Genomic DNA, 55,928 nt, shown 5'->3' with positions numbered 1-55,928 from the left:
CGACGGCCAGCGCGAGCACCACCAGTCCGGCCGCTCCGGTGAGGTAGGCGAGGGACAGCAGCCGCCCCAGCGGCAGTCGGCCCGCCAGCCGGCCGGCGACCGTGTTGCCCACCACGATGGTCCCGGCCAGCGGCAGGAAGGCCATGCCCGCGGCGAGCGCGCTGTAGTCCCGGACGTCCTGGAGGTAGAGGGTGACGAGGTAGAACTCGGCGCCGAAGCTCGCCATGTACAACGCCGCGACCAGGCAGGCCACTTGGAGGGCCCGTACGCCGAGCAGGGCGCGGGGCACCAGCGGCCGGCGCCGGCTGCGGATGAGGACGCCGCCGGCGAGCGATGCCACCACCAGCGCGGTGGCGACGACGGGCAGGGAGGGGTGGGCGCGGGAGAGTTCGGTGCAGGCCAGGACGACGGCGACGACCGCGGCGCAGGCGGAGAGGGTGGCCGCGGTGGCGAGCGGGGCCCGTTCCGTATGTGTGGTGGAGCGGACCGCTCGTCCGGCGGCGAGCAGACAGACCGTCACGATGGGGAGGTTGATCCAGAAGATCCACTGCCAGGAGGCCACTTCGAGGATGCCGCCCCCGGCCGTGACACCGAGGGCGAGTCCGACCGCGCCCGTGGTCCCCCACACGCTCACCGCCCGGTCCCGTTCCGGCCCCGACGGGTAGGCGGAACTGAGCAGCCCCAGCGTCGCCGGCACCAGCAGGGCGGCCGCCACCCCCTGCCCGACGCGCGCCGCGATGAGGGGGGCGGCGGACGACGAGAGCGCGGCGCCGACCGAGGACGCGGCGAACAGCAGCTGGGCGGTGAGGAAGACCCGGCCGGGCCCGAAGACATCGGCCAACTGTCCGCCCAGCAGCAGGAATCCGGCGAAGAAGATGGCGTAGGCGCTGACGATCCACTGAAGCGCGACCGCGGAGAAGTGCAGGCTTCCGCCGATGTCGGGGAGCGCGACGTAGATGATGGAGAAGTCGAGCGCCACCAGCAGCTGTGCCCCGGCCAGTGCCGTGAGTAAGCGGGCACCCGGAGTCGGTACGGGAGAAGCGGGCACGGTCGGTCAGCCTCCGTAGGTCAACAGGTCAGCCCAGCGCGGCGAGCGCCTTCAGGAACACATCCCAGAACCGTTCGGTGTCCAGATGCGTCGCCACCAGGGCATTGGGGGCTCTCCCCGTCACACCGTAGAGGTCGATGACGGTCGCGCCACGGGTGAACTCGCCACGCAATTCGATCGAGACGGGGGCCTCGACGCAGTCCACCAGGCTCGGGTCGAGCACCCGGGCGATGGCCACGGGGTCGTGCAGGGGCGCGTCGGGCAGATCCCAGATCTGGTCGTAGGTACGGGAACGGAAGGCGAGGAGGGCCGCGGACACCTCGCTGATGTGGGTGCCGACATCGAGGATGCGGTCCAGCACCTCGCGGGTGACCGGGGCCTGGTGGGTGACGTTGAGGCCGCAGTAGGTGAGGGGGACTCCGGTGGCGAGTACTTCGTGGGCGGCCTCGGGGTCGACCAGGATGTTGTACTCGGAGTAGGGCAGGGTGTTGCCGCGGTGGGTGGCCCCTCCCATGCAGACGATCTCCTTGATCTTCGCCTTGTCCTCCGGGTGCAGGGCGAGGAGTCCGGCGATATTCGTCTGCGGTCCGGTGACCACCAGGGTGACGGGTTCGGGACTGTCGGCCAGGATGCCGTGGATCAGGTCCACGGCGTGCGCGGAGTGCAGCGGCACCTCCGGTTCGGGGAAGTCCCAGCCGTCCAGGCCGGTTTCGCCGTGCACATCGTCGCCGATCAGCAGCATGCCGGTGAGCGGCTTGGGATATCCGGCGGCGACGGGGACGTCGAATGCCTTGGCGAGGGCGCACATCCGCCGCGCGTTGAGCGCGGTCTTCGCCACGGTCTGGTTGCCCGCGCTGGTGGTGACGGCCTTCAGCTCCACGCGGGGGTCGCCGACGGCGAGCAGGATGGCCATCGCGTCGTCGTGGCCGGGGTCGCAGTCCAGGATGATGGGGGTGGGCATGCGGGGCTCCCTGGTGGGTGGGTCGGGAAACGTGCGGCGGGTCGACGGGTCGACGGGGCATGGTGCCGGGCGGGGTGCGGGCGCCCGGTCCGTCACGCGGGACCGGCGAGGGCCCGGTAGTAGGCCAGGTGGTGCCGGCCGGCGGTGGCGAAGCCGTCCCGGAGGTGCTGGGCCAGGGCGCGGTCCGCGGTGGTCGGTGCGACGGCCGGCCGGTCCACCGCTTCCCGGAGCGCCTCGGTCAGCGCCCGGACATCGCCCGCCGGGACGAGGGTGGCGGCCGAGTAATCGCCCAGCAGCAGCGGCAGGTTGCCCGAGTCACTGGCGATGATGCGGCGGCCGCAGATGACGGCCTGGGCGACGGACAGCGAGAACGGCTCGCCGTGGGCGCCGCGGTCGATGGTCGGGTGGATGACGAGGTCGCTGGCGCGGATCGCGGCCCAGCTCTGCTCGGGCCGGTAGTGGGTGAAGTGCACCCGCCCCTTCTCCTGCCAGACCGCGGCCCGTTCCAGGAGGGCGTCGGGGATGCCGGGCGGCCAGATGAGGTGCTGGGTTCCCGCGTGCACGAAGTGCAGATCGGCGCCTTCGTCCAGCAGCGTCAGGGACGCCTCCAGGCTCAGGTGGGAGCCCTTCCACCGGGTCATCCGGCTGGGTTGCAGCACGGTGGTGCCGCCCGCTCCGCCGGGGAGCCGGAAGGGGGCTTCGATCAGCGACAGCGCCAGGGGCAGGGTGGTGACCTCGGCCGCGGGCAGTCTGCGCCGGACCTCGCCGGCCACGAACGCGGAGTGCACGACGAGCGGGCCGGGGAGCCCGGCGAGGAACGCCCACCGCTCCGGCTGTTCGTCGATGTTGTGCAGATCGAAGACGAAGCGGCCGGGCCAGCGGCATTCCCGCAGCCGCGCCACGAGGGCGGTCACGACGTCGGGCTTGTGCCACTGCGGGTTGTGCCAGTGCACGACGTCGGCGCTCAGGCACCGCTCGGCGAGCGCGGCGATACCGGCCGGGTCGAACGGGACCTCGATGTCGAGGGCCGGGTCATAGTCGCAGTCCGGTGACCGCGGGGTGCCGACGACGGCCCGGACGTCGCACGGCAGGGCGCCGAGCTGGCCGACGACCGCCCGCAGATGGGTCTCTACGCCGCCGGTGACCGGTAGTCCGGTCCAGTGGACATGGACGATGCGCACCGCGCGTCAGCCCTCCTCGGTCATCGGGACGTCCTCGGCCAGCCGGAACCCCATCGCGTACAGCGAGCGCGGGTAGGGGCCGTGCCGGCGCTGGCACCGGGCAAGATCCCGGAACCGGTTGAAGGCCCCGCCCCGGGCGATGCGGTAGGCACCGAGCCGCAGATACAGGTCGTCCCGCACCACCTCCCCTCCCGGGTAGGGCTCGTAGGTGCTGCTGGTGTACTCCTCGACATTGCCGGCCAGGTCCAGGGCACCGCACCACGACCGGCCGCCGGGGAAGGCCCCGACCGGGCTGCTCATCAGCAGGCCCGTCTCCAGTGTGTTGGCCGCGGCGGCGTCCCAGGTGTCCCCCCAGGGGTGCCGCAGCCCGTCCGGCCCGCCCGCGGCGTACTCCCATTCCTGCTCGGTGGGCAGCCGGAAGCGGCGGCCGGTCCGCCGGCTCAGCCAGTCCGCGTACCAGTCGGCGGCCTCCGCGGTGACCGTGTAGACGGGGTGGTTGGCGGCGGCGGGGTCGTAGCGTCCGTAGTTCCAGTTGCTCGGCAGCCCGGCGTGGCCGGTGTCCTTGAGGAAGACCGCGAACTCCTCGTTGGTGACGGGGTACTTGGCGAGGTGGAAGGCCGCGATCTCCACCGTGTGCCGTGGGCATTCCTTCGCCACCCAGGACCGCTGCACACCGAACCGGGCGGAGTCGGCATGCAGGGCGTCGACCGCGCTCTCGGGTGTGCCGATGAGCGCCCGGCCCGCGGGGACGGGCAGCATGTCCGGGGCGTCCCAGCGGGTCCGCGGGTCGCCCGTGAGAGCCAGTGCGGTGCCCGCGGCCAGGCGCGCTTCGAGGGTGAGGGACGGATCCTCGACCAGGGCGGCGAGTTGCTCGGCCGGGCGGCCGGCCAGCCGCGGGAAGTCCGCCAGGCGCTCGGCCCTCGGTTCCACATAGCCTTCCGGCAGCCCCATGGCCGCTCGGTCGGTCAGGGCGTTGATATCGGCGTCGACCAGGTTCCTGTGCACGATGTGGGACATGTCGCTCCTACCTCCTGCGGACGGAATCCGGCTCCAGTACGGTGCGTACGTCCTCGCCGACCCGGCGCACGCCGAGGACGCGGAAGCCCGGGGCCCCGGCGCAGGAAGGGACGTCGAGGCCGCGGACCGCGGGGGCGCCGTCCTGGCCGAGCAGCCGGGGGGCGCTGTACCAGATCACCCGGTCCACCAGCCCCTCGCCGAGCAGGGCACCGGCCAGCGTGGCCCCGCCCTCGACGAGCAGCGACCGGATGCCCCGGTCGTACAGCGCGTGCAGGGCCTCGGTGAGATAGCGCGGTCCGGGGCCGATGGTGACCGGCTCGGCCGACCCGAGTGCGTGGTCCGCCGCGGGGCGGGTGGTGAGGATCCAGGTGGGGGCCGCTCCGTCGGAGGCGAGCCGGGAACGGGCGGGGGTGCGCAGCCGGCGGTCGAAGACCACCCGGACCGACTGCCGGGCGCCCGGGCGGCCGGCGACGGTGCGTGCGGTGAGGGCGGGGTCGTCGGCCAGGACGGTGCTGCTGCCGACGGCGATCGCGTCGACCCGGGCCCGCAGCCGGTGGGTGTCGCGGCGGGCGTGCGGGCCGGTGATCCAGCGGCTGGATCCGTCGCGTGCGGCGATCCGCCCGTCGAGGGTGGTGGCGAGTTTGAGGGTGATATGCGGCCGCCGGGTGACCACGGCGGTCAGCCAGGCGTGATTGGCTTCCGCGGCCTGCTCCGCGAGCAGCCCGGAGCGCACCTCGACTCCGGAGCGGCGCAGTGCCGTGACGCCCTCGCCGGAGAGGGTGGGGTCGGGTACGGCGTAGATCACCCGGCGGATTCCGGCCTGGAGCAGTGCCTGGGTGCAGGGGCCGGTACGGCCCTGCCGGCTGCACGGTTCGAGGGTGACCAGGGCGGTGCCGCCCTCGGCGCGGGCGCCCGCGGCGCGCAGTGCGTGGACCTCGGCGTGCGGGCCCCCGGCCTTCCGGTGCCACCCCTCCCCCGCCGTCCGGCCGTTGGGGTCGAGGATCACCGCCCCGACGGCCGGGTTCGGTGCCACCGTGCCGAGCCCGCGCCGGGCCAGCGTCACGGCGCGGCGCATCGCGGCCCGCTCGCTGTCGGAGAAGGCCCGGCCGGCCTCGGAACCGTCCGGGGTCACTGCGGCACCTGCCCCGGCAGAGCCGCCCGGAGGTCGGTGACCTGCTGTGCCGTGCCCAGCGCGTCGAGATGGCCCATCAGCCGGTCCTTGACTTCCAGATAGGCCTCGTTGAACGGGGTGCGGAAACCGCCGAGCGGCACCCGGTCCTCGACCACCGTTCCCTGTGCGGCGAGCTGGGCGACCTTCTCCGGGTTGTTCGTCATCAGGCGTACCCGGGTGATGCCCAGGTGCCGCAGGCAGTCGGCGGCCATCCGGAAGTCCCGGCTCTCCGCGGGGAAGCCGAGGGCGAGGTTGGCGCTGATGGTGTCGTGCCCCACCGACTGGAGCGCATAGGCACGGATCTTGTTCGCCAGCCCGATGCCGCGCCCTTCCTGCCGGAGCATATAGACGAGCACCCCGTTGTACGACCGGACGATGGCGGCCAGCGCGGCGGAGAGCTGGGGCCCGCAGTCGCACTTCTCGGAGCCGAGTACATCGCCGGTGAAGCAGGCACTGTGGATGCGCACGATCGGCGGGGCTGCGGATTCGCTGCGTGGTGCGAGGGTCCGCAGGGTGACCACTTCTTCCGTCTCCCGGCCGTCCGCGCCGACCTGCCCGAAGACGGTCAGCTGCATCAGGGTGGCGCCGACCGGGACCGGGGCGCTCGCGAGGCGGACCACCACCGCCTCATCGGATGTCGTCATCGGGCGGCCCCTACCGGTTCCGGGCGGACGGCACGGCGGTGGCCGCCTCGACGCAGTAGACCCGGCCGTCGTAGGAGGAGGCCAGGAACCGGCCTGGTGAGCCGGCCGGGGCCAGTGCCGAGATCCCGGCGGTCGTGGGCCGTTCGTCGCACACCCAGGTGCCGGCCGCGGGGTCGTGGACGGCGACCCGTCCGTGGTAGCCGCCCGTCGCGATCAGTCCGGTGTGCGGGTCGACCGCGACGCACTTGATGCTGTTGCGGTGCGGGGTCGTCACCACGGCCTGTTCCTCACCGGCGGCGGTCCAGATCCGGAGCGTCAGATCGCGGCCCACGCTGACGAAGCGGCCGTCGGGCAAGGCGTCCGCGGCGTTGGCTATACGGGCGTGTGCCGCTTCGTTCGCGGCCAGGAGCTTCAGGTCCGGCAGGGCGTGCCATCTCGCGGCGCCGGTGGCACACACGCTGAAGAGCACCTCTCCCTGGACGGCGATCCCCTTGACGGCGTTGTCCTGGATGCGCTGCACATCGACCAGCTTCAGTCCGGTGCCGTCCGCATCCCGCAGGACCAGGGCCTCACCGGTGTAGGTGCCGACGATCAGCGTCTCGCCGTCCGAAGTGGTGTGGACGGCGGCGCAGTTGAGCGGGGAGCGGTGCCGGTACAGCAGGGCGCCGGTGGTCGCGTCGTAGAGGGCGCCGAGCTGGCCGCCGCTCACGACGGTGCCCGCGACGGCGGTGACGAAGTTGCAGCAGCTGCCGAGTTCGGCGACCACCTCGCCGTCCCGCCGGACCGTGCCACTGTCGCCCACCGTGAACCGTCCCGTGGGGGTGCTCGCGACCGCGTTCAGTCCCGGTGTGGGCTCGACGGCGGTCAGGTCCCAGGTCCCGCCGTCCCGGTCGAAGACCGCGTAACTCGACCCGAAGGTGCCGAAGACCCAGCGGGTGGCGCTCAGTTTGGCGCAGGAGCGCAGCCAGACGTCGGCCGGCACCTCACTCGACAGCAGATGCGCCGGGTCCCCGCCCTGGTCCAGGCGCCACAGCCGTACGGTGCGGTCGTAGCTGGAGCTGAGGAGGATGCCGGCCTCGGCGTCGTACGCGAGCCGTTTGATGCCGGCGTCGTGCACCCGGTGGCGCCGGGTCCCGGACGGGTCGATCAGGATCAGCTCGCCCTCGTCGTTACCGAGCGCGAAGCTGTCCACACCCAGCACCGCGACGGTGTCCGTTTCGACGTCCCCGAGGTCGATGGTGCGCAACAGGGTGCCGTCGGCGCTGTCCCATCGGCGGACCGTTCCGTCGTCGCTGGTGGTCACCAACTCGGTGCCGTTCCGCACCCATTCGACGGACAGCACGTCCGCCTCATGCCCTTCCAGCCGGTGGATCAGCCGCCCGTCCAGGTCGTAGATGCGGGCGACGTGATCGCGGGAGGCCGTCGCCACCCGGGTTTCGTCGGGGGAGATCACGGTCATCTCCACGTCGTCCTTCTGGTCCGTGAGCACCGTGATGAGACGCAGATCGGGCACGGACCATAAGCGGGCGGAATAGTCGCTGCTCGACGTCACCACGATCCGGCCGGACGCGGAGAACCGGCACTGGTTGGCGAGGTGGTCGTGGCGCGCCTCGGTGATGGCGGTGTGAGTCACCGCATTCCAGAGAATTACCCGGTTGTCATAGCCGGCGGTCACCACCAGATCGCCATGTGCGTCGATTCCACTGATCGGCGAAGTGTGCTTGATCATGCATTCTCCTCGTCGTTACGTATCCGACCCGCAATGGGGCATGCCGGTGCGCCCGTGCGGTGATAGGGCACCACAGCGGATGGTGGGCGATAACGCCGAATGACCAGCCGGCGAGACTCACGCCAACGAAAAAGAAATCAGAATCGACCAGCGAATAAATGAGGCCCATTCCGGGCCGAAGCAGGACACTAGTTTTTGTCACATACCCACGTCAACGGCGATTGGCCAACTGTCTTGATTTCACTGGCTTGCGCCGACGAAAAGCAGCCCCTGAATCACGCCAAGATCTAATAGCCGGGCCCGCCGCCCGCACCGCCCCCGCCTGTACGATCCCGCACCGGCTCGCCCGCACCACGTTGTGCGCCCCTGCCGAAATCCGCTCACCCGCGCCGCACAATCCCGGACGACACACCTCCCACCCACTCCGGAATCCGGCCAATACGGCGGGCCATATTGCTGAACTGCCCGCCGCGTTCTTCCATGAAGAGGAATCGATCTAGGGGGCACAGTGAACGACCTGGACGGCGCACTGAAGTACCTCAGCAACTCCGGCCCCGAGTTCGGCCCCGGAGTGAGCAATCACGGCCCCATGGCGGCGGAAGCCCTGGGACAGCTCGGGCACACCGCGGCGATCGGGGCCTGGGTGAGCTCGTACCGGAAGGTGCTCTACGAGGACACCTATGGACGATTCCAAGAGATCACCCACGACAACTGGCGCCCGGCCCTGGGCAATATGCGGCTCCTTGGGGACTGGACCGAATTCTTCCGGCGGGAACTGGACGGCGCCGCCTGGACCGATGTACTCGCCCGCTGGTGGCCCCGGCTGCTGCCGGGCTTCGCCGCGGGGGGCGGCCATGGCGTCATCCGCACCGGGCACGCGGTGCGGATGCTCAAGGAATCCACCGGCCCCTGGCGCATCGAGGAGCTCGCCCGTGGGCTCGGCTACTGGGCCGCCCGCTACCAGGAGCTCCCCGAGGAACCGTCCACCCCGCGCAAACGGGATCTGGCGCAGGCATGGGAGGCGGTCCCCAAGCTGCGCAGCGACCAGGGCATGGGCATGATCTTCCGGATCCGGCTCGAAACGGTCTGGCTCGAACCGGACTTCGCGCCGGCCGTGGATTCCCTGCGCCTCGACGACGACGCCGACCGCGCACTCAGCCGGCTCACCAGGGCCGCCGCCGCAAGCTACCTCACCGACGACCACAAAACCCCGATGGCCTTCGTACACGCCCTCACCACCCCCGCCGCCGTACGCCTCGTGCTCCCGAGCCTGCCCACCGAACTCCACTGGCCCAGCGTCACCGCCGCGGTCCGCTTCTCAGCCGCCATCCGCAGCGCCTACGGCACAGGACAACGCGAGCACCACCCCGAGGAGCCGGCCCAGGACTACGCCACGCTCGCCGAACGCGCCCTGGCAACCGAGGACCCACACGCCATCAAGTACGTGGAGGCCTGCCGCCGGGAGGACCGGCTGAGCCCCGATCCGACATACGCGATCGCCGCGACCGACTGGGTCCGGCGCTGCGAAACCGGATCCTTCTGAAGGTGAGCGGGCGGGGCGCGGCGCCCCGCGCAAGCGGTCCTGGTGGCGGGACGCGGGCCCTCATGGAGAATTTTGGATGCGCCATCCGGTATCACCCCAGGGGCCCCTCTTCGGTGACATGGTGGACGTCCTGGAAGTCCTCGGCGCGACTGGTATGTATGGCGCGCCCCCGCACCCGGTGAAGGACAGCCCAACAACTGGATCACCAAATTCTGCAAATCCTCCTGAACAAGGGACGCCGGCAGCGGTCAGCACTCTCTGCTTTCTCTTATTCCCACCCTGCGGATCACCCCCAACTCAGTGGCGACTAGAGCTACTTCGGAATGACCAGGTGCTATTCCGTCACGTAATATCCCCCATGCAACTCGGCAACACACCCGGCGGGGACAGCCGGATGGGAATTGGCTACGCTTCATTGGGCGGGTGAGAATTCACTCCAGCCCGATCTCCGCCCCGACCGACCGCTCCCGGGCGGCCGCGACGACCAGGGCCGCGGCCGCGGCGTCCTGCACCGCCACCCCGACGGATTTGTAGAGGGTGATCTGCTGGTCCGAGGAGCGGCCCGGCTTGTTTCCGGCGAGGAGTTCGCCCAGCTCGGCGTGCACATGCCCTTCGGTGATGACGCCGTCGCGGAGCGGGCCCAGCAGATCGTTGCTGCCCGCGGGGAAGGGGGCCAGCGCCGCCTGCCGCGACTCGACGCACACCAGCGCTTCGGCGACCGTGGCATCGTCGATCTCCCGGCCGTCGGGGTTGAAGCCCACCGAGGTCACATGCACTCCGGGTGTCAGCCAGGAACGGCGGATGACGGGTTCGACGGAGTGGGTGGTCGCGGCGGCGATGTCGGCACCGTCGAGCGCCTCGGCCCAGGTGGCCGCCGCCTCGACGGGGATCTGGAGTGCGGCGGACAGTTCGTCGGCCAGCGCGGCCGCCTTCGTCCGGTCGCGGCCGGCCACCCGGATCTGCCGGATCGGGCGGACCCGGCACATCGCCTCGGCGTGCGACCGGGCCTGTGCGCCGGTGCCCAGAACGGCCAGCACCGAGGCGTCCTCACGAGCCAGCAGGCGCGCCGAGAGCGCCGAACCGGCGGCGGTCCGGGCCGCGGTGATCGCCGTACCGTCCAGCAGCGCCGTGGGTTCTCCGGTGTGCGGATCGAAGGCGACGATCAGCGCCTGGTGGGTCGGCACGGGGGTCCCGCCGTTCTGCGGGAAGACGGAGACCAGCTTGCTCATCAGCACTCCGGCCGACGGAACATGGCCGGGCATGGCCGCCAGGAAGGCGTCCCGCTCGGGTACCGTCACGGCGACACGGTCCGGGGCAGAAGCACGGCCCGCACTGAGATCCGTCATCGCCGACGCCAGCGCGTCGATCAGCGCGTCCATTTCGAGCAGCGCCTCGACCTGCGAACGCCCCAGTACCAGCATCCGGCTCCACCTCCTGATCAGAGCTGCCCGACCGACTCCGCCGGGCCGAGGAACCGACCGTAGTCCCTTCGCGCGCTCCCGTCTGCGCGCAGGCGCCCCGGGTGCTGACCCGGTTCCGTGGCGTGGAACCACTCTACCTCTCCCCCAGCGACCAACTCCCTCAGGGAGTGCCCCCCAGCAGGGCCGCGAGGGCCGGGACATCGACGGGCCGGGTGGTGTCCACGCGGTGGACCGTGCCCAGGCCGAGCGGTTCGGCTCCGACGGCCCATACGTCCCAGTCGCCGTCGTGGGCGCCGGAGCTTTCGCGGTGCACCGGGTGCCGGCCGGCGGCCCTTGCGGCGAAGCGGGCACGGGCCACCTCCAGCGGTACGTCGCACCACACCTCGGTCACCGCCGTCACCCCCGCCCGCCGCAGACCGGCCCGGACGACGGGACGCAGCGGCGCCGGCCACGGAGACTCCAGGACGGCCGCGCCCCGGGCGTCGGCGAGGAGCGTCCACAGGCTCTCGCCCGCTGCGGCGCCCAGGATCCGGCTCCACTCACGAGGGGTGCACGCGTGGGGACGTACCGCTGCGAGGGTGTCCGCCAGGGTCTCCTTGACCGCGTCCTTGCTGAAGAGCGGGAGCGTCAGGGCGTCCGCCAGTGCCCGCGCAAGCGTCGTCTTTCCGGCTCCGGGCAGGCCGTTGACGAGGACGGTGACCATGACGCCAACCTAGCGGCCCACACCGCGCGACACCGGTGAGTCACCGCCCGCCACCCAAAGCAACCGGGCCGATTTGCCGTGACCTGAGGTAAATTTTATTTATGCCGCTTTTATCTGTATCCACTGCGCGCTCGTCACGGCGCCGTCGGGGAGCGCCCCTTCACGAGCCGCGGAGCTCGGAGAGGAGATGTGGACCCCATGCGGGCACAGCAGGTGAGGCGCTCCTTCGCGGCGGCCCTGGCCGGCGCGCTGCTGGCCGGTGGAGCCGCCGTCGGGACCGCGGGCATGTCGGCGGCGGCGACGCCCGCCGCACCGGACACGGCCACCGCGGCCGGACAGCAGATTCATGCCAAGTGCAGCTGGCACCCCGGCCACTGGACCAAGCACTGGCACCAGGGGCACTGGGAGTACCGGTGGCACTCGGGCTGGTACGACGGCCACCACCACTGGCACAAGGGCCACTGGAGCAAGCACTGGCACCCCGGCCACTGGGAGAAGCAGTGGCACAGGGGGCACTACAGCTGTAACCGCTGAGGCGCCCTGCGGGGGCGGCCGTTCAGGCCGGGGCCAGGGTGCAGGGGTGGCTCAGGAAGTTGCCGAGCCGGCCCTCGGTGTCGCCGTTCTTGTAGGCGTGGGCCTCACCGGTCAGCGCGCCGTCGGCGAGCCGGAGGGCCAGTCCCAGCTCCGGGCTGCTGATCCGGGCGTCGGTGGTCGGTAGCTGCAACGGGAAGGAGGCGCGCAGGTCCCAGGCCTCCGTGGCGGTCGCCGGGGCGGTGGCGCGCACGCCGTCCAGCCGGAGGGTGACCTGACGGTCCGGCAGCACGCGGAGGGTGAGCGGCACGTCCCGTTCGGGTGCGCTGATCCGGCCCGTCCAGTCGCCCTCCGGCAGCGTCATCGGGCGTGCCGGATCGGCGATCAGGGGTGTGATCGACTCGGGGGTGCAGTCCGGGGCCAGTTCATCCAGCACGTACCGGAGGATCGCGTCGCGGGCCGCCTTGTTGGTGGAGTTGGTGAGCACCACGACGGAGAGCTGCCGCTCGGGTACGGCGACGGCCATCGCGGCCACGCCGGGCCCGCCACCGCCGTGGCTCTGCACCAGCGGCCCGTCGCCCGAGGACAGGCACCAGCCGAGCCCGTACCCCAGATGCTCGTTGACCGGCAGTGCGTGCCGTACGGCCGCCGCGGTCTCCGGCTTCAGCAGCCGGTCGTACGACTGGGCGAACAGCGCCAGCTCACCGGCCGGGGCCCAGCCGAGGGTGGCGCCCGGGTGGCTGCAACCGTAGTCGGGGTAGGCACGGCCGTCGGGCGTGTACCTCTGCGCCGACGGTGCCGGGCCCGGGTACACCCGCGCGAGGTCGCAGGCGGTGAGCCCGAGCGGCGCGAAGACCCGTTCGCGGACGCAGGCGCCCAGTTCCTGGCCGGTGGCCTGTTCCAGCAGCCGGCCGAGGAGGCGGTAGCCGAGGTTGGCATAGCCGAAGCCGGTGCCCGGCGCGCGGTAGGGCACGGCGTAGCGGTCCGGGTCGGGTATCCGCTCGTTGTCGCCGTAGTCCCAGTCGTAGTACGCGCCCAATCCGCCGCGGTGCTGGAGCAGTTGGCGTGCGGTGGGAGCCGGCCCGCCGTCGGCGCCCGGGAGCGGAACGGGGGCGTCCAGGTCCAGGAGTCCTTCGTCGGCCGCGTGGCAGACGGCGGTTGCGGTGATCGGTTTGGTGATGGACGCCAGCCCATACACCGTGTCCGGCGTGGCCGGGCGGCCGGTGGCGAGATCGGCCGTCCCGTAGGCGGCGGCGTGCACCACCTCGCCGCGTTCGGCCACCGCGAGGGAGACCGACGGACACCCGTGCTCCGCCAGCGCCTCGGCACAGAACTCGCTCAGCCCGTCCAGCATGTCGCCCCTCCCCGTCGCACCCCTCCACATCAGTTCACGGTTGTTCACGGGAGTCAAGAGGCCTGGTCGCAGGGCATCTTGACCACATGCCCTCCCTGCCCCAGGCCGTTCGGGGGGCGTGCCGGGTGCGGTCCGTCGCCGTGGCCGTGCGGGCCGGAATGTGATCGATTCAGGGAGAAATGTGTTCGTTGAGGACGGAGGTGCATTGTGGGCGCGGGATCGGGCACGCGAGGACAGCAGGCGTCCGGGTAAGGAGGCTGCCGAAGCAGCCGGCCGACCCGGTGAAGCCGTGCGCACTGCCCATCAACCGCGCCCCGCCGCGGAGAACGGAGGTTACTCATGGACTGGCGTCACCACGCGGTGTGCCGCGAAGCGGACCCGGAACTGTTCTTTCCCGTCGGCAACACCGGTCCCGCGCTGCTCCAGATCGAGGAGGCCAAGGCCGTCTGCCGGCGCTGCCCGGTGATGGGGCAGTGCCTTCAGTGGGCGCTCGAGTCCCGGCAGGACACGGGTGTCTGGGGCGGTATGAGCGAGGACGAGCGGCGCGCCATGCGGCGCCGGGCCGCTCGGCACCGGGCTCGGCTTGCCTCGGCCTAGGGAGGCCGTGGGGGCACTCGTGCCAACGGGTGCCGCACCGGTACAGCGTCCCCGTACGTGTCAGGGGGCGGCAGCGGCACGAGGTCCGCTGCCGCCCCTTTGTCACGGCACCGGCAAGGAGCCGTAAGCCCGCTCAGCCCTCCGCCCGCTGGGTGACGGGGGCCCCGGTGCGGTCCCCCGGGAACTCGTACCACCGGCGCTGGAGACAGACGTAGCGCGCATCGGCCTCGACGAGCCGGAGGAAGGCGGTGACGGTCTCCTCCAGGCGCGTTTGCAGTGCGGGATCGGCCAGCTGACCGTCCTCGGTGAAGCCCTGGTGGGCCGAGGCCAGGCTGAACATGTCCGGGTAGACGCGGGTACCGAGATGTTCCAGCGGAACCCGTAGCGCCCACAGTCCCCGGTTGCCGCCGACCAGGGACGGGGAGGCGGAGACGAGCAGCGCGTGCTTGGTCTTGAAGGGCTGCGGACGGACCCGGGAGACCCAGTCGATCGCGTTCTTCACCACTCCCGGCACGGAGGCGTTGTACTCGGGCGAGGAGAGCACAAAGGCGTCGCACCGCTCCAGCCGGTCGCGGAGCGCCAGTGCGCCGTCCGGCAGCCCGTGGGTCTCCTCCACATCGCCGTCGTACAGCGGCATATCGAATTCCCGCATCCTGGCGAGATCCACGGTGGCGCCGGCCGCGGTCAGCATCCGGGCCACGAGGGCGGCCAGGCGGGCATTGCTCGATCCGGTGCGCATCGAGGCGCCGAGCACGAGTACGCGCAGCGGGCCGGGGTGTGCGTCCGTGGGCATGATGACGTCCTTCCGTCGCCGGCGGGCCGGTCTCCGCTACAGCAGGTGCTCGATCCTGATCGGCAGTTCCCGTGCCCGGTATCCGGTGGCGTGGAAGACGGCGTTGGCGATGGCCGCCGCGGCGCCGACCATGCCGACTTCGCCGAGGCCCTTGACGCCGAGCGGGTTGACGACGGTGTCCGGCACTTCCACGAACTCGACGGCGACGTCGGGGGCGTCGGCATTGACCGGCACCAGGTACTCGCCGAGGCTCGCGTTCGCCCAGCGGCCGTCGCGGGGGTCGACCATGCTGCCTTCGAGCAGCGCCTGGCCAAGGCCCCAGAGCATGCCGCCGACGACCTGACTGTGGGCCGTCTTGGCATTGAGGACCCGGCCGGGGGCGAAGGCACCGACCATACGGCGCACCCGGACCGTGCCGAGGTCCGGGTCGACGGCGACCTCGGCGAACTGTGCGCCGAAGGTGGCCAGCCCGTACGGGAGATCCTGCGGTGGCGGGCTCCAGCTGCCGAGTGCCTCCAGGTCGGTCATGAAGTGACGCTCCATCAGGGCGCGGTAGCTCTCGCCGGTGTCGGGCCGGTCCCGGAGCTGCATCCGGCCCTCGCGGACGACGACGGTGGCGGGGTCCGCTCGGTGCAGCGGGGAGTCGGGGTCGGCGATCGCCTGCTCGATCATCTGGTCGCGGAGCGTGGTGGCGGCCGTGTACACCGCGGCGCTGATCATTCCGGCGCCGGCCGAGCCGACCGCGGCCGCGACGTTGGGCAGGTCGGTGTCGCCGTACTCGAACCGGACGTTCCGCAGCGCGATGCCCAGGCCGTCAGCGGCGACCTGGGTCATGGCGGTGCCCGCTCCGGTGCCGAACTCCTGGGTGCCGGCCTGCACCACCGCGGTGCCGTCGGCGTAGAGGCGGGCCCGGGCCCGCTGCGGCTGCATGGGGAAGAGCACGGGATAGCCGGCGGTGGCCATGCCTTTGCCGATGAGCCGGTTGCCGTCCCGTTCGGAGCGGGGTTCGGGGTTGCGCGACTGCCAGTCGAAGCGGGCCGCGCCGCGCCGGTAGCACTCCTGCGCACCGTCGCTCGACCAGGGGTGGCCGGTGTGCGGGTCGGCCTCGGCGTGGTTGCGCAGCCGCAGCTGCACCGGGTCGACGCCGATGCGGTGGGCGAGCTCGTCCATCACGCATTCCATCGCGTACATGCCCGTGGTCTCGCCGGGTCCGCGGGTGAAGGTGGGGGTCATGGTGTTGCTGCGGATCAGCCGGTAGACGCCCTCGTAGTGGGGGCAGGCGTAGGCCTGTCCCGCCATGCCGAGCGAGGGTTCGGCCCATTCGTCGAAGGGCGAGGTCAGCGAGAGTTTGTGGTGGCGCAGGGCGGTGAGCCGGCCGTCGTCGGTCGCCCCGAGTTCGATGCGCTGTTCCTGCTCCTCGCGGTGGCCGCAGGAGGTGAACATCTGCTCCCGGGTGAGCGCCAGTTTGACGGGCCGGCCCACCTCCCGCGCGGCCAGCGCCGCCAGGGTGACATGCGGCCAGATCATGGCCTTGCAGCCGAATCCCCCGCCGACGAACGACGCCCGGACCCGCACCTTGGACGGCGGGATGCCCAGCAGTGCGGCCACGGTGTTCTGGGTCGCCACGATGCCCTGGGTGGCGTCGTAGAGGGTGAGCCGGTCGCCGTCCCAGACGGCTGTGGTGGCCGACGGCTCGATGGGGTTGTGGTGGTTGGCCGCGAAATGGAAAGTGGCATCGAGGCGTTGGGCCGCGGCCTTGAAACCGGCCTCGACATCGCCGCGCACAGTGCGTGCGGGAACGAACCCGGCGAAGATCGCCTCGGGTTCATAGGCCTGGTCCCGGCCCTCGTCCAGGGTGGTGACGGACGGACGCCGGTCGTAGTCGACATGGAGCTGCCGGGCCGCGAAGTGGGCACGTTCGAGCGAGTCCGCGATCACCACGGCAACGGGCTGGCCGAAGTAGTGGACGAGGTCGTCCTGAAGGGGGAAGAAGCTCTCCCCCGGGGCGGCATGGCCGGCCAGGGACGGCAGCAGATGGGGGCGGCCGGCGATCTTCGGCAGGTTCTGGTGGGTCAGCACGGCGAGCACACCGTCGGCGCGCTCCGCGGCCTCCGTGCGGATGCCGGTGATCCGTCCGCTGGCCGTACGGGCGCCGACCAGGGCGGCGTACGCGGTATTGGGCAGGGTGATCTCCGCCGAGTAGCGGCCGTGGCCGGTGACTTTGGCGGGACCGTCGACGCGATCGACGGGCCGGCCGATGGCTTCGAGGGTGGCGCCGGTGGTCATGCCGTCCCGCCTCCGGTCGTCGCAACGGTGCGCAGGGCGCGGACGAGGGTCCGCCGGGCGAGTTCCGCTTTGAACGCGTTCATCGGCCGGGTGGTGGCGGGGGCCAGTTCGGCGGTCGCGGCCCGGGTGAACGCGGCGTCGTCGGCGCGCTCGCCCATGAGGACGTCCTCGGCCCGGCGGGCGCGCCACGGCTTGGTGGCCACCCCGCCGAGGGCGAGCCGGACCTCGCGGACCACTCCGTCCTCCAGGGCCAGCGCGGCCGCTGCCGAGGCGAGGGCGAATTCGTAGGACTCGCGGTCCCGCACCTTCAGATACAGCGATCTGCGTGCCATGGAGAGCGCGGGCACCTCGATCGCGGTGATGAGTTCGCCGGGCGTGAGCGGATGTTCGCGCTCGGGCGTATCGCCGGGGAGCAGGAAGAAGTCGTCGACGGGGATGGTGCGGGCGCCGTCCATGCCTTCCACGTGCACCACGGCGTCCAGGGCGACGAGGGCGACGGCCAGGTCGGAGGGGTGGGTGGCGATGCAGTGCTCGCTGGTGCCGAGGATCGCATGACCGCGGTGGACGCCCTCCAGCGCGGAACAGCCGCTCCCCGGAACGCGTTTGTTGCAGGCCGATTCGGGGTCGCGGTAATAGGCGCACCGCACCCGCTGCATCAGGTTCCCGCCCATGGAGGCCATGTGCCGCAACTGGGCGGAGGCCCCGAGCAGCAGTGCCTGGGACAGCATCGGGTAGCGCTCCACGACCGCCGGGTCCTCGGCGACCTCGCTCATCCGGGCCAGCGCGCCGATGAGCAGTCCCCCGTCAGCACGCTCCTCGACGCCGGTCAGCGGCAGCCGGTTGATGTCCACCAGGCGGTGCGGCCGCAGCACATCCAGCCGCAGCAGATCGACTTCCGTGGTGCCGCCCGCGAGGAAGGAACTGCCGGGGTCACTCGTCACCGCCTCGACGGCGCTGTGCACGTCCGTCGCGCGGGTGTAGCTGATGGCACGCACATCACTGTCCTGTCTTCCGGTCCCGCACCTCGCGGATGGCGGAGCGGATGAGGGGATAGGCCGCGCAGCGGCAGATGTTGCCGCTCATCCACTCGGCGATCTCCCCGTCGGTCCCGGCATGTCCTTCGTTCAGCAGCGCGACGGCCGACATGATCTGTCCCGGCGTGCAGTAGCCGCACTGGAAGGCGTCGTGTTCGAGGAAGGCGCGTTGCATCGGGTGCAGCTCATCGCCCTCAGCGAGGCCCTCGATGGTGGTCACCTCCCGGCCTTCGCAGCTGATGGCCAGCGTCAGACAGGACAGCACCCGGCGCCCGTCGACCCAGACCGTGCACGCCCCGCAGGTTCCCTGGTCACAGCCCTTCTTGGTGCCGGTGAGGGCCATCTGCTCGCGCAGCGCGTCCAGCAGGCTCACCCGTGGTTCCAGATGCACGATCCGGGAGACGCCATTGACGTCGAGGGCCACCTTCACGCTGCCCGGCCCGCGCGTCTCCAGAAGGGCGGGCTGGGTGACGGGTATCGGCGCGCCTTTGTCTGCCACGACACTCACCTCGGAGTCGATGCCGTGAGTCCATGCCGTACGTCGAGCGTCCGTCCGGTCGTCCGGGCTCGCAACCGGACGGCGGAGGGGTGCCAGGAGGTGTTCCGGGCGGCGGGCGCCCATGCACGCGCCGGGCCCGCTGCGGGATGCCGCGTCCCCTGCGGGATAATGCGGAGCATGCGGATCTCAGCCAGAGCGGACTATGCCGTGCGTGCCGCGCTGCAACTCGCTGACGCCCGGGACGCGGGGCCGCTCAAGGCGGAGGCCATCGCTCAGGCCCAGGACATTCCGCACAAGTTCCTCGAAGGCATCCTGAACGATATGCGCCGGGGCGGGCTGGTGCAGAGCCGGCGCGGTGGCAACGGCGGCTACCGGCTGGCCAGGCCCGCGGAGGCGATCAGTATCGCGGATATCATCCGGGTCGTGGACGGACCGCTGGTGTCGGTCCGCGGCGTCCGCCCGCCGGAGCTGTCCTACACCGGTCCCGCCCGGTCCCTGCTGCCGCTGTGGATCGCACTGCGGGCGAACGTCCGCGAGATCCTCGACGGCGTGACCCTCGCCGATGTCGCCACCGCCGAGCTGCCGCCGCAGGTGGCGGAGCTGACCGAGAATCCCGAGTCCTGGACGAATCCTTAGGGTCGGCAGTCCGGAGCGAGGCATATCGGAGCGAGGCGCGTCCGGAGCGCCTCCCGGGCCATGCCCCGGATACCAAGACGGACTTGTCCACCCCTTGAACGCCCCTTGATCCGTCCCCGGCCCGGAAGCGATCCTCTTCCCTACCAATCCAGTGGGAAAACTAGGGAAGCCAGGAGGTGGGCGTGCGCGCACCGATGCGTTCCGTCCCGTCGGCCGGTGGCCTGATCAGCCCGCCCGCACCGGACGCGACCGGCCGGACGGGACAGGTCACCATGCCGGAGAAGTCCCCCGCACGCCCCGCTTCCCCGCAGGTCACGTCCTGTACCGACGACGAGATCTGGCTGCGTGTCACCCGGGAGGTCGCCGATGACCTCGCGGTCGACGCCCTGGTCCGCGACCGGGCCGGCAAGCCCCCGTTCGACGAGCTCGCCCGGCTGCGCGAGGCGGGTCTGCCGGCGCTTCTGACACCCCCCGGCCCCGCCGGGCGGGGCACCGGCTGGCGCACCGCCTGCGCGGTCATCCGGGAGATCGCGGCGGCGGACGGTTCCATCGGCGAACTGCTGGGCCGCCACTATGTGTTGTCGTGGAGCGCACGGTTCTTCGGCACGCCGGAACGGGCCGAAGAGCTCGAACTCCGGGCGAGCGCCGAGCAGTGGCTCTGGGGCGGCGGCATCGACCTCCCGGACACCGAGCCGGTGACCGGGCACGGGCTCACCCTCACCCCGGCCGAGGGCGGATACCTCCTCCACGGATGCCGGTCGTTCGCCGCGGGCGTGACCGTCGCCGACCGGCTGGTGCTCGGCGCGGTGCGCACCGATACGGACGAGTCCCTCGTGGTCTGCGTCGACCCGGCCCACCCCGGCGTGGCGGCCGCCCCCGAGCACGACCGCCTCGGCCAGCGGCTCACCGCGGCCGGCCGGATCAGCTTCGACGGCGTCCCGGTCGCCGCGGACCAGGTACTCGGCGCCGTCCCACGCGATGAGCACGCCCTCGCGCCGTTCGCCACGCTCGCCCCGCTGGCGCTCCGGCTCGCCCTCGTCCAGGTCGGTCTGGGCATCGCCGAAGGAGCGCTGGCGGAGGCACGGGACATCACCCGAGCCGGAGCGCGCGGCCGGCCGGCCGACGGGCGGGATGAGGGCGGGTACCCGGAGCGGCCGGGCGCGGACCCCTATCTCCTGCTCGCCTACGGGGAATTGGTGACCGACACCCACACCGCCGCAGCCGTGGTCGAGTCGGCGTCGGAGGCTTTGGCGCGGGGGCTCCTCGCGGGCCCGGATCTCGGGGTCGACCAGCGGGCCGATATCGCGGTGCTGGTCGCCGCCGCCGAGGCCGTCACCAGCCGCTCCGCGATGCGTCTGACCACCCGCGTCCTGGAACTCACCCAGGGCGCCGGCTCCGCTGCCGACCCCCTGGGTTTCGACAGGTTCTGGCGCAACGCCCGCGTCCTGACGGCGCAGGCCTCCCCCACCACCCGGCTCCGCGACATTGGTGACCACTATCTGAACGGGACGCATCCGCCGCTGACCCTGCACGGCTGACCGCGGCGCGCCGCGCGGAGGGAATCGCCCGTTCCGTCGGCGCAGCTTCGGACGGATCGGCGCCGGGTGCTGCTACATCTCGGATGTTCATCCCGTAGCGGGGAAGCCCGTCGGTCCTGTGAGGTGGCGCCTTGTCAGAAAGCCGCAGCGTACCCGTACAGCGGCTCGACAGACGAGCGGAACAGCTCCAGCGCATGCTGTTCGGCGGGGTGTACGGATCGGTGCTGGCCAGCGCGCTGGCCGCCGCACTGGGTAACGAAGGCACGCCGGCGGACCCCGGCCACGACACGCTGTGGGTGGCGGTGACGGCCGTGGCATCGGCGGCGGCACACGGCTACGCGCACTCCATCGCGCACCGGACGAGCGACGGCAAGAAGGTCACCGCGAGCGCGCTGGCTTCGATGGTGACCGAATGGCCGCTGGTGGCCGCGATGGTGCCCACCATCGCCGCGCTGCTCGGCTCCTACTGGGGCTGGTGGGGCGAGGAGGGCGCGATCGATGTCGCGCTGACCGTCAATACGGTGGCACTGTTCGGCTGGGGGTTCTGGGCGGCCCGGGTGGCGGGCCGGCGCTGGGCGGCATCCCTTCGGGTGGGTGGGGTGGATGTGCTGATCGGTCTGCTCATCGTGCTCGCGAACGTGTTGATCCATTAGCCGGACAGCGGCAGGGATACGGGGTGTTGCCCCGGCCCGCCGCCGCTCCGGCCTCAGGGCTCCACGGCGAGCCAGGTGGCGATGGCCTGGGCGATGGGCTGGTCGGTCTCCAGCTGGATGAAGCCGAACTGGCCGCCCTGGTTGCATTCCAGGAACCACCAGGCGCCGTCCGGGTCTTCGGCGAAATCAAAAGCACCGTAGGCAAGTTGCGCGGCACTCATATAGGAATTCACGGCCTGATGGACGGCGTCGGGCACCTCGACGGGCTCCCAGGTGCCCTGGTGGGTGAAGCGGCTGTCGACTTCCTCCGGATCGGCTTTCTTACGGGCGGCGAAGAGATGCTCACCGACACACGTCAGCCGGATATCCGCCTCCTTGGGGATGTGCTGCTGGAGCAGGGTCGGCCCGGCCGCCACCCCGGAGAAGTCCGTGTCCGGGGTGATCCGGGTGGTGGGCAGCACCATCGGAGGGTCACCGGGGTGCTTTCCGCTCACCGATTTCACCACCAGGTCCTGGTGGGCGGCGGCGAACTGCCGGGCCATCGCCGGGAACGTGGTGAGCAGCGTGGCGGGCACCAGGAAGCCGCTGCGGTGGGCGAGCCGGAGCTGCCAGGGCTTGTAGCGCGCCTGTGCGGCCGCGACGGGATGGTTCATCCAGCGCGCCTGGGTGCTGGTCAGCATGCCGTAGAGCGCCTGCTCGGCCTCGGCCGCGATCCAGGCGGACTGTTCCGCGGTGCGGGCCCCGGGGGTACCGGGCCGGCGCACCCATACCGAACGCAGGCTGCCCAGGCTCACCATGCGTTCGCCGGATTTGAGATATCCGTGGAAGTCGTTCTCGGCGTACTCCGCCGACAGGGCGACCCTGCCGGGCAGGTCGGCGGGGTCGAGGCGGACGAGCGGGACACCGAGGTCCTGCAACGTCGCCACCACGATGTCCGCCGTCAAATCTTCCTCGCAGGTCAGGACCAGGACGGTCATGGGCTCAGTCGTCGAAGTGGGTCTTGGAACCGGCGGTGGAGGCGGTGGTGCCGGTCGCCAGCAGTACCGCCCGGCTGCAGGTGGCCGGGCGTCCGTCCGGGAGGACGTTGAGTTGCCGCGTGGCGTCGTAGCTGTACGGCGTACTGGTCGATGACTTCGCCGCCGGACGGGCGTAGCTCAACGCAAACGGTCGCATTCCATCTCCTCAAAGACCGGTTTCCGAGCCCCTGGCGCGGGGCAGGGGTGGAAAGCCCCTTCTTATGACTCTGCACGGAAGACGCGACAATCTGGTCAGTTAGTTGCCTCATTTGCTCGTTTCCAGCGTTCCACTTGACTGAAAAGCGGCGAGCACGTACGCACTGTCTCCGTCATGTGTCACCGAGTAGGCAAGAGACGCAAAAAAGCGTCAGGCCCCGCCCGGGCGGGCGAGGCTGACCGCCCGTCAAAGAACGGTGTACCCGTTCGGGGCGCTACTCCGGGCGCACCCCGCCGATCGCGTGGGGCACAGGGACGCCGTCCAGAAGGGCGGCGACAAGGTCCACAGTCATCCGGTGCCAGTGAGACGCGTCACGCAGCATGGTGTGTCCGCCGCGTGGCATGGCGACCGTATGGGCCCGAGCCCCCGCCTGCCGGGCGCGGTCGGCCAGGAGCCAGGAGCCCTCGGCGTCGGTGACCCGGTCGTCCGCGTCGTGCAGCAGCACCACGGTCCGGTCCCGCAGATGGGCGACGGGTTCGCCGGGCGGGCACCACGGGGCGAGGGCGACGACGCCGCGGACCGCCGGATGGCCGCCGGTGAGCAGGGCGGCCCGGCCGCCCATGGAGTGGCCGACGAGCACGACCGGGAGGTTCGCGGCGTGTGCGGCCAGCTCGTCGAGGGCCTGCCGGGCGTCCCGGGCGGCGTCCGCCCGCGGTCCGTTCCAGCCCCGGCAGCGGTAGCGCACGGACGCGAGAAGCAGCTCCCGTCCGCTCGGGGCCCGGGACACCGCCGAGCGGAAGGGCCGCATGCGCAGCGCGGGGAGGTTGAGCCGCGGCGGCGGGCCGAGGCCGTCGGCCCGCCCTCCGTGCAGCAGGAGCACGGCCGCCCGCGGGGTGTCCGGGGCGCGGTGGATCACCAGCGGCCGGTGCGGGACGCCCCGTGCGCCGCTGCCGGGGGCGGTGGGCCGGGCCGGTCCTGTCGTCATGGGTCGGGGTCCTCCGGGTGGGGTGCCGACGGGGTCGTTCGGGGTGCGGCGGGCCGCTCATCGAGGGATTCGGCGCCCGGGGCGGCGCGGATTGGTGGGGATGTGTTCCGGACCGCAATGCCCGGCGGGCGGCGGTGCGGTGGGCTCCGCTCCGGGGCAGGACGAGCCGGCCGCCGGCCCGTGGTGGCGCCGGCAGCCGGGGTCAGATCCGGTGGGGGCCGGAGGTCACAGCCGGAGGACGGCCAGCGGGGCGGTGGTGGGCCGGCTGGAGCCGCCCTGGGGTTCCGCCGTGACGCCGACGCCGTCCGCGCCCTGGGGGCCGCCGGTCAGCAGCATCGCGCCGGAGGAGCTGCCGGTCCGCACGAGTCCGGCGGGCTCCATCGCGCCGTTGCGGCTGTACCAGAGTTCGTACACCCGCTGACCGGACAGCGCCGGCAGGCCGTGGTAGAGGAAGGCGGTCTGGCCCTTCCGCTGGGAGGCGACGACCGTTCCGCTGCCGCCGCCCTTGAGCGCGGTGGTGTGGAAGGTGGCGTCCGGGGCGGTCATCAGGGCACTGACCGCGGCGGCCTGCTGCTCGGCGCGGGCAGTGCGGGCCCGCTGCTCGTCGGCTTCGTTCCGGGAGTTGACGGCCAGCCCGCCGGCGAGCGCGGCGACGACCAGACAGGCGGCGGCCGCGAGGTACGGCAGCCGGTGCCGCATACCGCGGCGCAGCGGGGCCACGGTCGCGTGGCGCCCCCTCGGCGGCAGCTGCCTGACCTCGGGCAGGGCGGCCATCACCCGGGTGCGCAGCCCGGCCGGGGGCACCTCGGCCACGGCCAGCGCGAGCCGGGCCGCGGTTTCCTGGAGTTCGCGCACTTCCAGGGTGCAGGCCGGGCACTGCGCCAGATGGCGGGTGAACTCGGCGGATTCCTGCTCGGACAGCGCGCCCAGTGCGTAGGCGCCGGTCAGTGTGTGCAGATCGACGGTGCTCATGCCGACACCCCCAGGCAGTCGCGGAGCCGGATGAGTCCGTCCCGCAGTCGTGTCTTGACCGTGCCCAGCGCGGCGCCCAGCAGATCGGCGGTCTCCCGGTAGGTGTAGCCGCGGTAATAGGCGAGTGTCACCGACTCCCTTTGCAGGTCGGTGAGTTGCTGGAGACAGCGGCGTACCTGCTCCCGCTCCAGCCGCCGCTCGACCTGCTCGCTGACCTCGTCGAAGGGGGCGGTGTAGGCGCCCATGCCGGCCCGGTGGTCGCGGTCGGCCGCCGCCTGGACGGAGCGCACCCGGTCCACCGCGCGGCGGTGCGCCAGTGTCATGATCCAGGCCATGGCGCTGCCCTGCCGTGCGTCGAAGCGGGCCGCGGACCGCCACACCTCGATCAGCACCTCCTGGGCGACCTCCTCGGACTGCGCCGGATCCCGCACCACCCGGCGCACCAGGCCCAGTACGGAGCCGGCCACCGCCGTGTAGAGCTGCTCGAACGCGTACTGGTCGCCGCGGGAGACGCGGGTGAGCAGGGATTCCAGGGCACCGGTATGCGGTGCGGGGGATCGGTCGCCGCGGGCTGCGACGGGCATGGACACCTCCGGACGTGACGTGGTCACGAGTGATTCGGCGCCGGGCGACACCCGGATTGGTCGGGAGAGGATTCTTGCGGACGACTGCCAAGGAAGCGCACCCGGGGCGGCGGCCCTCACCCGCCCCCGGATTGCCGCGCGTCGGATGCCGCCTCCCGGCCCGGGACTGCGGAAAGATCGCCGCGGGGGCATCGGGCGGCGAGAGGACCGGGCGTGCAGGACGCGGATGCCGTCATCGTGGGCGCGGGAGCGGCCGGGCTGTCGCTCGCCCACCGGCTGTGTGCACCGGCGGCCGGCGGCCGGCCGCTGCGGGTGGTGCTGGTCGACGCCCCAGGGGGGCCGCTCACCCCGCCGGAGCGCACCTGGTGTTACTGGGAGGCGCCGGGCGGCGCGTTCGACCAGGCCCTGACCGCGTCGTGGGAACGGCTGCGGGTGCACGGGCCCGGCGGTGAGGCGACGGCGGGGCGGCCCGAGCCCTTCCGGTACAAGATGCTGCGGTCGCGTGACTTCGAGGCCCTGGTGGCCGCCCGGCTCGCCGGGCAAGAGGCCGTGGTCCGGGCCGAGGTGACGGTGGAGTCCGTACGGGACGTCACCGGCGGGGCCGAGGTGCGGGGGCGCGACGCGGCCGGGCGGCCGGTGACCCTCCGGGCCCGGTGGGCCTTCGACTCCCGGCCGGCCGGGCTGCTCCCGCCGGCGCGGACCACTCTCCAGCAGCACTTCCGGGGCTGGTTCGTCCGCACCCGGCGTCCGGCGTTCGACCCCACCACCGCGGATCTGATGGACTTCCGTACCCCACAGCCCGGCCACGGTCTGTCCTTCGGGTATGTCCTGCCGCTCAACGACTGTGCGGCGCTGGTGGAGTACACGGAGTTCTCCCGCCGGACGTTGGCCACCGCCGACTACGAGCGGGCCCTGCGCCACTACACCGGGCAGGTGCTCCGGCTGGGTGCCTTCCGTGTCACGGCCGTCGAGCAGGGTGCGATCCCGATGACCGACGGCCGCTTTTCACGCCGGGTGGGCCGGTCGGTGTTCCGGATCGGGACGGCGGGCGGCGCCACCCGTCCGTCGACCGGTTACACCTTCGCTTCCGTGCAGCGGCAGACGGCGCTGATCGCGGCCGCGCTGCTGGCCGGCCGGCCTCCGGTGCCCCCTCCCCCGCACACCGCCTGGCACCGGGCCATGGACGCCGTGCTGCTGCGGGCGCTGGACAGCGGCCGGGTGGACGGCGCCGAGTTCTTCACCGAGCTGTTCCGCACGGTGCCGATGGAGCGGCTGCTGCGGTTTCTCGACGGCCGCTCGCGGCTGTGGGAGGACGTCAGCATCGGCCTGCGCACCCCGGTGCTGCCCATGCTCCGCACCGTCGCCGAACTCCCGCTGCTGCCCCGCCGCACCACCGTGCGGTGACCCCGCTGCCCGCCGAACGGCGCGTCGGCGCCCGCGCTTGCTCCCGTACCGGAGGAGAGACATCCATGGCCCTGCTGCACGACGGCGAACTGACCGCCGCCTTCGACCATGCGTCCCGCAGCTATGACCGGCTGGTCGCGGCGAATCCCGGCTACCACGGCCAACTACGGCGATCCGCCCGGCGGTTGGGGCTGCCCGACGCGGGCCGGGGACTGCGGGTGCTGGATCTGGGGTGCGGCACCGGTGCCTCGACGGCGGCGCTGCTCGCCGTCGCCCCGTATGCCGAGATCACCGCCGTCGATGCCTCGGCCGGGATGCTGGCGCGGGCCGCCGGCAAGCCCTGGCCGCCCGGGGTCTCCTTCGTGCACGCCCCGGTGGAAGGCCTGGCCGACGCCGGGGTGGCCGGTGGCTTCGACGCCGTCTTCGCCGCGTACCTCTTCCGCAATGTCACGGACCCGGACGCGGTCCTCGGGGCGGTACGGGAGGCGCTGGTGCCGGGCGGGCGGCTGGCCGTTCATGAGTACACGCTGACCGGCGGAGCGGTGCCCCGCGCCGTGTGGACGGCGGTGTGTGCCGGCATCCTGCGGCCGGCCGGGCGGCTCGCGGGGGACGCCGGTCTGTACCGCCATCTGTGGCGCAGCGTCCTCGCGTTCGACACCGCCGCGGAGTTCACCGGGCGGCTGCGCCGGGCGGGCTTCCGGCAGGTGCGGGCGCTGCCGCTGCCCGGCTGGCAGACCGGCATCACCCACACCTTCGTCGCCGCCACGGCCGGGGCCCGCGAGGAGGGGGCGTGACACCTCGACAGCACGACGGCGGGGCCGCGCGGCGCGGACGGGACCGGCGGGCCCGGACGGTGCCGGGGCCGCCGGGGCGGGACCGGGCGGCGGACGGCGGTCCGGGGGTGGCGGTGATCGGCGGCGGGATCGCGGGCCTCGCCGCCGCGACCGCGCTGGCCGAGCGCGGGGTGCGGGTGACGCTGTACGAGCGTGCCGGGGTCCTCGGCGGACGGCTGGCGGGCTGGCCGGTGCGGCTCGCCGACGGCTCCGCGGCGACCATGAGCCGCGGCTTCCATGCGTTCTTTCCCCAGTACTACAACCTGCGGGGGCTGTTGCGCCGGGTCGACCCGGGGCTGGGGATGCTCAGACGGCTGCCGGACTATCCGCTGCACCACCGGTCGGGCCTGCGGGACAGCTTCGCCCGGGTGCCCCGGACACCGCCCTGGAGCGCACTGGGCTTTGTGGCGCTCAGCCCCAGCTTCACCTGGCGGGACCTGGTACGGATGCGCCCCGGCGCCGCGCTGCCGCTGCTGGACGTACGGGTGCCGCAGGTCTATCAGCGGCTGGACCGGGTCAGCGCCGCGGACTTCCTCGCCCGTATCCGGTTTCCCGAGGCCGCACGCCATCTGGCGTTCGAGGTGTTCTCCCGGAGCTTCTTCGCGGACCCGCGGGAACTGTCGGCCGCGGAGCTGGTGTTGATGTTCCACATCTACTTCCTCGGCTCCAGTGAGGGGCTGCTGTTCGATGTGCCCGGTGAGCCGTTTCCGCAGGCGCTGTGGCAGCCCCTCGGCCGGTATCTGGACGGGCACGGCGTCCGGCTGTGTACGGGCACGGAGGTGACGCGGGTCGCGCCGGCAAAGGCGGGCGGTGGGGTGCGGATCGCTACCGGGGAGGACGCGGAACGCCGGTTCGACGCGGTGGTGCTGGCGCTGGACCCGGGCGGGCTGCGCCGGCTCGTCGCCGCCTCACCGGAAGTGGCGGACGCCGCCTGGCGGGCGCGGATCGGGCGGCTGCGGACCGCGCCGCCGTTTCTGGTGTCGCGGCTGTGGCTGGAGCGGCGGGTGGCCGCCGACCGGCCCGGGTTCCTGGGCACCAGCGGTTTCGGGTCCCTGGACAATGTCAGCGTGCTGGAGCGCTGGGAAGGCGAGGCGGCCCGGTGGTCCGCCCGTACCGGCGGCTCGGTGCTCGAACTGCACGCCTACGCCGTCGCCCCCGGAGCCGACCGGGAACGTGCACAGCGTCGTCTGGTGGAGCAGTTGCACGCCGTATACCCGGAGACCCGCGGCGCCCGGATCATCGACCGCCGTGATGAGTGGCGTGCTGACTGCCCGCTGTTCCCGGTGGGCGGCTTCCACGACCGGCCCACTGTGCACACCCCCGACCCCCGGGTGGTGGTCGCGGGCGACACGGTGCGGACCGGGTTCCCGGTGGCGCTGATGGAGCGGGCCGCGACGACCGGATTCCTCGCGGCGAACGCACTGTTGGCGCGCTGGGGCCTGCGCGGCCAGACCCTGTGGACCGTCCCGGACCGGGGGCGGTCGGCGGCCCTGCGGTGGGCGGCCCGGCGGGCCGGGCGGTGACGGGGCGGTGACGGGGCGGATTGCGGGCCAGGCGGCGGGGCTGCGGGCGGGCGGCTCGGCGGGGCCGGTTGGCGACCCGCCGGGCGGCGCCCCGCCGGCCGAGGTCAGCCCGGGTGGCGGCCACTGGTGCGCAGCTGCCAGCGGCGTTCGGCGTAGGCCAGATCGTCCCGCCACAGCCGGCCCGCGGCGGCCCGCATCAGCGGACGCAGCGCGGGTGCGGCCGCGCGGGCCAGGGCGAAGCCGGGGCGCCGGGAGGTGGCGACGATCGCCTCGATGACCGCGGTGCGCGGGCGTCCCAGGTCGTCCGGGCCCAGGGGCGTGGCATGGGTCTCCACCACGGATCCCTGTCCTTCGCCCTCCAGGATGCGCATCACCACCGTACGGGGCCCGGGGGCGGTGAACAGCGCGGTGACCGGCACCACCGCACGTCCGGCGACCTTGAAGGAGACCTGGACGGTGAGGCCGTCGGGCCGTTCCGCGCCGTGCTCCGCGGGAGTGTCGAGCACGGAGAGGTCGACGAAGGAGTAGGGGTGGAACCAGGCACCGTGCCAGGGGTCGAGGCGGTTGGCGACCACGTCCTCGGGTTCGCAGCGGCCGGTGCCGGTGTAGACGGCGGCGACGGCGCCCGCCGGGCTCGGCCGGTCGGGCGGCACGGGCTGCGCCAGCGGGCGTTCGCCGCCCGCCTCGTCGAGCCGTACCCAGGCCAGCAGCCCGTCGTCATGGGCGGGGAACGGCTCCCAGCCGGCGAACGGGGCGCCGTCCAGGGCGAGTCCGTGCCACCGGCAGCGGAGGATGCCGCAGCGTACGGGCCCCTGCGCGAGGGGCGCGCCGAGGTGCGGGCAGGCGCCGGGGCCGGCGATCAGGCGGCCGCCGGCGTCCCGCCAGGCGACCACCTCGACCCCGGCGACGGTGCGGCCGAAGGCACGGTGCGCGCCGATGGCGCGGGCCGCGCCGAGGACGAACCAGTTGCCGGACGGGCGGGCGAGGGCGGCCTTGACGGCGTCGGCGATGCGCGCGGGTTTCGCGTCGCGCCAGGTGGGGTGCTGCTGTTCCCACAGCTCGGGCCGGCGGCGCAGCCGGAGCGGGAGGCGCGGGGCCCGGCGGGCCTCCTGGGTCATGGGGTTTCCTCCTGCGCGTAGTGCGGCACCCGGCCGGGCCGCACCACGGGCGGCCGGGCGGTCAGGCGGGTGGCGGCGAGTCGGGCCAGACCGCCGAGGGCGGTGGCCGCGCGGCGTCGGCGGGAGACCACCGCGCGGCGGTGCAGCACGGCGTATCCGTCGTCGCGCACGGCATCGAGGATGCCGCCGTAGAGGACGAACGCGGTGCGGATACAGGGGCGGGAGACCGGGTCGAGCAGCGCGAGGCCGGGGTGCGCCTCGCGGTAGACACCGCGGGTGAGTTCGGCGGCCGCCTGAAGGGCCGCGGTGATCCGCGGGTCCGGGCGGCCGGTGTCCCGGCTCCACCGGAGCAGTGCGCGGTCGACGCCGTGTGCCGCGAGCAGGTCGGCGGGGAGGTAGACGCGGCCGCGGTCGAGGTCCTCGCCGACATCGCGCAGGAAGTTGGTGAGCTGGAAGGCGATGCCGAGGGCCGCGGCGTGCGGCGCGGCCTCCTCCTGCGGTACGACGGTGCCGAGCACCGGCAGCATCTGGAGCCCCATCACCGCGGCGGAGCCGTGCATATAGCGCCGCAGATCGGCGTAGGTCGGATAGTCCGTCACCGTCAGATCGCTGCGCATCGAGGCCATGAAGTCCGCGAAGTGGCGGTGGTCGATGCCGTACACCGCTGCGGTGTGCGCCAGCGCGCGCACCACCGGTTCGCCGCCCCCGCCGCCGCGCAGACCGTCGTCGAGGCAGCGGTGGAGGGCGTCGAGCGCCTGGGCGCGGTCCGCGGGGGTGTGGCCGGTGGCGGGGTCGTCGACGATGTCGTCGGCCCAGCGGGCGAAGCCGTACAGGGCGTGTACGGCCGGGCGGCGGGCCGCGGGCAGCAGCCGGGTGGCGAGGAAGTAGGTCTTGCCGTGCCGGGCGTTGAGCCGGCGGCAGTGGGCGTAGGCCTCACGGAGGCCGGGGTCGGTGACGCCTGCGGCGTCCAGTTCGCGTGCGGTCATGCCGGGATGCCTCTCGTGGCGGGGCGGGACGAACCGGCGGTGGGACGTGGGGGCCGCAGGCCGGTGATCCGGGCCGCGGCGAGCTTGCCGGAGATCAGGACGGTGGGGACGCCGACCCCCGGGGTGGTGCCGCAGCCCGCCAGTACGGCGTTGGCCGTGCCGCGTACGAGGTTGCGGGGGCGGAAGGGGCCGGTCTGCGCGAAGGTGTGGGCGGCGGAGAACGGCGTTCCGGCGGCGAGTCCCTGGGCCGTCCAGTCGGCCGGGGTGACCATGCGGTACTCCTCGATGGCGGATTCGATGCCGGTGAGTCCCCGGCGTTCGAGGACGGCGAGCAGGCTGTCGCGGTAGCGGGGGGCGAGGTCGCGCCACTCCCCGGCGCCGGGGCCGGTGTCGGTGTTGGGGCAGGGCGCCAGGATGTAGTGCAAGTGCCGCCCCGGCGGGGCGAGTTGCGGGTCGCTGGCGGTGGGGCGGGTGAGCAGCAGCGAGGGGTCGCTCATCAGCCGGCCGGTACGGGTGAGTTCGTCGAAGGTCCGTTCCCAGGCGACGCCGAAGGAGAGCGTGTGGTGCGCCAGCCGCGGCCAGGTCCGGTCGGTGCCGGCGTGCAGGATCACCGCGGACGGTGCGTGGCGGAGCCGGACCGGGCGGCGGGGGCGCCGGCCGAGCAGCCGGTGGACGACCGGCAGATCGGGGGTGAGGACCACCGCGTCGCAGGGGATGCGTTCCTGCGCGGTGACCACCGCCGTGATCCGGTCGCCGGTGCGTTCCAGCCGGGTGACGGGGTGTCCGTAGCGGAAGGCGGCACCGGCGTCGGCGGCCGCGTCCGCCATGGCCCGGGGCAGGGCGTACATCCCGCCGCGGGGGAAGTACACCCCGGCGACGGTGTCCATGTAGGCGATGACGGCGTAGGCGGCCAGGGCGCGTGCGGGCGGTACCCCGGCATACAGCGCCTGGAAGGAGAAGACCCTGCGCAGCCGGGCGTCGGGCAGGAAGCGGCCGATCCGGTCGTCGAGCCGGCCGAAGCCGCCGAGTGCGGCGAGGCGGGCCAGGTCCGGGTGCATCAGCTGGAGGGGTGAGTCGAAGTTGGTGTCGATGAAGCGGTGGCGCTGGACGTCGTACAGCTGCTGGAGCCAGCGGCGCAGCCGGCGGTAGCCGTCGGCGGCCCCGGGACCGGCGAACCGTTCGACCTCGGCCGTCATGGCCTCCGCGTCCGTGTGGACGTCCAGTTCGCTGCCGTCGGCGAACCGGGCGCGGTACGCGGGGTGCAGGGGCCGCAGCTCCATCCGGTCGGTGAGGCGCTCGCCGACCGCGGCGAACGCCTCGTCGATGAGGTCCGGCATGGTCAGCACGGTCGGCCCGGTGTCGAAGTGGTAGCCACGGCTTTCGATCCGGCCGGCCCGGCCGCCGGGCAGCGCCGCCCGCTCGACGACCGTCACCTGCCGTCCGGCGCCGAGCAGATGCAGCGCGGCGGCCAGTCCGGAGAGCCCGGCGCCGACCACCACCACATGGTCGGTGGGGCCCTTGACGGTTCTCATACGGTGCCCCTTTCGGCCGCCCGGGCGGGAACGGGCCCGGCTGCGCTGCCGGTTCGTGCTGCCGGGCGAGGGTGGCCGGTGGCGGTGCGGAGACCGGCGACCGATGCGAAGAGGCTGCGCAGCCGGGCGGCCGCGGCGGGTTCCGGGGCGGCCTCGTCCAGATGACGGATGCTGCGGGCCACCAGCCGGTGGATGCGCCGTTCGACGAGGCCGGGGGCGCCGGTGGAGACGAGGGCGGCGCGCACCCGCTCCAGATCGGCGGCGTCCAGCCCGCTGTCACCGACACAGCGGTCGAGGAGCGCGAGGGCGGCCCGGTCGCGGCGCTGCACGGCGCGGGCCCGGCCGACCGCGAGCAGATAGGTGTGCTTGCCTTCCCGGATGTCGCCGCCGGACGGTTTGCCGGTCCGCTCCTGGTCCCCGAACACCCCCATCAGGTCGTCCTGGAACTGGAAGGCCACCCCGGCACAGCGGCCGGCGGCACTCAGCGCGCGGGTGGTGGGCTCATCGGCCCCGGCCAGCGCCGCGCCGAGAGCCAGCGGCCGCTCCACCGAGTACCGCGCGCTCTTGAGGTACGCGGTGCGGACGGCCAGCGCGACGGAGCGGGAGCCGGTGATCTGGCCGTAGAGGTCGAGGTACTGACCGGCCACCATTTCCATCCGCATCGCCCGCCAGAGGTGCCGCACCCGCGGACCGGCCGCCGCACCGAGTTCGATACCGGCGACCGTGTCATCCGCCCAGGCGAGGGCGAGATCACCGGTGAGCACGGCGGCGGCGGTGCCGAACCGACCGGCCGCTTCCGCGGTGTCCGGCGTCGCGTACTGGCCGGCGAACGCGGCATGGACCGCGGGCCGGCCGCGGCGCAGCGGTGACCGGTCCATGGCGTCGTCGTGGATGAGCGCACACGTCTGGAGGAGTTCGACGGCGGCGGCCACCCGGAGTGCCGTCTCCACGTCACCGGCGCCCGGCCGGTCCTGGCAGGACCGCAGCCCCCACCACAGAAACTGGGAGCGGGTGCGCTTGCCGCCGTCCAGGGTGAAGCGGGCGACCCGGGCGGCGACATCCTGGGCGAAGGTCCGCTCGATCCCGGCCGCCCGCGCGACCTGCTCATCGAGGACGCCGACGAGCATCCGTCCCACGGCGGCCGGCACATCCGCGTCGACGGTGTCCGGCCCGAGACCGGCTGAGCGGGTGTCAGCACGGTCCGGTCCGTCCGTCACGGTACGCAGACCGGGCGGCGGCGGGCCGGTCTCGCGCGGCGTGCGGGGCGTGGTGGCCCCGGTACGACGGCGCATCGTGGTTCCTCTCGTCGCGTCGGTCGGCGGAGGTCGGCGGCGGGCCGCGCACCGGTTCCGGGAGCGCGCCGCCGGGTGCGGCGGGGTGGGCACGGTGGCCGTGCGCGGCCCGGTCCGCGGGTCAGGCGGACCGGAAGACGAGGGCGGCGTTCTGGCCGCCGAAGCCGAACGACGTGCTGGCGGCGGCGGCCAGGGGCGTACGGCGCGGCGCCTTGGCCACGATGTCCAGGTCGATATCGAGGTCGGGGTCCTCGTGGTTGGCGGTGGGCGGGATGGTGCCCTGTTGGAGGCTCATGACCGTGACGGCCGCCTCGATGGCCCCCGCCGCTCCGATGGCGTGGCCGAGCGCGCCCTTGAGGGAGGTGACGGTGGGCGGCTCGGGGAAGACGGCGCGCAGGGCCCTGGCTTCGGCCAGGTCGTTCAGGCGGGTGCCGGTGCCGTGCGCATTGACGTGATCGATGTCCCGGGGTACCAGACCGGCGTCGGCCAGGGCCGCGGTGAGGGCCGCGGCGGCGCCCCGGCCCTCGGGGTCGGGAGCCGCGTAGTGGTAGGCGTCGCAGCTCGCCCCGTAGCCGACCAGCTGCGCGCGCGCTCGCGCACCGCGGGCACGGGCGTGCTCCGGGTGTTCCAGCACCAGCACGGCGGCGCCTTCGGAGAGGACGAAACCGTCGCGTGCGGCGTCGAAGGGGCGGCAGGCGCCCGCGGGGTCGTCCGTACGCCGGGACAGGGCGCCCATGCGGTGGAAGCAGGCCGCGGGGATGGGGTGGCGGGCGGATTCCGCGCCGCCGGCCAGCACGAGGTCGCAGGTCCCGGCGCGCAGCAGGTCACGGGCGATGCCGAGGGCGCTGCTGCCGGACGCGCAGGCGGTGGAGACGGCGAAGTTGGGGCCCGTGGCCGTCAGGTCGAGGGCGATCTCAGCGGCTGCCATGTTGGGCACGCTGCGGGTGATGGCGAGGGGCGAGATGTCCAGCGGGCGGCCGGCCGCGAGCTTGGCGAATTCGGTGACGTAGCGCTCCATGCTCCCGGTGCCGGTGCCCATGACCACGCCGACCCGGGAGGCGTCCCACTCGGTGGGGTCGAGACCGGCGTCGGCGACGGCGTGCCGGGCGGCGAGCAGCGCCATGGCGACGAAGCGGTCCAGCCGCCAGGCGGCTTTCCGGCCGACCAGACGCGCGGTGTCGAAGTCGGGCACCTGGCAGGAGATGTCCACCGGCAGCCCCGCCAGCCCCGGGTCCCGGGCGGCGGTGGACCGGCCGGTGAGCAGGGAGTCCCAGGTGGCCCGTGCGCCGATCCCGGCCGGGCTGATGACGCCCAGACCGGTGACGGCGACGTCATGGCACTGACCGGGCATCAGCTGCCGCTGTTCGGCGCGGTGGTCAGGACCTGGCCGGCCGTACCGCTGTCCATCAGCGCGGCGAGTTCACCGAGGGTCGTCCGCAGCGGCACGTCGTCCAGCGAGATCCCGGTGCGCTCCTGAAGCATCAGGCCCATCTCGACCAGCGCGAGGGAGTCCAGGCCGAGGTCCTCGAAGGTGCGCTCGGGGGTGACCTCGGCCGGGTCGAGGTCGAAGGTCTCGGTGAGGGTGCTGGTGATCAGCTCTGCACTGGTGGGCACGGGTGGCTCCTTCGGTTGGGGTGGTGGTGCCGGCCGCCGTGGGCGGGGCGCTGTCCGGAGGCGGGAGGGCGCTTCCGACAGGCCCTGGGCCGCGCGGAAGGAGCCCGGGGCACCGTGGGAGGTGCGGGTGCGGACGGGGTGTGCATCGTGGCTCCAGGCGGGCGGGGGCGGCCGGCACCGGGGGCCGGTGCGCAGGGGTCGGGCTCGCGCTCTACTGTCGCCGACCGTCTCCTCCGGCCCGGGTCATGAAGGCACCTCTGAACGAGTGACTTATCGCTCTATAGCGCCGGACGCTCCTCTTCCCTGGGCGCCGGCTGCGGTCCGTGGAGCCGGGCACCGGCGGGCCGGGGCGCGCCGTCCGGGCGGTCAGGGCGGCCGAGCCAGCGGGCGGCGGCCGCGGCGGTGAGCAGGGTGACGGCTCCGGCGACGACGGCGGTCAGCGTCATGGCGTCCGTGAAGGCGCGTCGCGCGGCGGACAGCACACTGCTGCGCAGCGGGCCGGGCAGCCGCATCGCCTGTGCGGGGACCGACAGCATGCTGTGCCGGGCCGCGGCGGCCACCGGCGCGGGGGCGTGCAGATCGGTGAGGGAGGCGGTGAGCCGGGAGGTGAAGACGGCCGCGAGCAGGGAGCCCTGGACGGCCACCCCGAGGGCGGAACCGACCTGGCGGGTGGCGTCGTTGATGGCCGAGCCGAGTCCGGCTCTTTCGGTGGCGACCGAGCCCATCACCGATTCGGTGGCAGCGGCCGCCACCAGTCCGGCGCCGAAGCCCGCCACCAGCTGGAAGGCCGCGCAGTGCGGGTAGTCGGAGTCCGGGGTGGTGGTCGCCAGGATCGCGAAGCCGACCGTCACCAGGGCCAGTCCGCCCACGACGGGGACCCGGCCGCCCAGCCGTGCCCGTACCGGCACCGCGCACACCGCGCCCAGCGCCAGCCCGGCCGGCAGGGGCAGCGTCCGCAGCCCGGCCTGCCAGGGGCTGAAGCCCAGTACGCCCTGGAGGTAGAGGGTGAGCACGAACAGCGCGCCGAACATGGCGAAGGACATCAGTGCCAGGGCCGCCGCGGCCACTCCGATGGCCGGCACCCGCAGCAGGGACAGCGGGAGCATCGGCGCGGGGGCGTGCAGCTGGCGGCGGACGAAGGCGGCCAGCAGCAGCGCGGCGACGGCGAATCCGGTCAGTGCGGCCGGGCTGGTCCAGCCGCGGTGCGGGCTCTCGGTGATCGACCACACCAGGACCAGCAGCCCCGCGGCGGACAGCGCCGCACCGGGCACATCGAAGCCGGCGCGCCGCCGCGCATGGGACTCGGGTACCAGGAGCAGGGCCAGCACGATGATGACGGCGGCGAGGGGCAGGTTGATCCAGAAGGCGGCGCGCCAGGAGAAGTGCTCCACCAGCCAGCCGCCGATGACCGGACCGCACAGGCCGCCCATACCGCCGACCGCGGCCCAGGCGGCGATCGCCCGGCTGCGCAACCGGGCCTCGGGGAAAAGATGGTGAAGGACCGCCAGCGTCGCCGGCATCAGCAGTGCGGCCCCGGCCCCCATGGTGCAGCGCGCGGCGATCACCTGCCAGGGCTGGGCGGCCAGCGCACCGCCCAGCGAGGCGCCTCCGCAGACCGCCACCCCGCAGACGAAGGAACGCCGCCGGCCCCAGGCGTCGGTGAAGGCGCCCACGGCCAGCACCGTGCCGCCCAGGACCAGGGCGAAGCCGTCGACGATCCACTGGACCTGCGCGGTGGAGGTTTCCAGGCCGCCCTGAAGGTCGGGCACCGCGACATTGAGGACCGTCAGATCCAGGCCCAGCATGAACAGTCCGAGGCACACCACGGCGGCCGCTGCCGCCCGGTGTACGGGTGGGGCCGGAGTGCGGGCCGGCGCGGCGGCCGTCATGCCGTCGCCACGGGGCGGGCGTACCGGGCCGGGTCGAGGGTCTCGGTGAGCCGGTCCACCAGGGCTTTGGTCTCCGTCTGGAGGTAGGTGTGCCCGCCGGGGAAGAGCTGGACCGGGGCCGGTGTGGTGACCAGGTCGTTCCAGGCCTGGAGGTCCGGCACGCTGGTGACCGGGTCGTGTTCCCCGCCGTAGAGGGCCAGCGGCACGTCGAGCGGCGGTTCGGGGCGGTGCCGGTAGTGCAGCAGCAGCAGACAGTCGGCCAGCAGGGGGGTGCAGGCCGCGGCCATCAGGCGGGCGTCGGCGAGCAGTTGGTCGGGGATCGGTCCGACGAGTTCGCGGATGCCTTCCAGCCCGGCGGTCAGCCGGGGCGGCAGGCCGGCGCTGTAGGCGTCGATATGTGGCGCGGACAGTGAGGACACCGCCAGCAGCGACGGCAGCCGGCCATGGGTGCGCCGCAGATGGCGGGTCGCCTCGTAGGCCAGCAGGGCGCCCGCGCTGTGTCCGAAGACCGCGAACGGCCGGGGGTCGGTCCAGTCGTCCAGCACCGCGGCGAGCCGGGCGCTCAGATACGCGGGGTCGGTCAGCGAGGGTTCCGCGGCGCGGGTGCCGCGGCCGGGCAGCGCCACGGAGCACGGCTCGATCCAGGGCGGCAGCAGCGGCGCCCAGCGCAGATAGCAGTCCGGGCCGGCCCCGGCGGGCGGCACGCAATACAAGCGCAGCGCCGCCTGCGGACGGGCGGCCAGCACGACACGCTCCGGCACCGCCGACGCCGCTACCGTCACCGACGTCGACTCTTCTGCGAAACCGACACCCACGACACACGCCCTTCGCCTCGCGCTCCACTGGTCCGGGCTCCGCCCGTGCGCCGCCGGCCGCCCCGGACCGGCCGCGCGGCCCGCCGGCCGGCGGGGTCCGGAGACCTCCGGCCGGACACCGGACCGGTGCCCACGCCGACCCTGCCCTCCCCCGCCCCCGCACTCCACACACCACGCAAGGCGCCGTCCCCCTCTGACACCAACGGCGGCAGCCGGGCCCGGCCGCCGCGCGGGAGCCGGCCGGGTCCTCAGTCCTGCTCGTCGAGCTCGAAGGTGCCGTACTCGGGCTTCCCGGCCCGTTGGTAGACGCAGTACTGGACGCCCGCGCCGGTGGTGCGGGATTCCGTGAGCCGCCAGGCGGTGGGGGCGGCGCCCTCGGCGAACAGCCGCTTGCCGGTGCCGAGGATCACCGGGTTGATCAGCAGCCGGTACTCGTCGACGAGGTCGTGCTGCTGAAGGGTGCGGATGAGGTCGCCGCTGCCCTGCGTCATGAGCGTGCCGCCGAGCTCCTGCTTGAGCCGGGCGACCGCCTCCGCGGCGTCGCCCTCCAGCAGCTGGGAGTTGTTCCACTCCAGGCTGTTCCGGGTGCGTGAGGCGACGTACTTGGGCATGCTGTTGAGCTTCACGGCGATCGAGTTGTCCGGGTCGGTGACGCGCGGCCAGTAGGTGGCGAAGATGTCGTAGGTCTTCCGGCCGAGCAGGAGATGGTCGGCGGTGTGCTCGAAGACCCCGGTCATGAGGCCCATGAAGTCGTCGTCGACATACGGGACCTGCCAGCCGCCGTGCGCGAAGCCCGCGTCGACGTCCTCGTTCGGGCCGCCGGGGGCCTGCATGACGCCGTCCAGGGTGACGAACGCGGTGACGATCAGTGTGCTCATGGTGCTGCCCTTCGGGTGCGGAATCTGCCGGTACAGGGGTGGACTCCCGGGCCGGCGAGAACTCATCGCTCGCCGCGCGACCGGCCGGTCCTGGGTACATACCACGGCATATCGCCGCAGGCCGTACGCCGCGGCCCGCCGACCCTCAGCCGGCGGCCCGGCTTTTGTGCCCCTTCGGCGGGCTCCGGTGAGGATCAGCGGGTCCGTCCAGCCCCGTCGTCCGGCCTCGTTGAGGACGGTGGTGAGCAGGGCGGCCGTGGCGATGAGGGCGCACTGGGCCGGCCAGTCCACGGGGCGGTCCGTACGCCGGGCCGAAGCGGAGACATGACGCAGCGTCAGCAGCAGGCAGACGCATCCGACGGGCAGGTTGATGAAGAACACCCAGCGCCAGCCCACGGTGGTGACCAGGAGGCCGCCCAGCAGGGGCCCGGCGGAGGCCGCGATGCCCGCCATGGAGCCCCACAGGCCGAAGGCCCGGGAGCGCTCGGCGGGTGCCGGATACGCCTGTTGCAGGAGGGCGAGCGAGCCGGGCACGATCAGGGCCGCGCCGAGTCCTTCCACCAGCCGGGCGGCGATCAGGGCCCCGCTGGCCGGGGCCAGGCCGCAGGCGGCCGAGGCGAGCGTGAAGACCACCACGCCGGTGCAGAAGATCCGGCGGTTGCCCAGCCGGTCCCCCAGCGCGCCGCCGGTGAGCAGCAGACCGGCGAAGACCAGGGTGTAGCCGTCGGTGATCCACTGGATCCCGGTGAGCGAGGCGGACAGTTCCCGTCCCACCACCGGGACGGCGACGTTGATGACGGTCACGTCCAGGATGACCATGAAGTAGCCCGCACAGACCGCGAGAAGCGGAGCCATCGGCCGGCCCGACGCCGCACTGCCCGGTCGGTCGGCCTGGGGCCTGTCGGCACGCACCATGGCGACACGGTAGGGCCGGGACGAACGCCTTCCGCGCACGTGCGGAGTCCGGCGGCGTGCCGGGCCCGCACGCGGCGCCGCGTCGTCCACGCCGGACGCGCCGCCGGGGACAGCGGCACACAGCCGTCCGGCGCTCTTCCCCGAGGCCGAGCACCGCCGCCCCCTACCCCTGATACCTGAGAGCTACCACCGAAGTACGCTCCCCGGCGGGACGCCGACCAAGTGCCCTGCTCCATAGCTTCGGTACCGGAAGCCACGACCGGCTTCCGGTACGGAAGGACCATTCATCATGGCGTCCCGCCCGCGCGGCAGCCGTCCGCTGCGCACTCTGCTCGCCGCTTTCGTCGTCACCGCGGTGGTGGTGCCCGTCTCGGGTGCGGCCCGCCCCGCGGCCGTCCCGGCACCGGCCCCCAAGGCGCTCGCCCCGTTGCGGTCCGCCGCCCCCGGTGCGCTCGCCGAGCGCTACGCCGTCAACCGCGAGGGCATCCGTGCGGCGGAGCGGATGGCCGAGGGCCACGGCGACCGGGCGCGGGCCGGGGTATTGCGCGAGATGGCCGGCCCGGCGCGGCAGTTCCTGTTCTTCGACGGCCGCGACGGAGGCCGCACCACCGAGGTCTTCGGCGACCTGGCACGGGCCGAGCGGATCGCCGTACTGGTGCCGGGCTCGGACACCCACCTCGACCGGTACGCACGTCTGCGGTCCGGCGCGCTGGCGCTCCAGCGGGAGTTGGGCGGCCGGTCCGCGGTCCTCGCCTGGGCCGGGTACCGGACGCCGAGCACGGTGAGTCCCGATGTCCTCACCCCCGCCCGCGCGGCGGAGGCCGCTCCCGGGCTCCGCGCCTTCGTCGGTGCCGTGGCGAAGCTCCGTCCCACGGCGCGGCTCTCCGTGCTGTGCCATTCGTACGGAGCCGTGGTCTGTGGCCGGGCCGCGCCGGGGCTGGATGTCGCGGACCTGGTGCTGTTCGGCAGCCCCGGCGCGGGCGCCGAAAACGTCTCCGCGCTGCACACCCCGGCGACGGTGTGGGCCGGCCGGGGCGACGACGACTGGATCGCCGAGGTGCCGCACGGACAGCTGCAACTCCCCTTCGGCACACTCGGGTTGGGAGCGGATCCGGTCGCGCCCGAGTTCGGCGCCCGGGTCTTCGCGGCGGGGCCCGGCGGCCACAGCGACTACCTCACGCCCGGTTCCGTGTCCCTGCGGAACCTCGCCCGGATCGTGTCCGGCCAGGCCCCTTCCGAGGAGAGCGGCGATGCGTGAGCTCATCCGGCGGATCGACGCCGCGACACCGGCCGACCGTGACCGCGGCGTCGACGCACTGCGTGCGCTCGCCCTTCTCGGGGTGATGCTCGGACACTGGCTGGTGACCGCGCTGGTCGCCGACAGCGGCACGGTGCGGGTCGTCAGCCCCCTCCCTCAGCTGCCGCACCTCACCCCGGTCTCCTGGCTTCTCCAGACCCTGGCCGTCTTCTTTCTGGTGGGTGGTCAGATGGCGGCGACGAGCTGTGCCGCCACCCGTGCCCGGGGCGGGACCTACCGCCGGTGGCTCGGCGCCCGGATGGCCCGGCTGTTCCGGCCCGTGGTGGCCGTGCTGGTCGTCTGGTGCGTGGTGGCGGGCGGGCTGCTCGTCGCCGGGGCCGGTCTGGACACCGTCCACACCCTCGGCAAACTGGCGCTGTCCCCGCTCTGGTTCCTGCTGGTGTTCGCCGCACTGACGGCGGCGACTCCGCTGACCGCCCGGCTGCATCCGCTGTGGCCGCTCGCCGTCGTGCTGCACATCGATCTGCTCCGGTTCGGGCTCGGCGGCCCGGCCTGGCTCGGCTGGATCAATGTGGCGGCCGGCTGGCTGGTGCCGTACTGCCTGGGCGCGGCCTGGGCCCGGGGCGGGCTGCGGAGCCGGGCGACGGCATGGGTGCTGCTGCTCGGCGGCGCCGCCACCACCGCCGGACTCGTCCTGTGGGCCGGCTACCCGGCCGCCATGGTCGGGGTGCCGGGCGCGACCATATCCAACCTCAATCCGCCCACTCTCGCGGCGGTCACCTTCGGTCTCGCCCAGTGCGGGGCGGCCCTGCTGCTGCTCGGCCCCCTGGGACGGCTGCTCCAACGCCCCGCCGTCCGGGCGGCGGTGGCGCTGATGAACCTCTCGGCGATGACGCTCTTCCTGTGGCACCAGACCGCGATGATGGCGGTCACCGCGGTCGGTCTGCTCACCGGCGGGTTCCTGCCCGGTCTGCACACCCTTCCCGACGGTGCCGGCTGGGCCCTCGCCCGGCTGCTCTGGCTGCCGGTGTTCGCGCTGGCGCTGCTGGTGTGCTGGTCCGCGTTCCGCACGTACGAGCAGGGGCGGCGCGGCGGCACCACGGTGGTCCGGGCGGGGCGTCCCGCTGAGGCCAGGGCGGTGCGGCGTGCTTAGGATGCACCGTGTGAGCCAGGGGGGTTGGAAGAGCGGGGGGCCGCGGCTGCGGGCGGCCGTGCGGGGGCTCCCGCATACCCTGCGCGACGACTTGTGGACGGTGGCACTCGATCCACTGCCCCGGATGCGCTGGCTGGGCCGGCTGCCGCATGCGCTTGTGGTGCTGGCCGCGGTGCTCATGGGCTGGCTCAACGCGGACCGGTACACCGCGGGAGCCACCGTGCTGGCGCTCACGGTGCTCCAGTCGGGCGCCGCCGTCCTCGCGCTGTCCCGCCCGGTACCCGCCTGGTGGCTGTCGACGATCGCGCTCTTCCTGGTCAGGAACGCCGACGGGGTCAAAACCAGCCATGACGCCCTGTGGTCCTGGAGCATCCCGGGCATCGCCCTGCACGCCCTGGTGCTGTTCCTTCTCGCACTGCGGGTCCGGCCCCGTATCGCGGCCGAGGCGCTGGCGTTCTCGTTCCTGGCGGCGGTGGCCGCACTGGCCTTCTTGGGGCCGGTACCGGACCAGCCCCTCCTGCCGGGTGCGGCCCCGCCGGTCCTCGCGTCCTCCGCCCAGGACGTGACCGTCGTCCAGGACGCCGTGACCTTCACCTGCGCGGTGGTGCTGGGCGCCGCGCTGCGCGGCCGCCGGGTGGCCCGTAACCAGCTCGTCGAGCAGGAGGTGCTCACCGCCGGGGAGCGGGCCCGGCGCACGCTGCTGGAGGAGCGCAACCGGATCGCCCGCGAACTGCACGACGTGGTCGCCCACCACATGTCGGTGATCTCGATCCAGGCGCAGGTCGCCCCGCATCTGGTCAAGGACCCCACCGACGAGCTCAGGGAGAACCTCGCGGGCATCCGCGGGAGCGCCGTCGAGGCGTTGACCGAACTCCGGCGGGTGCTGGGCGTGCTGCGCTCGGAGGAAGCCCTGGCGGACGGGGTACGGCACACCCCGCAGCCCAGTCTCGGCCGGCTGGACGAACTGGTCGGCACGGTGCGCGGCGCCGGGCTCAGGGTCACCACCGAGATCACCGGTGAGCCGCGCCCGCTGTCCCCGGGTGTCGAGCTGTCGGCGTTCCGTATCGTCCAGGAGGCGCTCAGCAACGCGCTCCGGCATGCGCCCGGCGCGGAGGTGCGGGTGGCCCTCGGATACCGGCCCGGCGGTCTCACCATCCGCGTCGCCAACACCGCGCCGGACCGGCCCGCCCCGCCCTCGCAGGGCGCCGGCCACGGCCTGCTGGGGATGCATGAGCGCGCCGCCATGCTCGGCGGCGAACTCGCCACCGGCGCCACCCCCGACGGCGGTTACGAAGTGACCGCGATCCTGCCCGCCCAGGCCGCGCGGCCTGCCGACCCCCGTGAGCCCGCCCCATGACGACCATCCGCGTGCTGATCGCCGACGACCAGATGATGGTCCGTCAGGGCTTCACGGTGCTGCTCAACGCCGAACCCGATATCGAGGTCATCGGCCAGGCCGTCGACGGCCTCGACGCCCTCACGCAGGTCGACCAGCTCGCCCCGGACGTCGTCCTGATGGACGTCCGGATGCCCCGGCTCGGCGGTATCGAGGCGACCCGTCGTCTCACCGCACCGGCCGGGGCCACCGTCAAGGTCCTCGTCCTGACGACCTTCGACCTCGATGAGTATGTGTACGAGGCACTGCGCGCGGGCGCCTCCGGGTTCCTGCTGAAGGACGCCTCGGCGGATGAACTCGCCCGGGCCGTACGGGTGGTGGCAGCCGGTGACGCGCTGCTCGCACCGAACCTCACCAAGCGCCTGATCGCCGAGTTCTCCCGGGTCACCAGCTCACCGCAGGCCCCGCTCAAGGAACGCGTCGGCGACCTCACGGAACGCGAGACCGAGGTCCTGTCCCTGATCGCCCAGGGCCTGACGAACGGCGAGATCGCGGAGCGGCTGGTGCTGGCGGAACAGACCGTGAAGAGCCATGTGGGCCGGATCCTGAGCAAGTTGGGCCTGCGCGACCGGACGCAGGCCGCCGTCTTCGCGTACGAGACAGGGGTGGTCCGCCCGACCGGGTATTGAGCGGTCCGGGTGGCAGGGCGCGCGGACGGGCGGGGAACCGGCCGCTGCGACAGGCGGCGCCGCTCCGGCATCGGCCATGGGTACTCCCTCCCGCTCCCCCGCGAGGCGGAGTGACACCCGCCTGTGGAGCGATGCCCGGCCGCGCGGCGGACGGGACCGTGGTGATCAGCGGGGAATCGACGCCCTGCCGCACCGAGTCCGGTGCCGCTCTCATCCGCAGGAGTACGCCATGCCCCGAATCCGCCGCCCGTTGCTCGTGGCCGCTACCGCCCTCGCCGTCTGCACGGCGCTCGTGCTGCCCCTGGCCACGACCGAACCGGCCGCGGCGGCCGGGGCCGAGGTGCGGGCCGCCCGGCACACCACCGGCGCACCGTCACTGACGGGCGACGTCAAGCTCGCCCGACAGCCCGGCGACAACGTCCACTTCCGCATCGACGCGCATGGCTTCGCCGATCAGGCGCGCGGCACGTTCCACGTCAGCCACCACTTCGGCAAGACCTGGGGCGGCTACTTCAAGGGCCGGATCGACTGCCTGCTGACCGGCGGACCGGCGGCCGTCGCCACCGGCATCGTGACCGAGTCGCACTTCACCGGCGCACCGGGCCTGCCGGAGATCGGGGACCTCCGGGGCAAGCGGTTCGGCTTCACCGTCCTGGACAGCGGCAAGAAGGACCGGCTGGGCTACAGCTGGGCGATGGACGGCGTCCCGAAGAACAGCGTCGGCAAGTGCCTGGGCTCGGCCCCGTTCGAGACCCTGGAGAAGGGCGACTTGAAGGTCCACCACTGGATGCCGCCGCGCGGGGCCGCCCAGCAGTGATCCACCGCCGCCCACCGGCCCGGGTGCCGTGCGCCGACGCGCGCGGCACCCGGCGGTTGTGCCCGCCGGGCGCGTGCCCCACCTCTGAGTGACCTGCGGCTACAGCTGGAAGGAGTCGGCCAGGGTGTCCATCTGCGCGGTGAGCAGGGTCGGTGCCCGGTGCCCCATCCCGGCGTACTGACCGGACACCTCCAGGCTGACCGTGCCGTGCAGCTGGGACCAGGCCAGCACCGTGCCGGCGAGGGCGGTGGCCGCCGCCTCGCCCTGCGGAGCCCGCCCGGTGTGCTCCGCCACCCAGTCCGCGACGCCCTTCTCCTCGCGTACCCAGACGGCCATCTCCTCGACGACCGGCCGCAGCGCCGCCGTGGGCTCACCGGCGGCGAACACCTTCAGGAACGGCCCCAGGACGGCCCGCGCACGCAGCAGGGTGTCGGGCGGGGCCGCGTATCCGGGCAGCGGGGTTCCCTGGATCAGCAGATAGCGGTGCGGCTGCGCGACAGCCCAGTCCCGGTAGGCGCCGGCGAGGGCGTGCAGGGTGGCGCGGGAATCGCCGTCGGGCGCGGCGTCGACCCGGCCGACGACCTGCGCCACCTCGTCGTAGGCGTCCCGGATCAGTTCGCTCAGCAGGTCGTCCCGGCCGGCGAAGTAGCGGTAGAGGGCGGGGCCGGACAGGCCCATGTCCTTGGCGATACGGGTGAGCGCGACGGCCTGGATGCCGCCCTCGGCGAGCTGCTGGAGCGCGGCCGCCTTGATCTCCGCGCGGTTCTGTTCGCGGTAGCGCGCCCGGGGGCTCCGCGCCTCGGCGGCCATGTTCTCCTCCGGTGTTCGCGACGGCTTGAAGCAAGCATGAATGGTCATTGCCAATCGTAGCCAACACATCGATTGCCATGGATCCTCGCAAGAGTTATGGTCTCTAACAGAAGCGAGAGGGCGGAACGAGAGAACTACTCGATCCGCTCGCCATTCCCCCGCCTTTCGGCCCCCCGGCCCGGAGAGAAGGAACCGCCATGTCTGCTGCCACGGAACCGCTGCACGTCGTCCTGGGCGCCGGCCCCGCCGGCACCACGCTCGCCGGTGAGCTCGTGCGCCGCGGCCACGCCGTACGACTGGTCAGCCGCTCGGCGCCGGAGAACACCGTCGAGGGCGTCCAGTCCTTCGCCGCCGATGTGAGCACGGCCGACGGGGCGCTGGCCGCCGTCGCGGGCGCCTCGGTCATCTACCACTGCGTGAATGTCCCGTATCACCGCCAGGTCGAGGTGATGCCCCGGATCCAGTGCGCGGTACTGGCCGCCGCCGAGGTCACGGGGGCCCGGCTGGTCGTCCTGGACACGCTCTACCCGTACGGGCAGACCCGCGGTGAGGTGATGACGGAGGAGACCCCGTGGCGTGCGACGAGCCGCAAGGGGCGGATGCGGGCGCAGCTGGACGAGCGCTACCTCGAAGCCCACCGGGCGGGGCGGGCCCGTGTCGTCCTCGGCCGGTCGGCCGACTTCGTCGGTCCCGGGGTGCTGAACTCGACGCTCGGCGGAGCGGTCTTCCCGGCCGCCCTGGGCGGTAGCGAGATCCTCGGCCTGGGCGATATCGACCTGCCGCACAGCTACACGGACATCCGGGATGTGGCGGCCGGGCTCGCCACGCTCGGCACCCACCCGGAAGGCGACGGCCGGGTCTGGCACCTGCCCACCGCGCCCGCCGTCACCACCCGCGAGATCCACGCGATGATCGAGGAGCGGGTGGGCCACCAGCTCCAGCGGGTGGTGCTCACCGAGCCCCGCCCCTTCGGGCCGTTCGACGCGGAGTTCATGGCCGAGTACGCGGAGATGTTCTATCAGCACACCGAGCCGCAGATCGTGGACTCCACAGCCTTCGAGCGGACCTTCGGCATCCGCCCGACACCGCTGGACGCAACCCTCGACGCCACCGTCGAGTGGTACCGCGCCCTGCTGGCCGGCTCCCGGAGCTGACCCGGCCGCGCGACCGGCGGCCGGGCGCGGCACACGGAAACCGAGGGCCGACGCCCAGTGCGTCGGCCCTCGGTCTGCCGGTACGGGTCAGGAAGCGCTCGGCGGCGTCGCCGACCAGGCGGTCACCGACAGCGCGCCGCCGTCGACGGCCTTGTCGAAGCCCACGACGCTGTGCGAGTTACTCCCCGTCGGCGAGACCTGGAGGTACTTGGCCTGCGCGGACGACGGACCGGCGTGCGTCCAGACCAGGTCCGCGTAGCCGCTCTTGCCCGGCTTCAGGGTGACCTGGTGCACGCCCGGGTCCTTGGCGAAGTAGGTGTCACCGTGGTGCGCGGTGGTCTTGATGGCCGTGTGTCCGGCGCCCTCCAGCGCCAGCCCCGGGTAGCCGCTTATCGCGCAGGTGCTGCTGCCGGTGTTGGTCACCTTCAGATAGGTGCCCTCGTGGTTCATCCCGGCCTGACCCGAACCCGCGTCGGTGGTCGTGACCTTCAGCGTCCCCGGCCGGCACGCACCGGCCGCCGACGCGCCCGATCCTGCCGCGGAGGCCATCCCGGCGCTCGCGCCCGCGAACAGCGCGACGGCGGCGGCGACAGTGGCGCCGGTGCGCAGACCACGCATCGTCATCAGTCATCAACTCCCTCTTCTCCGGCGACCGGAGAACCTCGGTGGAACGCCGTCCGACCCACCCGCCCGGCTCCGCCCCGCATCCCCGCGAAGGGGGCCGGGAGCGAACGAGCCGGTCCTCAAGGACGGTCGGCGCGTCCTCGTTCGTTTACGCACCACCCACCCTGCGCGCCCCCGCTGTTGCTCGACTAACGCCTCACTAACACCCGATAAGACCGGAATGAGTGGAACGCTACTTATGTGTGCCATACGAAGAACGGGCGGAATGCCGGGAGTTGGAGGAACAGTGAGGCCACGGCACCGCTGAGGGCGGTGCGGCGGAAGCCGGTCCGAGCACGCGTGCGATGCTGGTGCACAGCGGATCATGGCAAAAATGGGGAGTGTACGGCAGCGTGCGGGCAGCGATACGGCGGACTGGGACGCACAGCTGGGACCGCTTCGCGGCATCCGACCCAGGGCTCTTGCGGCTGATGGCAGGGCTGCGCACGGTCGGCGCGATCGTGCTCACCCTCGTCGTCCTGGCGCTGCTGGACACCGACGTCACCCTGATGGTCGCCGGCGCCATGACCGCCATGGTGTCCACCTTCGCGATCAAGGAGAAGGAGGTCCGCGGCCAGGCGGTCACGCTCGCACTGGGCCTGCCGGCCGCGCTCACCGCGATGTCGCTGGGGGCGCTGCTGCACACCCTGGTCGTCGCCGGCGATCTGTTCTTCGTCCTGCTGATCTTCGGTGCCGTCTACTGCCGGCGGTTCGGTGACCGTGGCACCGCGCTCGGACTGATCGGTTTTCAGGTCTACTTCGTCTCGCTGTTCGTGCACGCCACCGGCCCGGCCCTGCCCGAGCTGTATCTGACGCTGGGCATCGCCTTCGTGTGCAGCGCGGTCGTCCGGTTCGCCGTCGTCCCGGAAACCCCCACCCGCACCCTGCCTCGGCTGCGCGAGGCCTTCCGGGCCCGTCTCGCCCAGCTGATGGCGACCCAGCTGGAGCTGCTGGACGCCGGGCCCGATGAACTCGACGGGGTCCTCGACGACCTGCGGCGGCACACCGCCCGGCTGCACGAGGCGGCCCTGATGATCCAGGGGCACCTGGAGGAGGGCACCCGGGACGCGGCCACGGCGGGGCTGGTGGAACGCCGCGTCGCGGAGGCCGAGATCGCGGCGGAACGACTGGGGATGCTGATCCTCAACGCCCGCAGTGCCGAGCGTGCGGACACCATCACCATGCATCTGCCGGACGCCCCCGTGCCGGCCACGGGGACCCGGCTGGGCACCGAGGAGGAGGCGCTCGCCACCCTGCGCCGGGATCTGCGGGCGCTGCTGCTGCTGGTCGCCCGGCGCGCGCCCGACGACCGCGGCACCGCACTGGCCCTCGTCCGCAACCGGCTGCTCGGCTACCGGGAAGAGGACGATCTGCCCCGCGCCTCGGCCGCCGTCCAGGACGTCTTCCGCGGGCTCGGCGAGGCCGCGCGTGCCGTCCTGGGCCTGCGGCTGGCACTGGACGGGCCGCAGGACGAGTCGGACGACTCCCCCGCCACCACCCGCTCGCGGGAGGAGTTCGACGCCGAGGACCTCTCGATCGTCGGCGCCGACGAGACCGAGGAGCCGGCGGACGACCGCACCGGGCTCGACCGGCCCACCACCCGGGCCGCGTTCCAGGTCGCGGTGGGCTCGACGCTGGCCATCATCGGCGGTGAGTTCCTGTCCAGCCAGCGCTGGTACTGGGCGGTGCTGACCTGCTGGGTGGTCTTCCTCAACACCGCGTCCACGGGCGAGATCCTGGTGAAGGGCTATCGCCGGCTGGTCGGCACGGTCCTCGGCGTGGTCGCCGGTGTCGCGCTGGCCGGGCTGGTCGGCAACCACACCTGGAGCGCGTTCGCGCTGGTGCTGCTCTGCATCTTCGGGATGTGGTTCACCGCGCCGCTGTCGTACGCGCTGATGTCCTTCTTCACCACCGCGATGCTCGGGCTGCTCTACACCCTGCTCAACACCTACAGCCTCGACGTGCTGGTGCTGCGCATCGAGGAGACCGCGCTGGGTGCCGCGTGCGGGATCATCGGCGCCGTCCTGGTGCTGCCGGTGCACACGGACCGCCGTACGGACGAGCTGCTGGGCACGGTGCTGGTCCGGCTGCGGGACGTGGTGTCCGCGGCGGTGGAACAGCTCAGCGGCGGGCCCGCCGTCGACCTGCTGGGCATGGCCCGCGATCTGGACACCGCGCTGGACGAGCTGCGCGCCTCCATCCAGCCGCTGACGCACCCGATCACGCCGCTGCGGGTCCGCCGGCGGACCGCCCGCTATCTGGTGGCGCTGCTGGAGACCTGCGCGTATCACGCCCGTTCGCTGGCGGCGACGGCGGAACTCGTGCCGTACAGCAAGACCATCGCGGCCGACCCGCGGCTCGCCCGGGCCGGCCGGCGCATCGGCCAGAACATCGATCTCCTCGTCGCCCGGGTGCTGGAGGAGAGCACCGAGGGCGAGGTCGACTCCGGTTTCAGCATCGCCGCGATGCTGGAAGCAGCCGGCGCGGGGGCGCTTCAGTCGGGCACGGTCACCTTCCGCGTGCTGCGGCATCTCCAGCGTCTCGACGAGGGAGTGGTGGGTCTCGCCCGGCCGCTCGATATCCCGGTGTCCGGGCCCAAGGGGAACAAGGCCGGCTGAGCGGCGGCCAGTCAGTGACCGGCGGGTTCTCCCGGGCCGGTGCCGGTCATCCGCCGACGGCCCCGGCGTCGTGCCGCGCGAGCACCGCCCGCTCCTCCTCGGGGGAGTAACCGGCCCGCAGCGGCGGTTCACCGCGCCCGCGGTCCCAGGCCAGGACATCGGCCAGGGTCACCGCCAGCGGGGTCGCGGTCAGCCCCGCCGCCCGGGCCCGCGCCGGACTGCGCTGCTGTGTCGTCCACTGCGGCCGGACCAGCGGGAACATCGGCGGCCGACCGGCGGGCGACACCGGAACGATCTCGGTCTCGGCGCCCGCCACCCGCGCACAGGTCTCGATGAGCCCGCCGAGGGTGGTCGGCTCGTCCGGCCCCACCGCGTGGAACGCGCCGGGACGCGCGTCGACGAGCAACCGCACCACCAGACGGGCCAGATCACGCGAGTCGACGAGCTGCACCGGCTGCCCGGGGTCGGCGGGCAGTGCCACCCGTCCGCCGCGGGCGGCCCGGCGTACCCAGTACGGGACAGCGTCCGCCGAGTCGTACGGTCCGGTCACCCTTCCCGGCCGCACGATCGTCGCCCGTGCGCCGTACCGGGCCACCACATCGTCCTCGCAGGCCACCTTGAGCGGACCGTAGGTGTCCTCGCTGAGCTCCTCGGTGTCCCGGACGGGCGGGCGGCGCGGGGTGTCCTCGGTCGACCCCGGCCCCACCCCCTCGCGCTGATACACCGCATGGCTGGAGACGAACAGATACCGCCCGGCCCGGTCCCCCAGCGCGTCCATCGCCTGCCCGACATGCCGTGGCACATAGCCGCTGACATCCACGACCGCGTCCCAACTGCCGTCGTGCAGTGCCCGGTAGTCGCCGGTGTCCCGGTCACCGAGGAGCCGGGGCACCCCGGGGAACAGCTCCGTCCCGGTCTTTCCCCTGCCGAACACCGTCACCTCGGCGCCGGTGCGCAGCGCCTCGTCCACAATGGCGCGGCCCACGAATAATGTCCCGCCCAGTACCAGAATCCGCATGGTCCCCGACGCTACCGACCGTGGCGGCACGGCGCGGGCAAGGGGCCGGAAATTGATGTGCGTATCCGGTATTCGGTTGACAGGCTGGGATCATGAGTTCTGAGTCTGACTCCGCCCCCCACACCACCGATACGCCCCCGGCAACTGGCTGGATCACCACGCCCGTTACCGCGGACCTGCTGCGCGGTGCGCTCGATCTGGAGCACACCGAGCACGGGGTGCTGCCGCACCGGCTGCCCGCCCGGGCCCGCGCCCAGTGCGCCGACGGCCTGCTGGCCATGGCGGAGGCCCAGCCCTCGGGGGTACGACTGGTGTTCCGCACCCGCGCCACCGCCATCGAGCTGGACGCGCTGCGCACCAAGAACGCCTACGAGGGCGCCCCGCCCCGCCCGGACGGCGTGTACGACCTGTTCGCCGACGGCCGGCTCACCGGGCAGGACAGTGTGACCGGCGGCAATGTCTCCCTGGTGGACATGACCACCGGGACCGCGGAAATCCAGCCCGGCCCGGCCGGCACCGTCCAGTTCAGCGATCTCCCGGACGGCGTCAAGGATGTCGAGATCTGGCTGCCGCACAACGAGATCACCGAGTTGATCGCGCTGCGCACCGATGCCCCCGTCGAGCCCCTCCCGGAGGGGGGCCGCAAAAGGTGGCTGCACCACGGCAGTTCGATCAGTCACGGCTCCGACGCCGCGAGCCCCAGCACCACCTGGCCGGCGCTGGCCGCCACCCTCGGCGGCGTGGAACTGACCAACCTGGGCCTGAGCGGCAGTGCCCTGCTCGACCCGTTCACCGCCCGCGCCCTGCGGGACACCCCCGCGGACCTGATCAGCATCAAGATCGGCATCAATCTGGTCAACGCCGACCTGATGCGGCTGCGGGCCTTCGGCCCGGCGGTCCACGGCTTCCTCGACACCGTCCGCGAGGGCCACCCCACCACTCCGCTGCTGCTCGTCTCCCCCATTCTGTGCCCCATCCACGAGGACACCCCCGGCCCCACAGCCCCGGACTTCAGCAACGTCAGCGCGGGAAAACTCCAGTTCAAGGCCGCGGGCGACCCGGCGGAACGGGCCATGGGCAAGCTGACACTCAACGTCATCCGGGATGAACTGGCCCGCGTCGTCAAGCAGCGGGCGGCCGACGATCCGAACCTGCACCTTCTCGACGGGCGCGACCTCTACGGAGAAGCGGACTTCGCCGAGCTCCCGCTGCCCGACCAGCTCCACCCGGACGCCGCCACCCACCGCCGCATCGGCGAACGCTTCGCCGCGCTGGCCTTCGGCGCCGAGGGGCCGTTCGGCGCCAGGAGCGCCTGAACGCTCCGCGGGACGTTGCCGAGAGGGACGGTCCGTACCGGCTTCGGCGACATCGTGGCCGGTCGCGCAGTTCCCCGCGCCCGTTACGGGCTTCAGCCTGCCGTGTCGTCGCCCGCGCCGGAGCGGCAGGCGGGGTGGCCCCAGCCGTCGGGGTTCTTGGTGATGGGCTCGCCCGCCGCGTAGGAGCGCCCGCAGCGGCAGCGGCCGGGGAATTTGGCGTTCAGGGTCCGCGTCTTTCCCGAGGTGCGCCGCTGCGGTGCGGAGGCGGTCTTCGCCGCCGGACCAGAGGCCCGTCGACGGGTGCCGGCGGGCCGGACGGTGTCGGGGGCGGCCGGCGGCTCCGGGGAGCCGAGGGCGCTGCCGGCGGCTTCCTGGACGATCGCCGCCTGGCTCGCCGCCCGGTCGGCGAAGTCGTTGAGCGGATCGCCGTCCACCTGGTGCGCGGGCACATAGCGGAACTCCACGGAGCGGTCCGTGAGCAGCGCGTCGATGCCGGCGACCAGTTCCTGATTGGCGACCGGCTTGCCCGCGGCCGTCTTCCACCCCTTGCGCTTCCAGCCGGGCAGCCAGGTGGTGACGGCCTTCATCGCGTACTGGGAGTCCATCCGGATCTCGATCGGGACGGCCGGATCGGTGGCTGTCAGCAGACGTTCCAGGGCCGTGAGTTCCGCGACGTTGTTGGTCGCGGTGCCCAGCGGCCCGGCCTCCCACCGGACGACGGTTCCGGCACCGTCGGCGATGACCCAGGCCCAGCCGGCGGGCCCGGGGTTTCCTTTCGAAGCGCCGTCACAGGCGGCGATCACGCGTTCAGCCATGTGCGCGATCATGCCAGGCAGCGGCGCACCGCGCGAAGCCGCCTCCGCGGGGCCCGCGTGCGGCCCGCTCGGCGCCGGGCGGTCCGCGGCCGAAGGCGCGTATCTGCACTGTGAGCCGATGGGCCGCGCCCTGTTCGAGCAGCGGGTCTTCGACTGGCTGGACGCGCGCCTGGCCTCCGGACCCCCGGCGCGGGGCTGATCCGGACGATCCGGATCAGTTGCCGGACTCCTTCTCCGGCCGGAGTTCACTGGGCCGTACGATGACGAACCCCTCGCCGTCCAGGCGGAGTTGGACGGCCTCCCCGGAACCGCCCCGGAGCATCGAGCCGAGGCTCTGCGACCGGTGGAGGGTGGTCTGGAGTGCGCTGCTCCAGCCGACCACGGCATCGGTGTCGACGAAGACCGGGGCCTGTGGCGAGACGGGTATGACGATGGGGTTGCCCTCACACATCACACCGAGCTTGCCCTGGCCGCTGAACACGGAGTTGAAGAGCCCGCCACCGACCATGCCGGCGCCCTTGACGACCTTGATCTCGTAGGAGAGCGACGGGTCGAAGCACAGCACATTCCGGCCATTGACGGTGAGGCCGTCCCCCGGGGCGAGGTCGATGATGAAGCAGTTGGCGGCCTCATGCGCGAACCACACCTCACCACGGCCCCGCACGGCCATCAGCGCCAGCCCCTCACCGGTGACCGCGCGCTTGAGGAACTTGCCGATGCCCTGCCCCTGCTTCTCGAATTGCAGCTCGCCGCGGTAGGCGATCATCGAGCCCTGCCGGGCATAACACTCGCCGTCCAGCGCGTACTTGAGCGATTTGGCGTTCTGCTGCGTCATCCCGGGCGCGGTGGCCGGTGCGGCCATGTTCTCCGAGGCGAAAAGGTCACTGTTCATGGCCGGAATGCTAGCCCGCGGGTCATAGGTTCATGTCATGACGACCATTGGCGCCATGGACTACGAGTTCCGCACGGCCCGGCCCCCGGACACCCCGGCCATGGAGGCACTCGACGGATCCTTCACCACCCGCACCATCTTCCATGTGGCCGCCACCGAGGACGGGTTCGCCCTCCAGGAGATCCCGGTGGACCCGCCCCTCCACAAGGCCTTCCCGGCGGGGGACTCCGACGCCGACGCCGACGACGGCCTTACGACCGAGGAAGATCCGAACAGCCGCACGTTCGTCGCAGTCGGCCCGGACGGCTGCCTGGCGGGCTTCGCCGCTGTCTCCTACGCCCCGTGGAACCGGCGGCTGGCCATCGAGGACATCGAGGTCGCCCCGGCCCATCGGAGCCAGGGCCTCGGCCGCGCCCTGATGGCCCACGCCGCCGACTTCGCCCGTGAGCGCGGTGCCGGACACATCTGGCTGGAAGTCACCAACATCAATGCCCCGGCGATCCACGCCTACCGGCGGATGGGGTTCACCTTCTGCGGACTGGACACGACGCTCTACGACGGCACCCCCTCATCGGGCGAGCGGGCCCTCTACATGAGCATGCCTTGCCCCTGAGCCGTGCACGGCAGCGATGTTGATGACGGGGCTGTAGCGTCACGCTCTCCACGATCACTGCGGCAGGCCGGCCTGCCCCCCCCCGCGTAGGCAGACGGGCGGAAGAGGTCGACAGCCTGTTCGTGCAGGTGAGCGCAACGACGCCACAGCCTGTCGGAATCCGAGGTCGCGGTCGTTCCTCTCGGGCCTACACGGAATGCCCGTAGCGCATCGCGGCCCTCTCATCGAATCCTGAACCCATCATGCAGCCCACGGCCGCTGTTGCCGCGGCCACGAAAGCGGCGATCGCCGGATGAGTACCGCCGCCTGCGCGGAAGGCGACCTTCGAGCGACGGAACAACGGCAACTTGGTCAACACCACACCTTCGCAGCTCTGCACAGTGGCCATTTCCGGCACAAACCCGGCCCCTTGCCCGGTGGCGGCCAAGGCCAGCACGGTGCGGAAATCGTTGACCTGGTGGCGAATTCTCGGCTGGAAACCGGCCGCCTGGCAGGCGCGCACCGCCATCGCATGACCGGTCGTGCCGTCCCGCGCGGTGATCCACGGGAACTCGGCATAGGGTCCGAGCAACTCTGCCAGCGTGCCGCTGCGGCCGGCGGTCTCGGCCGCCGTATTCGTGACGAGGTACACCGGCTCCTCCAGCAGGGGCACCTCGTCCACCGTGCTGTCCGGTGACGCGGGTACGAAGTCGTAGTCATGGACCAGGGCCACGTCGAGTTCGCCGGCTCGCAGGCCGTCGGAGACCCGCGCAGAGTCGATCTCTTGCACCATCGGTTCCAGCGCGGGATGCCGCTGAGTCAGCTCTGCCAGCGCGGCGGGCACGATGGTATGGCCACCGGAGGGGAAGGTCCCGATACGCAGCGGTCCGCCGATACCCTCCCGCGCGCTGGCCAGCTCGGCGACCGCCAGCTCGAGGCGTTGCA

General features: G+C 72.8%; 53 protein-coding genes (2 of these 53 only partly in view). 19 read left to right on the top strand and 34 right to left on the bottom strand.

Translation table 11 applies throughout. The features are described from left to right. From CP981_RS36430 to CP981_RS36400, 7 genes are all read right to left on the bottom strand, one after another. Positions 1-1,048, bottom strand: partial view of an MFS transporter gene (locus CP981_RS36430; RefSeq protein WP_085926017.1) — the 5' portion only. The gene continues 371 nt to the left of window position 1, outside the view; 1,048 of the gene's 1,419 nt are visible here — the first part of the coding sequence; it begins with the start codon at positions 1,046-1,048; its stop codon lies off the left edge, out of view. Between the two features lie 28 nt (positions 1,049-1,076). Beyond that, positions 1,077-2,009 (bottom strand): nucleoside hydrolase, encoded by a 933-nt coding sequence (locus CP981_RS36425; RefSeq protein ID WP_085926018.1) that lies wholly within the window; start codon positions 2,007-2,009, stop codon positions 1,077-1,079. A gap of 92 nt (positions 2,010-2,101) precedes the next feature. After that, positions 2,102-3,190 (bottom strand): glycosyltransferase family 4 protein, encoded by a 1,089-nt coding sequence (locus tag CP981_RS36420; protein WP_085926019.1) that lies wholly within the window; start codon positions 3,188-3,190, stop codon positions 2,102-2,104. Positions 3,191-3,196: 6 nt separating this feature from the next. After that, complete coding sequence (locus CP981_RS36415) at positions 3,197-4,207, bottom strand: formylglycine-generating enzyme family protein (protein WP_085926020.1); 1,011 nt, start codon at positions 4,205-4,207, stop codon at positions 3,197-3,199. A 7-nt stretch (positions 4,208-4,214) separates the two neighbouring features. Further along, positions 4,215-5,339 (bottom strand): bifunctional diaminohydroxyphosphoribosylaminopyrimidine deaminase/5-amino-6-(5-phosphoribosylamino)uracil reductase RibD, encoded by a 1,125-nt coding sequence (gene ribD, locus CP981_RS36410; protein ID WP_085926021.1) that lies wholly within the window; start codon positions 5,337-5,339, stop codon positions 4,215-4,217. After that, positions 5,336-6,022 (bottom strand): GTP cyclohydrolase II RibA, encoded by a 687-nt coding sequence (gene ribA, locus CP981_RS36405; RefSeq protein WP_244329958.1) that lies wholly within the window; start codon positions 6,020-6,022, stop codon positions 5,336-5,338. Before ribA ends, ribD begins: the two co-directional genes overlap by 4 nt. Positions 6,023-6,032: 10 nt before the next feature. Continuing rightward, on the bottom strand, positions 6,033-7,751 hold the full coding sequence (locus tag CP981_RS36400; protein WP_085926022.1) for a WD40 repeat domain-containing protein: 1,719 nt from the start codon (positions 7,749-7,751) through the stop codon (positions 6,033-6,035). 508 nt (positions 7,752-8,259) lie between these two features. On the opposite strand from CP981_RS36400, the gene CP981_RS36395 reads away from it, so the two are divergent. Then, positions 8,260-9,294: a questin oxidase family protein gene (locus tag CP981_RS36395; RefSeq protein ID WP_085926023.1), complete on the top strand. Its 1,035-nt coding sequence runs from the start codon at positions 8,260-8,262 to the stop codon at positions 9,292-9,294. A gap of 431 nt (positions 9,295-9,725) precedes the next feature. Here the strand turns inward: CP981_RS36395 and CP981_RS36390 are convergent, their stop codons facing one another. Beyond that, the gene (locus CP981_RS36390; protein ID WP_085926024.1) at positions 9,726-10,715 is read right to left on the bottom strand and encodes an ornithine cyclodeaminase family protein; all 990 of its coding nucleotides are present in this window, start codon (positions 10,713-10,715) and stop codon (positions 9,726-9,728) included. 160 nt (positions 10,716-10,875) lie between these two features. Further along, on the bottom strand, positions 10,876-11,418 hold the full coding sequence (locus CP981_RS36385) for a P-loop nucleotide/nucleoside kinase family protein (protein ID WP_085926025.1): 543 nt from the start codon (positions 11,416-11,418) through the stop codon (positions 10,876-10,878). A 198-nt stretch (positions 11,419-11,616) separates the two neighbouring features. Here CP981_RS36385 and CP981_RS36380 point away from each other — a divergent pair, with 198 nt between their 5' ends. After that, positions 11,617-11,952 (top strand): hypothetical protein, encoded by a 336-nt coding sequence (locus CP981_RS36380; protein ID WP_085926026.1) that lies wholly within the window; start codon positions 11,617-11,619, stop codon positions 11,950-11,952. Positions 11,953-11,974: 22 nt separating this feature from the next. Here CP981_RS36380 and CP981_RS36375 read toward each other — a convergent pair whose 3' ends face one another. Beyond that, positions 11,975-13,303 (bottom strand): serine hydrolase domain-containing protein, encoded by a 1,329-nt coding sequence (locus tag CP981_RS36375; RefSeq protein ID WP_244329957.1) that lies wholly within the window; start codon positions 13,301-13,303, stop codon positions 11,975-11,977. Positions 13,304-13,642: 339 nt separating this feature from the next. Here CP981_RS36375 and CP981_RS36370 point away from each other — a divergent pair, with 339 nt between their 5' ends. Then, complete coding sequence (locus CP981_RS36370; RefSeq protein ID WP_085926028.1) at positions 13,643-13,900, top strand: WhiB family transcriptional regulator; 258 nt, start codon at positions 13,643-13,645, stop codon at positions 13,898-13,900. 133 nt (positions 13,901-14,033) lie between these two features. Here the strand turns inward: CP981_RS36370 and CP981_RS36365 are convergent, their stop codons facing one another. The 4 genes from CP981_RS36365 to CP981_RS36350 are packed head-to-tail and all read right to left on the bottom strand — an operon-like array spanning position 14,034 to position 18,512. Next, complete coding sequence (locus tag CP981_RS36365) at positions 14,034-14,693, bottom strand: NADPH-dependent FMN reductase (RefSeq protein WP_085926029.1); 660 nt, start codon at positions 14,691-14,693, stop codon at positions 14,034-14,036. A 36-nt stretch (positions 14,694-14,729) separates the two neighbouring features. Further along, complete coding sequence (locus CP981_RS36360) at positions 14,730-16,979, bottom strand: xanthine dehydrogenase family protein molybdopterin-binding subunit (RefSeq protein ID WP_085926030.1); 2,250 nt, start codon at positions 16,977-16,979, stop codon at positions 14,730-14,732. Next, entirely contained in the window at positions 16,976-17,974 is a 999-nt protein-coding gene (locus tag CP981_RS36355; RefSeq protein ID WP_085926031.1) for an FAD binding domain-containing protein, read from the bottom strand. The genes CP981_RS36360 and CP981_RS36355 overlap by 4 nt, the downstream gene beginning before the upstream one ends. A gap of 1 nt (position 17,975) precedes the next feature. Next, the gene (locus tag CP981_RS36350; protein ID WP_085926032.1) at positions 17,976-18,512 is read right to left on the bottom strand and encodes a (2Fe-2S)-binding protein; all 537 of its coding nucleotides are present in this window, start codon (positions 18,510-18,512) and stop codon (positions 17,976-17,978) included. Between the two features lie 177 nt (positions 18,513-18,689). Between CP981_RS36350 and CP981_RS36345 the strand changes: the two genes are divergently transcribed. From CP981_RS36345 to CP981_RS36335, 3 genes are all read left to right on the top strand, one after another. After that, entirely contained in the window at positions 18,690-19,148 is a 459-nt protein-coding gene (locus tag CP981_RS36345; RefSeq protein ID WP_085926033.1) for an RrF2 family transcriptional regulator, read from the top strand. A 182-nt stretch (positions 19,149-19,330) separates the two neighbouring features. After that, on the top strand, positions 19,331-20,686 hold the full coding sequence (locus tag CP981_RS36340) for an acyl-CoA dehydrogenase family protein (protein ID WP_244329956.1): 1,356 nt from the start codon (positions 19,331-19,333) through the stop codon (positions 20,684-20,686). Between the two features lie 131 nt (positions 20,687-20,817). After that, positions 20,818-21,339: a hypothetical protein gene (locus CP981_RS36335; RefSeq protein WP_244329955.1), complete on the top strand. Its 522-nt coding sequence runs from the start codon at positions 20,818-20,820 to the stop codon at positions 21,337-21,339. Positions 21,340-21,392: 53 nt separating this feature from the next. Here CP981_RS36335 and tgmB read toward each other — a convergent pair whose 3' ends face one another. The 5 genes from tgmB to sigK all read right to left on the bottom strand — a co-directional run bounded on the left by tgmB (position 21,393) and on the right by sigK (position 25,053). After that, positions 21,393-22,316: an ATP-grasp ribosomal peptide maturase gene (gene tgmB / locus CP981_RS36330; protein WP_085926036.1), complete on the bottom strand. Its 924-nt coding sequence runs from the start codon at positions 22,314-22,316 to the stop codon at positions 21,393-21,395. Between the two features lie 4 nt (positions 22,317-22,320). After that, positions 22,321-22,512: a putative ATP-grasp-modified RiPP gene (gene tgmA / locus CP981_RS36325; protein WP_026169961.1), complete on the bottom strand. Its 192-nt coding sequence runs from the start codon at positions 22,510-22,512 to the stop codon at positions 22,321-22,323. 274 nt (positions 22,513-22,786) lie between these two features. After that, positions 22,787-23,497, bottom strand: a complete 711-nt coding sequence (locus CP981_RS36320; RefSeq protein ID WP_085926037.1) for an alpha/beta fold hydrolase — start codon at positions 23,495-23,497, stop codon at positions 22,787-22,789. A 225-nt stretch (positions 23,498-23,722) separates the two neighbouring features. After that, positions 23,723-24,469, bottom strand: coding sequence for an anti-sigma factor (locus CP981_RS36315; RefSeq protein WP_085926038.1), 747 nt, complete (start codon positions 24,467-24,469; stop codon positions 23,723-23,725). Next, positions 24,466-25,053 carry an ECF RNA polymerase sigma factor SigK gene (gene sigK, locus CP981_RS36310; RefSeq protein ID WP_085926039.1) on the bottom strand — a complete coding sequence of 196 codons (588 nt, stop codon included), beginning with the start codon at positions 25,051-25,053 and terminating at the stop codon, positions 24,466-24,468. Before sigK ends, CP981_RS36315 begins: the two co-directional genes overlap by 4 nt. A 213-nt stretch (positions 25,054-25,266) precedes the next feature. Between sigK and CP981_RS36305 the strand changes: the two genes are divergently transcribed. The 3 genes from CP981_RS36305 (at position 25,267) to CP981_RS36295 (ending at position 28,813) form a co-directional block, all read left to right on the top strand. Further along, positions 25,267-26,457: a lycopene cyclase family protein gene (locus tag CP981_RS36305; protein ID WP_085926040.1), complete on the top strand. Its 1,191-nt coding sequence runs from the start codon at positions 25,267-25,269 to the stop codon at positions 26,455-26,457. Positions 26,458-26,522: 65 nt separating this feature from the next. After that, a complete protein-coding gene (locus CP981_RS36300; RefSeq protein ID WP_085926041.1) occupies positions 26,523-27,251 on the top strand; it encodes a class I SAM-dependent methyltransferase in 729 nt (242 codons plus the stop codon). Beyond that, the gene (locus CP981_RS36295; RefSeq protein ID WP_085926042.1) at positions 27,248-28,813 is read left to right on the top strand and encodes an FAD-dependent oxidoreductase; all 1,566 of its coding nucleotides are present in this window, start codon (positions 27,248-27,250) and stop codon (positions 28,811-28,813) included. Before CP981_RS36300 ends, CP981_RS36295 begins: the two co-directional genes overlap by 4 nt. A gap of 104 nt (positions 28,814-28,917) precedes the next feature. On the opposite strand, the gene CP981_RS36290 is transcribed toward CP981_RS36295, so the two are convergent. From CP981_RS36290 to CP981_RS39425, 9 genes are all read right to left on the bottom strand, one after another. Next, the gene (locus CP981_RS36290) at positions 28,918-29,931 is read right to left on the bottom strand and encodes a DUF5914 domain-containing protein (protein ID WP_085926043.1); all 1,014 of its coding nucleotides are present in this window, start codon (positions 29,929-29,931) and stop codon (positions 28,918-28,920) included. After that, positions 29,928-30,917: a phytoene/squalene synthase family protein gene (locus tag CP981_RS36285; protein WP_085926044.1), complete on the bottom strand. Its 990-nt coding sequence runs from the start codon at positions 30,915-30,917 to the stop codon at positions 29,928-29,930. Before CP981_RS36285 ends, CP981_RS36290 begins: the two co-directional genes overlap by 4 nt. Next, entirely contained in the window at positions 30,914-32,449 is a 1,536-nt protein-coding gene (gene crtI / locus CP981_RS36280) for a phytoene desaturase family protein (protein ID WP_085926045.1), read from the bottom strand. Before crtI ends, CP981_RS36285 begins: the two co-directional genes overlap by 4 nt. Next, positions 32,446-33,741, bottom strand: coding sequence for a polyprenyl synthetase family protein (locus CP981_RS36275; RefSeq protein WP_085926046.1), 1,296 nt, complete (start codon positions 33,739-33,741; stop codon positions 32,446-32,448). The genes crtI and CP981_RS36275 overlap by 4 nt, the downstream gene beginning before the upstream one ends. A gap of 121 nt (positions 33,742-33,862) precedes the next feature. Beyond that, positions 33,863-35,092, bottom strand: a complete 1,230-nt coding sequence (locus CP981_RS36270) for a beta-ketoacyl-[acyl-carrier-protein] synthase family protein (protein WP_085926047.1) — start codon at positions 35,090-35,092, stop codon at positions 33,863-33,865. Further along, positions 35,092-35,355, bottom strand: coding sequence for an acyl carrier protein (locus CP981_RS36265; protein ID WP_085926048.1), 264 nt, complete (start codon positions 35,353-35,355; stop codon positions 35,092-35,094). Before CP981_RS36265 ends, CP981_RS36270 begins: the two co-directional genes overlap by 1 nt. Before the next feature lie 278 nt (positions 35,356-35,633). Beyond that, positions 35,634-37,244, bottom strand: coding sequence for an MFS transporter (locus CP981_RS36260; RefSeq protein WP_244329954.1), 1,611 nt, complete (start codon positions 37,242-37,244; stop codon positions 35,634-35,636). Continuing rightward, entirely contained in the window at positions 37,241-38,026 is a 786-nt protein-coding gene (locus CP981_RS36255) for a thioesterase II family protein (protein WP_085926049.1), read from the bottom strand. The genes CP981_RS36260 and CP981_RS36255 overlap by 4 nt, the downstream gene beginning before the upstream one ends. A gap of 281 nt (positions 38,027-38,307) precedes the next feature. Beyond that, positions 38,308-39,852, bottom strand: coding sequence for an MFS transporter (locus tag CP981_RS39425; protein ID WP_425282195.1), 1,545 nt, complete (start codon positions 39,850-39,852; stop codon positions 38,308-38,310). Positions 39,853-40,141: 289 nt separating this feature from the next. On the opposite strand from CP981_RS39425, the gene CP981_RS36240 reads away from it, so the two are divergent. The 5 genes from CP981_RS36240 (at position 40,142) to CP981_RS36220 (ending at position 45,105) form a co-directional block, all read left to right on the top strand. Further along, positions 40,142-41,110, top strand: a complete 969-nt coding sequence (locus tag CP981_RS36240) for an alpha/beta hydrolase (RefSeq protein WP_085926050.1) — start codon at positions 40,142-40,144, stop codon at positions 41,108-41,110. Then, entirely contained in the window at positions 41,103-42,263 is a 1,161-nt protein-coding gene (locus CP981_RS36235) for an acyltransferase family protein (protein WP_085926051.1), read from the top strand. Before CP981_RS36240 ends, CP981_RS36235 begins: the two co-directional genes overlap by 8 nt. A 1-nt stretch (position 42,264) precedes the next feature. Then, the gene (locus CP981_RS36230) at positions 42,265-43,620 is read left to right on the top strand and encodes a sensor histidine kinase (RefSeq protein WP_167536189.1); all 1,356 of its coding nucleotides are present in this window, start codon (positions 42,265-42,267) and stop codon (positions 43,618-43,620) included. Beyond that, positions 43,617-44,288 (top strand): response regulator, encoded by a 672-nt coding sequence (locus CP981_RS36225; RefSeq protein ID WP_085926052.1) that lies wholly within the window; start codon positions 43,617-43,619, stop codon positions 44,286-44,288. The genes CP981_RS36230 and CP981_RS36225 overlap by 4 nt, the downstream gene beginning before the upstream one ends. Positions 44,289-44,517: 229 nt before the next feature. Then, positions 44,518-45,105 carry a hypothetical protein gene (locus CP981_RS36220; RefSeq protein WP_085926053.1) on the top strand — a complete coding sequence of 196 codons (588 nt, stop codon included), beginning with the start codon at positions 44,518-44,520 and terminating at the stop codon, positions 45,103-45,105. A 99-nt stretch (positions 45,106-45,204) separates the two neighbouring features. Here the strand turns inward: CP981_RS36220 and CP981_RS36215 are convergent, their stop codons facing one another. Continuing rightward, positions 45,205-45,915, bottom strand: a complete 711-nt coding sequence (locus CP981_RS36215; RefSeq protein ID WP_085926054.1) for a TetR/AcrR family transcriptional regulator — start codon at positions 45,913-45,915, stop codon at positions 45,205-45,207. A gap of 197 nt (positions 45,916-46,112) precedes the next feature. Here CP981_RS36215 and CP981_RS36210 point away from each other — a divergent pair, with 197 nt between their 5' ends. Then, positions 46,113-47,069 (top strand): NAD-dependent epimerase/dehydratase family protein, encoded by a 957-nt coding sequence (locus tag CP981_RS36210; RefSeq protein WP_085926055.1) that lies wholly within the window; start codon positions 46,113-46,115, stop codon positions 47,067-47,069. Positions 47,070-47,156: 87 nt separating this feature from the next. Here the strand turns inward: CP981_RS36210 and CP981_RS36205 are convergent, their stop codons facing one another. Beyond that, the gene (locus CP981_RS36205; RefSeq protein ID WP_085926056.1) at positions 47,157-47,693 is read right to left on the bottom strand and encodes a DUF4232 domain-containing protein; all 537 of its coding nucleotides are present in this window, start codon (positions 47,691-47,693) and stop codon (positions 47,157-47,159) included. Positions 47,694-48,163: 470 nt separating this feature from the next. Here CP981_RS36205 and CP981_RS36200 point away from each other — a divergent pair, with 470 nt between their 5' ends. Then, complete coding sequence (locus CP981_RS36200) at positions 48,164-50,350, top strand: FUSC family protein (protein ID WP_085926075.1); 2,187 nt, start codon at positions 48,164-48,166, stop codon at positions 50,348-50,350. A gap of 46 nt (positions 50,351-50,396) precedes the next feature. Here CP981_RS36200 and CP981_RS36195 read toward each other — a convergent pair whose 3' ends face one another. Further along, positions 50,397-51,368: an NAD-dependent epimerase/dehydratase family protein gene (locus CP981_RS36195; RefSeq protein WP_085926057.1), complete on the bottom strand. Its 972-nt coding sequence runs from the start codon at positions 51,366-51,368 to the stop codon at positions 50,397-50,399. Between the two features lie 92 nt (positions 51,369-51,460). On the opposite strand from CP981_RS36195, the gene CP981_RS36190 reads away from it, so the two are divergent. Beyond that, positions 51,461-52,684 (top strand): GDSL-type esterase/lipase family protein, encoded by a 1,224-nt coding sequence (locus tag CP981_RS36190; RefSeq protein WP_085926058.1) that lies wholly within the window; start codon positions 51,461-51,463, stop codon positions 52,682-52,684. Positions 52,685-52,776: 92 nt separating this feature from the next. Here CP981_RS36190 and CP981_RS36185 read toward each other — a convergent pair whose 3' ends face one another. Further along, positions 52,777-53,511, bottom strand: coding sequence for a ribonuclease H family protein (locus CP981_RS36185; protein WP_085926059.1), 735 nt, complete (start codon positions 53,509-53,511; stop codon positions 52,777-52,779). Here CP981_RS36185 and CP981_RS36180 point away from each other — a divergent pair. Next, complete coding sequence (locus CP981_RS36180) at positions 53,510-53,698, top strand: hypothetical protein (protein WP_085926060.1); 189 nt, start codon at positions 53,510-53,512, stop codon at positions 53,696-53,698. The two genes, CP981_RS36185 and CP981_RS36180, sit on opposite strands and share 2 nt — an antisense overlap. A gap of 15 nt (positions 53,699-53,713) precedes the next feature. On the opposite strand, the gene CP981_RS36175 is transcribed toward CP981_RS36180, so the two are convergent. Then, on the bottom strand, positions 53,714-54,391 hold the full coding sequence (locus CP981_RS36175; protein ID WP_085926061.1) for an AIM24 family protein: 678 nt from the start codon (positions 54,389-54,391) through the stop codon (positions 53,714-53,716). Between the two features lie 37 nt (positions 54,392-54,428). Between CP981_RS36175 and CP981_RS36170 the strand changes: the two genes are divergently transcribed. Continuing rightward, a complete protein-coding gene (locus tag CP981_RS36170; protein ID WP_085926062.1) occupies positions 54,429-55,004 on the top strand; it encodes a GNAT family N-acetyltransferase in 576 nt (191 codons plus the stop codon). A gap of 187 nt (positions 55,005-55,191) precedes the next feature. On the opposite strand, the gene CP981_RS36165 is transcribed toward CP981_RS36170, so the two are convergent. Then, on the bottom strand, positions 55,192-55,928 hold the 3' portion of the coding sequence (locus CP981_RS36165; RefSeq protein ID WP_085926063.1) for a LysR family transcriptional regulator. 217 nt of this gene lie beyond the right edge of the window; the window shows 737 of its 954 coding nt (coding positions 218-954); its start codon lies off the right edge, out of view — the gene reads right to left on this strand; the stop codon is at positions 55,192-55,194.

It is taken from the genome of Streptomyces platensis (genome assembly GCF_008704855.1).
In the GTDB taxonomy this organism is placed as follows: domain Bacteria; phylum Actinomycetota; class Actinomycetes; order Streptomycetales; family Streptomycetaceae; genus Streptomyces; species Streptomyces platensis.
Note: the sequence above shows the minus strand (reverse complement) of the source record. Positions and strands in the feature narration are given on the sequence as shown.

Excerpts from the sequence above, each read along its gene's own strand:
- CP981_RS36385 (WP_085926025.1), bottom strand. The coding sequence starts at position 11,418 with ATGGTCACCGTCCTCGTCAACGGCCTGCCCGGAGCCGGAAAGACGACG.
- CP981_RS36205 (WP_085926056.1), bottom strand. The coding sequence starts at position 47,693 with ATGACGATGCGTGGTCTGCGCACCGGCGCCACTGTCGCCGCCGCCGTC.
- CP981_RS36345 (WP_085926033.1), top strand. The coding sequence starts at position 18,690 with ATGCGGATCTCAGCCAGAGCGGACTATGCCGTGCGTGCCGCGCTGCAA.
- CP981_RS36225 (WP_085926052.1), top strand. The coding sequence starts at position 43,617 with ATGACGACCATCCGCGTGCTGATCGCCGACGACCAGATGATGGTCCGT.
- CP981_RS36320 (WP_085926037.1), bottom strand. The coding sequence starts at position 23,497 with ATGACGACAGGACCGGCCCGGCCCACCGCCCCCGGCAGCGGCGCACGG.
- CP981_RS36285 (WP_085926044.1), bottom strand. The coding sequence starts at position 30,917 with ATGACCGCACGCGAACTGGACGCCGCAGGCGTCACCGACCCCGGCCTC.
- CP981_RS36300 (WP_085926041.1), top strand. The coding sequence starts at position 26,523 with ATGGCCCTGCTGCACGACGGCGAACTGACCGCCGCCTTCGACCATGCG.
- CP981_RS36400 (WP_085926022.1), bottom strand. The coding sequence starts at position 7,751 with ATGATCAAGCACACTTCGCCGATCAGTGGAATCGACGCACATGGCGAT.
- tgmA (WP_026169961.1), bottom strand. The coding sequence starts at position 22,512 with ATGCGACCGTTTGCGTTGAGCTACGCCCGTCCGGCGGCGAAGTCATCG.
- CP981_RS36365 (WP_085926029.1), bottom strand. The coding sequence starts at position 14,693 with ATGCCCACGGACGCACACCCCGGCCCGCTGCGCGTACTCGTGCTCGGC.
- tgmB (WP_085926036.1), bottom strand. The coding sequence starts at position 22,316 with ATGACCGTCCTGGTCCTGACCTGCGAGGAAGATTTGACGGCGGACATC.
- CP981_RS36360 (WP_085926030.1), bottom strand. The coding sequence starts at position 16,979 with ATGACCACCGGCGCCACCCTCGAAGCCATCGGCCGGCCCGTCGATCGC.
- CP981_RS36190 (WP_085926058.1), top strand. The coding sequence starts at position 51,461 with ATGAGTTCTGAGTCTGACTCCGCCCCCCACACCACCGATACGCCCCCG.
- CP981_RS36185 (WP_085926059.1), bottom strand. The coding sequence starts at position 53,511 with ATGATCGCGCACATGGCTGAACGCGTGATCGCCGCCTGTGACGGCGCT.
- ribA (WP_244329958.1), bottom strand. The coding sequence starts at position 6,022 with ATGACGACATCCGATGAGGCGGTGGTGGTCCGCCTCGCGAGCGCCCCG.
- CP981_RS36290 (WP_085926043.1), bottom strand. The coding sequence starts at position 29,931 with ATGACCCAGGAGGCCCGCCGGGCCCCGCGCCTCCCGCTCCGGCTGCGC.
- CP981_RS36270 (WP_085926047.1), bottom strand. The coding sequence starts at position 35,092 with ATGCCCGGTCAGTGCCATGACGTCGCCGTCACCGGTCTGGGCGTCATC.
- CP981_RS36375 (WP_244329957.1), bottom strand. The coding sequence starts at position 13,303 with ATGCTGGACGGGCTGAGCGAGTTCTGTGCCGAGGCGCTGGCGGAGCAC.
- CP981_RS36170 (WP_085926062.1), top strand. The coding sequence starts at position 54,429 with ATGACGACCATTGGCGCCATGGACTACGAGTTCCGCACGGCCCGGCCC.
- CP981_RS36175 (WP_085926061.1), bottom strand. The coding sequence starts at position 54,391 with ATGAACAGTGACCTTTTCGCCTCGGAGAACATGGCCGCACCGGCCACC.
- CP981_RS39425 (WP_425282195.1), bottom strand. The coding sequence starts at position 39,852 with ATGGTGCGTGCCGACAGGCCCCAGGCCGACCGACCGGGCAGTGCGGCG.
- CP981_RS36180 (WP_085926060.1), top strand. The coding sequence starts at position 53,510 with ATGCCAGGCAGCGGCGCACCGCGCGAAGCCGCCTCCGCGGGGCCCGCG.
- CP981_RS36415 (WP_085926020.1), bottom strand. The coding sequence starts at position 4,207 with ATGTCCCACATCGTGCACAGGAACCTGGTCGACGCCGATATCAACGCC.
- CP981_RS36315 (WP_085926038.1), bottom strand. The coding sequence starts at position 24,469 with ATGAGCACCGTCGATCTGCACACACTGACCGGCGCCTACGCACTGGGC.
- CP981_RS36235 (WP_085926051.1), top strand. The coding sequence starts at position 41,103 with ATGCGTGAGCTCATCCGGCGGATCGACGCCGCGACACCGGCCGACCGT.
- CP981_RS36370 (WP_085926028.1), top strand. The coding sequence starts at position 13,643 with ATGGACTGGCGTCACCACGCGGTGTGCCGCGAAGCGGACCCGGAACTG.
- sigK (WP_085926039.1), bottom strand. The coding sequence starts at position 25,053 with ATGCCCGTCGCAGCCCGCGGCGACCGATCCCCCGCACCGCATACCGGT.
- CP981_RS36210 (WP_085926055.1), top strand. The coding sequence starts at position 46,113 with ATGTCTGCTGCCACGGAACCGCTGCACGTCGTCCTGGGCGCCGGCCCC.
- CP981_RS36200 (WP_085926075.1), top strand. The coding sequence starts at position 48,164 with ATGGCAGGGCTGCGCACGGTCGGCGCGATCGTGCTCACCCTCGTCGTC.
- CP981_RS36240 (WP_085926050.1), top strand. The coding sequence starts at position 40,142 with ATGGCGTCCCGCCCGCGCGGCAGCCGTCCGCTGCGCACTCTGCTCGCC.
- CP981_RS36425 (WP_085926018.1), bottom strand. The coding sequence starts at position 2,009 with ATGCCCACCCCCATCATCCTGGACTGCGACCCCGGCCACGACGACGCG.
- CP981_RS36380 (WP_085926026.1), top strand. The coding sequence starts at position 11,617 with ATGCGGGCACAGCAGGTGAGGCGCTCCTTCGCGGCGGCCCTGGCCGGC.
- CP981_RS36215 (WP_085926054.1), bottom strand. The coding sequence starts at position 45,915 with ATGGCCGCCGAGGCGCGGAGCCCCCGGGCGCGCTACCGCGAACAGAAC.
- CP981_RS36390 (WP_085926024.1), bottom strand. The coding sequence starts at position 10,715 with ATGCTGGTACTGGGGCGTTCGCAGGTCGAGGCGCTGCTCGAAATGGAC.
- CP981_RS36275 (WP_085926046.1), bottom strand. The coding sequence starts at position 33,741 with ATGCGCCGTCGTACCGGGGCCACCACGCCCCGCACGCCGCGCGAGACC.
- CP981_RS36230 (WP_167536189.1), top strand. The coding sequence starts at position 42,265 with ATGCACCGTGTGAGCCAGGGGGGTTGGAAGAGCGGGGGGCCGCGGCTG.
- crtI (WP_085926045.1), bottom strand. The coding sequence starts at position 32,449 with ATGAGAACCGTCAAGGGCCCCACCGACCATGTGGTGGTGGTCGGCGCC.
- CP981_RS36220 (WP_085926053.1), top strand. The coding sequence starts at position 44,518 with ATGCCCCGAATCCGCCGCCCGTTGCTCGTGGCCGCTACCGCCCTCGCC.
- CP981_RS36260 (WP_244329954.1), bottom strand. The coding sequence starts at position 37,244 with ATGACGGCCGCCGCGCCGGCCCGCACTCCGGCCCCACCCGTACACCGG.
- CP981_RS36195 (WP_085926057.1), bottom strand. The coding sequence starts at position 51,368 with ATGCGGATTCTGGTACTGGGCGGGACATTATTCGTGGGCCGCGCCATT.